The 57255-nt window shown below is 75.7% G+C and carries 45 protein-coding genes and 1 tRNA gene (1 of these 46 running past the window's edge); 20 read left to right on the forward strand and 26 right to left on the reverse strand.

What is annotated here, in order from left to right; translation table 11 throughout:
- Positions 1 to 160 precede the first annotated feature (160 nt).
- Positions 161 to 1207 (forward strand): DUF916 domain-containing protein, encoded by a 1047-nt coding sequence (locus AB0O40_RS05395; protein ID WP_365035857.1) that lies wholly within the window; start codon positions 161 to 163, stop codon positions 1205 to 1207.
- Between the two features lie 2 nt (positions 1208 to 1209).
- Here the strand turns inward: AB0O40_RS05395 and AB0O40_RS05400 are convergent, their stop codons facing one another.
- The 3 genes from AB0O40_RS05400 to AB0O40_RS05410 all read right to left on the reverse strand — a co-directional run bounded on the left by AB0O40_RS05400 (position 1210) and on the right by AB0O40_RS05410 (position 5400).
- Entirely contained in the window at positions 1210 to 1689 is a 480-nt protein-coding gene (locus tag AB0O40_RS05400; RefSeq protein ID WP_365035858.1) for a molybdopterin-dependent oxidoreductase, read from the reverse strand.
- Between the two features lie 82 nt (positions 1690 to 1771).
- A complete protein-coding gene (locus tag AB0O40_RS05405; protein ID WP_365035860.1) occupies positions 1772 to 4552 on the reverse strand; it encodes a molybdopterin-dependent oxidoreductase in 2781 nt (926 codons plus the stop codon).
- On the reverse strand, positions 4549 to 5400 hold the full coding sequence (locus AB0O40_RS05410) for an FAD binding domain-containing protein (protein WP_365035863.1): 852 nt from the start codon (positions 5398 to 5400) through the stop codon (positions 4549 to 4551). The genes AB0O40_RS05405 and AB0O40_RS05410 overlap by 4 nt, the downstream gene beginning before the upstream one ends.
- 203 nt (positions 5401 to 5603) lie before the next feature.
- Between AB0O40_RS05410 and AB0O40_RS05415 the strand changes: the two genes are divergently transcribed.
- The gene (locus AB0O40_RS05415) at positions 5604 to 7415 is read left to right on the forward strand and encodes a helix-turn-helix domain-containing protein (protein ID WP_365035865.1); all 1812 of its coding nucleotides are present in this window, start codon (positions 5604 to 5606) and stop codon (positions 7413 to 7415) included.
- A 41-nt stretch (positions 7416 to 7456) separates the two neighbouring features.
- On the opposite strand, the gene AB0O40_RS05420 is transcribed toward AB0O40_RS05415, so the two are convergent.
- Positions 7457 to 8179 (reverse strand): sigma-70 family RNA polymerase sigma factor, encoded by a 723-nt coding sequence (locus AB0O40_RS05420; protein WP_365035866.1) that lies wholly within the window; start codon positions 8177 to 8179, stop codon positions 7457 to 7459.
- Positions 8180 to 8325: 146 nt separating this feature from the next.
- Positions 8326 to 9015, reverse strand: coding sequence for a hypothetical protein (locus tag AB0O40_RS05425; protein ID WP_365035868.1), 690 nt, complete (start codon positions 9013 to 9015; stop codon positions 8326 to 8328).
- A 391-nt stretch (positions 9016 to 9406) separates the two neighbouring features.
- On the opposite strand from AB0O40_RS05425, the gene AB0O40_RS05430 reads away from it, so the two are divergent.
- From AB0O40_RS05430 to AB0O40_RS05440, 3 genes are all read left to right on the forward strand, one after another.
- Complete coding sequence (locus tag AB0O40_RS05430; RefSeq protein ID WP_365035951.1) at positions 9407 to 10558, forward strand: MFS transporter; 1152 nt, start codon at positions 9407 to 9409, stop codon at positions 10556 to 10558.
- A complete protein-coding gene (locus tag AB0O40_RS05435; RefSeq protein ID WP_365035870.1) occupies positions 10555 to 11769 on the forward strand; it encodes a sugar ABC transporter permease in 1215 nt (404 codons plus the stop codon). Before AB0O40_RS05430 ends, AB0O40_RS05435 begins: the two co-directional genes overlap by 4 nt.
- A gap of 145 nt (positions 11770 to 11914) precedes the next feature.
- Entirely contained in the window at positions 11915 to 12853 is a 939-nt protein-coding gene (locus AB0O40_RS05440; RefSeq protein WP_365035871.1) for a DUF4436 family protein, read from the forward strand.
- Here the strand turns inward: AB0O40_RS05440 and AB0O40_RS05445 are convergent.
- Positions 12850 to 14088, reverse strand: coding sequence for an acyl-CoA dehydrogenase family protein (locus AB0O40_RS05445; RefSeq protein ID WP_365035873.1), 1239 nt, complete (start codon positions 14086 to 14088; stop codon positions 12850 to 12852). The two genes, AB0O40_RS05440 and AB0O40_RS05445, sit on opposite strands and share 4 nt — an antisense overlap.
- Before the next feature lie 160 nt (positions 14089 to 14248).
- Between AB0O40_RS05445 and AB0O40_RS05450 the strand changes: the two genes are divergently transcribed.
- Together AB0O40_RS05450 and AB0O40_RS05455 are read left to right on the forward strand one after the other, a co-directional pair.
- Positions 14249 to 16081 carry a CoA transferase gene (locus tag AB0O40_RS05450; protein WP_365035875.1) on the forward strand — a complete coding sequence of 611 codons (1833 nt, stop codon included), beginning with the start codon at positions 14249 to 14251 and terminating at the stop codon, positions 16079 to 16081.
- Positions 16078 to 17748 (forward strand): class I adenylate-forming enzyme family protein, encoded by a 1671-nt coding sequence (locus AB0O40_RS05455; RefSeq protein ID WP_365035878.1) that lies wholly within the window; start codon positions 16078 to 16080, stop codon positions 17746 to 17748. The genes AB0O40_RS05450 and AB0O40_RS05455 overlap by 4 nt, the downstream gene beginning before the upstream one ends.
- A 67-nt stretch (positions 17749 to 17815) precedes the next feature.
- On the opposite strand, the gene AB0O40_RS05460 is transcribed toward AB0O40_RS05455, so the two are convergent.
- From AB0O40_RS05460 to AB0O40_RS05475, 4 genes are all read right to left on the reverse strand, one after another.
- On the reverse strand, positions 17816 to 18622 hold the full coding sequence (locus tag AB0O40_RS05460; protein ID WP_365035880.1) for an ABC transporter substrate-binding protein: 807 nt from the start codon (positions 18620 to 18622) through the stop codon (positions 17816 to 17818).
- The gene (locus AB0O40_RS05465) at positions 18583 to 19467 is read right to left on the reverse strand and encodes a metal ABC transporter permease (protein WP_365035882.1); all 885 of its coding nucleotides are present in this window, start codon (positions 19465 to 19467) and stop codon (positions 18583 to 18585) included. Before AB0O40_RS05465 ends, AB0O40_RS05460 begins: the two co-directional genes overlap by 40 nt.
- Positions 19464 to 20102, reverse strand: a complete 639-nt coding sequence (locus AB0O40_RS05470; RefSeq protein ID WP_365035884.1) for an ATP-binding cassette domain-containing protein — start codon at positions 20100 to 20102, stop codon at positions 19464 to 19466. The genes AB0O40_RS05465 and AB0O40_RS05470 overlap by 4 nt, the downstream gene beginning before the upstream one ends.
- Positions 20103 to 20337: 235 nt before the next feature.
- Positions 20338 to 20410, reverse strand: a tRNA-Arg gene (locus tag AB0O40_RS05475).
- Between the two features lie 356 nt (positions 20411 to 20766).
- On the opposite strand from AB0O40_RS05475, the gene AB0O40_RS05480 reads away from it, so the two are divergent.
- The 7 genes from AB0O40_RS05480 to AB0O40_RS05510 all read left to right on the forward strand — a co-directional run bounded on the left by AB0O40_RS05480 (position 20767) and on the right by AB0O40_RS05510 (position 29091).
- Entirely contained in the window at positions 20767 to 22392 is a 1626-nt protein-coding gene (locus tag AB0O40_RS05480) for a dynamin family protein (RefSeq protein ID WP_365035953.1), read from the forward strand.
- A gap of 5 nt (positions 22393 to 22397) precedes the next feature.
- Positions 22398 to 24224: a YfjP family GTPase gene (locus AB0O40_RS05485; protein WP_365035885.1), complete on the forward strand. Its 1827-nt coding sequence runs from the start codon at positions 22398 to 22400 to the stop codon at positions 24222 to 24224.
- Between the two features lie 248 nt (positions 24225 to 24472).
- Positions 24473 to 24877, forward strand: a complete 405-nt coding sequence (locus tag AB0O40_RS05490) for a single-stranded DNA-binding protein (RefSeq protein ID WP_365035887.1) — start codon at positions 24473 to 24475, stop codon at positions 24875 to 24877.
- Between the two features lie 68 nt (positions 24878 to 24945).
- Positions 24946 to 26154: a thioester domain-containing protein gene (locus AB0O40_RS05495; protein WP_365035889.1), complete on the forward strand. Its 1209-nt coding sequence runs from the start codon at positions 24946 to 24948 to the stop codon at positions 26152 to 26154.
- Between the two features lie 110 nt (positions 26155 to 26264).
- Complete coding sequence (ettA, locus tag AB0O40_RS05500; RefSeq protein WP_365035892.1) at positions 26265 to 27929, forward strand: energy-dependent translational throttle protein EttA; 1665 nt, start codon at positions 26265 to 26267, stop codon at positions 27927 to 27929.
- Between the two features lie 2 nt (positions 27930 to 27931).
- Entirely contained in the window at positions 27932 to 28372 is a 441-nt protein-coding gene (locus AB0O40_RS05505; protein WP_365035894.1) for a thioesterase family protein, read from the forward strand.
- Complete coding sequence (locus AB0O40_RS05510; RefSeq protein WP_365035896.1) at positions 28369 to 29091, forward strand: hypothetical protein; 723 nt, start codon at positions 28369 to 28371, stop codon at positions 29089 to 29091. Before AB0O40_RS05505 ends, AB0O40_RS05510 begins: the two co-directional genes overlap by 4 nt.
- Positions 29092 to 29186: 95 nt before the next feature.
- Here the strand turns inward: AB0O40_RS05510 and AB0O40_RS05515 are convergent, their stop codons facing one another.
- Positions 29187 to 29591, reverse strand: a complete 405-nt coding sequence (locus AB0O40_RS05515) for a globin (RefSeq protein WP_365035899.1) — start codon at positions 29589 to 29591, stop codon at positions 29187 to 29189.
- Positions 29592 to 29680: 89 nt separating this feature from the next.
- Between AB0O40_RS05515 and AB0O40_RS05520 the strand changes: the two genes are divergently transcribed.
- Together AB0O40_RS05520 and AB0O40_RS05525 are read left to right on the forward strand one after the other, a co-directional pair.
- Positions 29681 to 30688, forward strand: coding sequence for a methyltransferase domain-containing protein (locus AB0O40_RS05520; protein ID WP_365035901.1), 1008 nt, complete (start codon positions 29681 to 29683; stop codon positions 30686 to 30688).
- Positions 30689 to 30793: 105 nt separating this feature from the next.
- A complete protein-coding gene (locus AB0O40_RS05525; RefSeq protein WP_365035902.1) occupies positions 30794 to 31615 on the forward strand; it encodes a cytochrome c biogenesis protein CcdA in 822 nt (273 codons plus the stop codon).
- A 78-nt stretch (positions 31616 to 31693) separates the two neighbouring features.
- On the opposite strand, the gene AB0O40_RS05530 is transcribed toward AB0O40_RS05525, so the two are convergent.
- From AB0O40_RS05530 to AB0O40_RS05595, 14 genes are all read right to left on the reverse strand, one after another.
- A complete protein-coding gene (locus AB0O40_RS05530; protein ID WP_365035904.1) occupies positions 31694 to 32914 on the reverse strand; it encodes an FHA domain-containing protein in 1221 nt (406 codons plus the stop codon).
- A 55-nt stretch (positions 32915 to 32969) separates the two neighbouring features.
- Positions 32970 to 34286, reverse strand: a complete 1317-nt coding sequence (locus AB0O40_RS05535) for a VWA domain-containing protein (RefSeq protein ID WP_365035906.1) — start codon at positions 34284 to 34286, stop codon at positions 32970 to 32972.
- A gap of 12 nt (positions 34287 to 34298) precedes the next feature.
- Positions 34299 to 35777, reverse strand: a complete 1479-nt coding sequence (locus tag AB0O40_RS05540) for a protein phosphatase 2C domain-containing protein (protein WP_365035908.1) — start codon at positions 35775 to 35777, stop codon at positions 34299 to 34301.
- Positions 35778 to 35780: 3 nt separating this feature from the next.
- Entirely contained in the window at positions 35781 to 38606 is a 2826-nt protein-coding gene (locus tag AB0O40_RS05545) for a tetratricopeptide repeat protein (RefSeq protein ID WP_365035910.1), read from the reverse strand.
- Positions 38603 to 39850, reverse strand: coding sequence for a hypothetical protein (locus AB0O40_RS05550; protein ID WP_365035955.1), 1248 nt, complete (start codon positions 39848 to 39850; stop codon positions 38603 to 38605). The genes AB0O40_RS05545 and AB0O40_RS05550 overlap by 4 nt, the downstream gene beginning before the upstream one ends.
- Positions 39851 to 39990: 140 nt before the next feature.
- A complete protein-coding gene (locus AB0O40_RS05555) occupies positions 39991 to 41007 on the reverse strand; it encodes a glutamate ABC transporter substrate-binding protein (RefSeq protein WP_365035912.1) in 1017 nt (338 codons plus the stop codon).
- A gap of 5 nt (positions 41008 to 41012) precedes the next feature.
- The gene (locus tag AB0O40_RS05560) at positions 41013 to 42311 is read right to left on the reverse strand and encodes a hypothetical protein (protein ID WP_365035957.1); all 1299 of its coding nucleotides are present in this window, start codon (positions 42309 to 42311) and stop codon (positions 41013 to 41015) included.
- A 247-nt stretch (positions 42312 to 42558) separates the two neighbouring features.
- Positions 42559 to 43542 (reverse strand): BadF/BadG/BcrA/BcrD ATPase family protein, encoded by a 984-nt coding sequence (locus tag AB0O40_RS05565; protein ID WP_365035914.1) that lies wholly within the window; start codon positions 43540 to 43542, stop codon positions 42559 to 42561.
- Positions 43533 to 44798: a 6-phospho-beta-glucosidase gene (locus AB0O40_RS05570; RefSeq protein WP_365035916.1), complete on the reverse strand. Its 1266-nt coding sequence runs from the start codon at positions 44796 to 44798 to the stop codon at positions 43533 to 43535. The genes AB0O40_RS05565 and AB0O40_RS05570 overlap by 10 nt, the downstream gene beginning before the upstream one ends.
- Positions 44799 to 44804: 6 nt before the next feature.
- Positions 44805 to 45701: a carbohydrate ABC transporter permease gene (locus AB0O40_RS05575; RefSeq protein ID WP_365035960.1), complete on the reverse strand. Its 897-nt coding sequence runs from the start codon at positions 45699 to 45701 to the stop codon at positions 44805 to 44807.
- Positions 45702 to 45713: 12 nt separating this feature from the next.
- Positions 45714 to 46595 carry a sugar ABC transporter permease gene (locus AB0O40_RS05580; protein WP_365035962.1) on the reverse strand — a complete coding sequence of 294 codons (882 nt, stop codon included), beginning with the start codon at positions 46593 to 46595 and terminating at the stop codon, positions 45714 to 45716.
- A 98-nt stretch (positions 46596 to 46693) separates the two neighbouring features.
- Positions 46694 to 48028: an ABC transporter substrate-binding protein gene (locus AB0O40_RS05585; RefSeq protein ID WP_365035919.1), complete on the reverse strand. Its 1335-nt coding sequence runs from the start codon at positions 48026 to 48028 to the stop codon at positions 46694 to 46696.
- A gap of 146 nt (positions 48029 to 48174) precedes the next feature.
- On the reverse strand, positions 48175 to 49386 hold the full coding sequence (locus AB0O40_RS05590) for an ROK family transcriptional regulator (RefSeq protein ID WP_365035921.1): 1212 nt from the start codon (positions 49384 to 49386) through the stop codon (positions 48175 to 48177).
- 205 nt (positions 49387 to 49591) lie between these two features.
- A complete protein-coding gene (locus tag AB0O40_RS05595; protein ID WP_365035924.1) occupies positions 49592 to 50683 on the reverse strand; it encodes a mechanosensitive ion channel domain-containing protein in 1092 nt (363 codons plus the stop codon).
- A gap of 259 nt (positions 50684 to 50942) precedes the next feature.
- Here AB0O40_RS05595 and AB0O40_RS05600 point away from each other — a divergent pair, with 259 nt between their 5' ends.
- Positions 50943 to 51473, forward strand: coding sequence for an HNH endonuclease (locus tag AB0O40_RS05600; protein WP_365035927.1), 531 nt, complete (start codon positions 50943 to 50945; stop codon positions 51471 to 51473).
- Between the two features lie 16 nt (positions 51474 to 51489).
- On the opposite strand, the gene AB0O40_RS05605 is transcribed toward AB0O40_RS05600, so the two are convergent.
- Complete coding sequence (locus AB0O40_RS05605; RefSeq protein ID WP_365035929.1) at positions 51490 to 54576, reverse strand: beta-N-acetylglucosaminidase domain-containing protein; 3087 nt, start codon at positions 54574 to 54576, stop codon at positions 51490 to 51492.
- Positions 54577 to 54805: 229 nt separating this feature from the next.
- Here AB0O40_RS05605 and AB0O40_RS05610 point away from each other — a divergent pair, with 229 nt between their 5' ends.
- The 3 genes in view from AB0O40_RS05610 to AB0O40_RS05620 are tightly spaced (at most 17 nt apart) and all read left to right on the forward strand, a layout consistent with a single transcriptional unit that may run on beyond the window.
- Positions 54806 to 55024, forward strand: coding sequence for a hypothetical protein (locus AB0O40_RS05610; RefSeq protein ID WP_365035931.1), 219 nt, complete (start codon positions 54806 to 54808; stop codon positions 55022 to 55024).
- 1 nt (position 55025) lies between these two features.
- Positions 55026 to 57080 carry a 4-alpha-glucanotransferase gene (malQ, locus tag AB0O40_RS05615; protein WP_365035934.1) on the forward strand — a complete coding sequence of 685 codons (2055 nt, stop codon included), beginning with the start codon at positions 55026 to 55028 and terminating at the stop codon, positions 57078 to 57080.
- A 17-nt stretch (positions 57081 to 57097) separates the two neighbouring features.
- Positions 57098 to 57255 carry the 5' portion of a hypothetical protein gene (locus AB0O40_RS05620; RefSeq protein ID WP_365035936.1) on the forward strand. Its footprint extends 79 nt past the window's final position, so 158 of the gene's 237 nt are visible here — the first part of the coding sequence; the start codon lies at positions 57098 to 57100; its stop codon lies beyond the right edge, outside the window.

Raw genomic sequence — 57255 nt, forward strand, 5'->3', positions numbered from 1 at the left:
AGCCCTTGATGTCCACGTCGGTGCTGGCGGGCGTGCCCTCGCTGAAGCCGACCCGGTCGGCCAGCCGGTCCTCGGCGTACCCCGCCGCCAGCCGGCCCCGCACCACCCCTCGCGCGTCCCTTCCGCCGTCTGGACCCCGCACGTCTGGAGAGCCGAGCCCATGCGCACACCCCGCCCGCTGACGTACCTCCTCGGCGCCCTGCTCGGGGCGCTGCTGACCGTGGCCGGGGCGCTGCCCGGCGCGGGCCCCGCGCGGGCCGCGGACAACGGCAACTGGTCCGTCTACCCCACCCCCGCGGCGGGGCAGCAGGCCACCAGCCGGGCGTACTTCTTCCACCAGGGCGCGGCGGGCGGCACGGTCACCGACAGCGTGACCCTCACCAACTCCTCCGCGGCGCCGATCACCTTCCTGGTCTTCGCCACGGACGCGACCAACACCCCCGCGGGCGGCGCCTTCGCGCTGCTGCCGGTGGAGAAGAAGCCGAAGGACCTGGGCACCTGGATCACCCTGCCGCCGGAGGTCGCGGGCAAGCCGGTCACCGTGCCGCCCAAGGGGCGCCGGGACATCCCCTTCACCGTGCGGATACCCGAGGACGCGAACCCGGGTGACCACGTGGGCGGGATCGTGGCCCTGAACACCAGGGTCGAGGGCGTCAAGAAGGAGGGCAAGGTCCAGGTCGGCGTCCGCCGTTCCGTCGGCGCCCGCTTCTACCTGCGGGTTCCCGGACCGCTGACCGCCGCGCTGAGCGTGGAGGGCGTTTCGGTCAAGCGCGACGCCCCGCTGCTGCCGTGGAGCCGCAAGGCGCCCGCCACGATCTCGTACTCCCTGGTCAACCGGGGCAACGTGGTGCTCGACCCGCAGGTGGCGATGCGCGCCCAGGGCCTCTTCGGCCGCGAGGTGTTCAGCCGCAGGAACCGGGACCTGCACCTCGTCCTGCTGCCGGGCCAGCGGATCGACCTGACCGAGGCCTGGGCGGCCTCCCCCCAGCTGGACTGGGTCACCCTCAAGGTCACCGCGACGGCGGCGGACCACCCCGACGAGCGGCAGTCCGCCGAGACCGGCTTCCTCGCCGTCCCCTGGGCCGCCGCCGGCCTGCTCCTCCTCCTGGCCGGCGCCGGCCTCGCCACCTGGGTCCTGCACCGCCGCACCCGCCGCGCCACCACCACCCCCGAGCCCGAACCCCAGGACCTGGCGACGACGGGCTGAGGTCACACCCCCGCCCCGCCCCCGCCCGCGTACCCCGTCAGGCGGACGGCCGTGATGCCGCTGATGTAGCGGGCGCCGCAGCGGTCGGTGGGGACGACGAGCTGGCTGCCGACGGTGTCCAGCGGTATGCCGTCCAGGGAGGTGGCCAGCAGGACCGGGGCGCCGCCGAAGTCCTCGTCGACCTCCGCCCAGGACAGGACGGTGTGGTGGCCGTCCCGGCCGTCCACGCACAGGAGGTAGCGGGAGCGGTCCTTGCGGCGGGCCGCATCGAAGCCGGGGCCGGCCGCGGCCACCACCTCCCGCAGCAGGACCCCCTCGAAGACGTGGTGCTGGGGGCCGTTGGTCGCGCAGTCGAAGGTGACCGCCGCCCGGTGCACCGGCCACCCCGCCCGCAGCTCGGCCACGCCCAGGGTCAGCGGCCGGGACACCTCCCCGGACAGTACGAGCTCGTTGGTGCACGCCGTCGTGTCGAGTTGGCTCATGGAGCCAGGGTGCCCGCTGCCGGGGTTCCGGAACCGCAGATCGCATGAGAAGTGGCCAGTACCCCTCGCTGTTCTGAGGGTCCTACGAGAGATCTCCTCGCATCTGCTGGAGCTTCAGCCAGACCCGGTCGCGGGTGAGCGGCACTTCGGTGAAGCGCACCCCGGTCGCGTCCCGCAGGGCGTTCGCGAAGGCCGGCGCCACCGGGTTGAAGGGGCTCTCGCTCATCGACTTGGCGCCCAGCGGGCCGATCGCGTCCAGGGTCTCCATGAAGTGCACCTCGGTGCGCGGCACGTCGGCGTACTGCGGCAGCCGGTAGCGGCGGAAGGCCGCGGTGGTGACCTCCCCGCGCTCGTCCACCCGTACCGTCTCGAAGAGGGTGGCGCCCAGGGCCTGGGCCACCCCGCCCTCGACCTGGCCGGTGCACTGCATCGGGTTCATCACCTTGCCGGCGTCCGCCGCGTGCACGCTGCGCAGGATCCTCATCTCGCCGGTGTCCGGATCCACCGCGATCCGGAACCACTGCGCGTTGAAGGCCACCGAGCGGGGGCTGCCGCCCCAGTGGCCCTCGGCGCTGACCTCCGAGGCCCGGCCGCTCGCGTGCGCGGCCTCGTACAGCTCCTTGAGGGTGACCAGCCGGCCCGCGCAGTCGAAGGCCTCGGCGCCGAGCCGGCACAGGTGCCGGGCCACGCCGGTGTGCCGGGCGGCGAAGGTCTTCAGCCGTTCCGCGAGCGAGGTGGCCGCCAGCAGCACGGCCTTGCCGGCGACCACGGTGCCCGCGGAGCCGAAGGCGCCGGTGTCGTGCCGGACCACGTCGGTGTCGGACTGCCGGATCGCGATCCGGTCGGCGGTGGTGGCCAGCGCGCCCGCGGTGATCTGCTTGTGGACGGTGGTGGTGCCGTTGCCGAACTCCGCGGTGCCCACGGCGATGTCGTAGGTGCCGTCGGACAGCAGGCTGACCGTCGCGTCCGCGTAGTGCCCGCCGGGCGGGCCGGTGGCGATCATCGACATGGCGGTGCCCTGGCCGGTCAGCCAGCCGGGCGGGACCTGCTCGTGGCTGGTGTCCTCGGCGATCGCCCGGCGGACCACGGCCAGGCACTGGGCGAGGCCGTAGGAGGCGATGTGCAGGTCCTCCTCCTCGCCGATCGGGCTCAGCATGTGCTCGCCCGCGCCGATGATGTTCTTCTCCCGGAACACCAGCGGGTCCATGCCCAGCTGCCGGGCCAGCTCGTCCATCGCCGACTCCACGGCGAAGGTCACCTGGCCCAGCCCGTAGCCCCGGAAGGCGCCCGCGGGCACGGCGTTGGTGTAGACGGAGAAGGCGTCGACCTTCTTGTGCGGGGCGCGGTAGACCGCGAAGGACTCGCCGACGCTGTGGAACATCACCGCCGGGCCGTGGTTGCCGTACGCCCCGGTGTTGGACACCACCCGCATCTGGATCGCGGACAGCGTGCCGTCGGCCCGGGCGCCCGCCTTGATGGTGATGGTGAACGGGTGCCGGGTGGTGGCCCCGTAGAACTGCTCGGCGCGGGTGTACTCCAGCTTCACCGGCCGCCGCAGCTTCAGCGCGGCCAGCACCACGATGTCCTCGGTCAGCATCTCCTGCTTGCCGCCGAAGCCGCCGCCCACCCGGCCCGCGACCACCCGCACGTCCTCCTCGGGCAGCCCGTACAGCGCGCACAGCGCCCGCCGGGTCAGGAAGGGTGTCTGGGTGGAGGAGCGGACGGTGATCCGCTCGCCGGTGCCGTCCTCCCGGGGCTCGAAGTAGGCGACGCAGCCGTGGGTCTCGAGGCTGGCGTGCTGCACGCGCTGGGTGCGGTACGTCTCCTCGTGGATCACGGCGGCCTCGGCGAAGCCGGCGGCCACGTCCCCGATCTCGCCGTGCACCTCGCCCGCGACGTTGTCCTGTACGCGCGCGATCCGCTGGTCGGGGCCCTTGCCGGCGTGGATCACCGGGGCGCCCGGGGCCATCGCGGCCTCCGGGTCCAGGACGTACGGCAGTTCCTCGTACGTCACCACGATGCGGCGGCAGCCCTCCTCGGCGGCGCCCTCGCTGTCGGCGACCACCGCGGCCACCCGCTGGCCGACGTACCGCACCACGCTGTCCAGCACCCGGGTGTCGTCCGGGTCCTCGGTCGGGTGCTCGTGCCGGGCCGAGGAGTAGAGCACGTCCGGGGCGTCCTCGTGGGTGAGGACCGCGTGCACCCCGGGGACCTGGAGGGCGTCGGTGGTGTCGATCGCGGTGATCCGGGCGTGCGCGTGCGGGGAGCGCAGCAGCTTCATGTGGAGCAGGCCCGGGACGGCCACGTCGAAGGTGTAGCGGGCGGTGCCGGTGACCACCTGGGGGCCGGCCGGGGCGCCCAGGCTCCGGCCCACCGCCTCGCCCGCGCAGGGCCGTTCGACGTGCTTGACGCCGTTGACCGCGTCCTCGATCGCCCGGTAGCCGGTGCAGCGGCAGATGTTGCCCTTGAAGGCGCGCGGCAGGTCGTCGAGCTTGCCGTCGTCCCGGTCGGTGCCCCGCTCGGCCTCCAGGGCCGCGGTGGTCATCAGGAAGCCGGCCGTGCAGAAGCCGCACTGGAAGCCCTGCGCCTCGAGGAACTTGCGCTGGACGGGGTGGAGTTCGCCGCCGGGGTCGGCCAGCCCCTCCACGGTGGTGACCTGCCGGCCGGCCGCACGGACCGCCGGGTAGAGGCAGCTGTGCACCGGCTCGCCGTCCACGTGGACCGTGCAGGCCCCGCAGTCGCCCGCGTCGCAGCCCTTCTTCACCCCGAACCAGCCCCGCTCGCGCAGGTAGGTGCGCAGGCACTGGCCCGGGCGGGGCTCGGCGTCGAAGGGCCGTCGGTTGACCTCGATCTCGAAACTCATCGGGGGTCCTCCTCGGTCGGTGGGCGGCGGCCCGCGGGCGCCGTGAGCTCCTGGCGGATCTGCTCGGCCAGGTGGAAGGTCATGTGGCGGCGCCACTGCGGCAGGCCGTGGATGTCGTCGAACCAGGCGTCGTCCGGGACCGCCGAGGCCAGCGCCTCGCGCAGGGCCCGCCGGCCCGGCGGCGAGGGGAACCACAGCTTGTACGGGCGCACGGTGGCGGCGGTCACCGTCAGGTCGAGGGAGCCGTCCTGGGGGTCGAGGGAGCCGATCAGCAGGGCGCCCGAGCGGCCCAGGCCGTAGAGGGAGGCCTGCCGGAAGGCGGTCCGGCGGGTCAACGCCCGGCCGGGGAGGGTCACCGAGCGCAGCAGCTCGCCGGGGCGCAGGTCCTTCACGCCCGCGCCCAGGACGAAGTCCTGCACGGGCAGCCGGCGGACCGTGCCGTCCTGGCCGCGCAGCAGGCAGACCCCGTCCAGGGCGGCGGTCAGCGAGATCAGCGGACCGGCCGGAAGGCCGTTGCAGAGGTTCCCGCCGACGGTCGCCATGTTCCAGATCTTGAACGAGGCGAGGAAGGCGCGGCAGCACTGCGAGAAGAGCGGTGCGGCGGGCGCGGCACTGGCCCGGCCGTGCCGGTAGAGCTGCGCCACGGTGCAGGTCGCGGCGATCTCCAGCGAGCCGTCCGGGTGCTCCGTCAGCGGCGGCCAGCCCGTCCGGCCGAGGTCCACCAGCCGCCGGATCTGCGGCTGGGGCTCGGAGAAGAGGTACGTGCCGCCGGCGAGCCAGGCGTCACCCGGCCGCCAGGCCGGTCGCTGTCGGGCGTCGCATATGTCCGCCACGGTGTTGAGGTCCACGTCCTCAGTGAAACGCCGGGATGTGGCGTGAAACGACTGGTTTCCGCCACGGAAACACCCGAGCGGAACGGAGGTCTCTTGGTGAATCATCCAGTCAGGATTCACGCCAGGAACACTTGCATTTACGATGCGAATGCATGGATTCGCCTAGCGAATACGTGTTGTCGAGCGCACGGCCCGGCACAAGCAAGAGGAGCCGGAACATGCAGGTGGAGCATCTCCTTCAGGACGAGTCCCTGGGACTGAGGCTGCTGTGGGACGGGGACCGGACGGCGCTGGCCGCCGCGGCCCCGGCCGCCCGCGCCGGCCGCCCGGACCCGCACGGCCCGGCCGGGACGGCCTCCGGCCGGGGGCCCGGCCCGGACCGGCCGCTGGCCCGGGAGGTCAGCGGGGTCACCGCCACCGACCTGGAGGACCCCGCGCGCTTCCTGCGCCCCGGCGAGGTGGTGCTGACCGGCCTGGTGTGGTGGACGCCCGAGGGCGGCCGGGCGCAGGCGGACCGGTTCGTCGCCGCGCTGTGCGCGGCGGGTGCGGCGGCCCTGCTCGCGGGGGAGGAGACGCACGGAGCCGTCCCCGAGGAGATCACCGAGGCCTGCCGGGCGGAGGGCATGGTGCTGATCGCCGTCCCCGCGCACATCAGCTTCCGGGCCGTCACCGACGCCGTGTACCTGCGGCAGTGGAGCGAACTGAGCCGGCACCCGGACCGCTCGCCCGCCCTGCCGGCCGGGGTGCGCGACACGCTGCACCGGCTGGTGGCCGCCGGCGCGCCGCCCGGCGAACTGCTGGCCACCGCCTTCGCCCACCTCTCCGGACCGCCGGCCTCCCTGGTGACCGCGGCCGGCCGGGTGATCGCCCGGACCGGCCCGGCGGTACCGGGGCAGTCCGGCGGGGCGGCCGCGGAGACCGGGCGGGCCGCCGGTCCCGGCCGCGGCGCCGGCCCGCTCGGCACCGCCGACCCCGGGCTGGTGCTGCGGGTGGACTCGGGCGGCTCGGCCTACGACACCTGGCACCTGCACCTGGCCGAGGCCGACCGGGTGCCGCCCCGGGTGCTCAGCGAGATCGTCGAGCTGCTGGCGCAGCGCCAGGAGGCCTGGGTGCGCGAGCGCCGGTCCCGGCGCCCGGCCGCCGACGCGCTGGCCGCGGTGGTCGCCGGCTCGGCCGGCGGCGCGGTCGCCCTCGACGGGGCCCTGCGGGCCTGCGCGCTGCCCGGCGAGGGCCGCTACCTGGTCCTGGCCGCCACCGCGTCCGGATCGGACGGGGACCCCGGCGAGACCGCGGCCGACGCCCTCGCCGAGGCCCTGGCCGCGGTCGCCCCGGCCGGCTGGGCGGTGGGCCGGGCCGGCGGCGGCGAGGCCGTCGGCATCCTCGAACTCCCGGCGGAGGCCGCCGCGGAGGGGGCCGACGAGCGGTCCCCGGAGCGGTCGGGCGCGGCGCGGCCGGAGGCGGGCCGCGCCCCGTCGGCCGGGCGCCCCGCCGCCGGCGCGGGACGGCCGGCGCCCGGGCCCGGCGGCCGGCCGGACGGCGAGGTCCCGGGGCTGCCCGGGCTGGCCCGGGTCTGGCGGGAGCTGGCCGACTGCGACCCGGCGGCGGTCCTGCACGCCGGGATCGGCCGGCCGGTCGCCGCGGCGGGCCTGTACGGGGCGCTGGACCAGGCCCGGTTCGCGCTGACCTCGGCCCGCGCGAGCTCGCCGCTGGCCGGCCGGATCGCCAGTACCGACGAACTCGACGGCCTGGGCGCCCTCTTGAGCGGGGTCCCGGCCGAGGTCCGGGAGGTCTACCGGACCCGGACCCTCGGCCCGCTGCTGGAGGCGGACAACGCCTCGGCCGACACCCTGCTCCAGACCCTGGTGGCCTTCCTCGACCACCACGGCTCCTGGGCCCGCACCGCCGAGACCCTGCACCTGCACGTGAACACCGTCCACTACCGGATCCAGCGCATCGAGGCGCTGACCGGCCGGGACCTCTCCCGCCTCGACGACCGGCTGGACCTGCTGGCGGCCCTGCTCTGCCGGTAGCCGGTGGCCGCCGGCCGGGCAGAGCAGGACCGGGCGGTCCGTCAGACGGCGACCGGCACCCGGGCCGCCGCCGGCTCGGCGGCCGGCGCCGCGAGCGGCCGCCGGACCGGCGGCGCCTCCGCGTCCGTCAGCAGCGCGACCAGCGAGGTGCGGGCCCGGGCGACCCGGGAGCGCACGGTGCCGACCGGGCAGCCGATGGCCTGGGCCGCCTCGGCGTACGGCAGTCCCAGCAGCTGCGTCAGCACGAACGCCTCGCGCCGCTCGGCCGGGATCGAGGCCAGCAGCTCCGCCAGGGCGATCCCGTCGTCGAAGCCGGGTACGTGGTGCGGCTGGGTCTGCTCGGCCGCGCTCTCCCAGTCGCTGCGGTCCGCCAGCCGGGGCCGGGCGGCCGCGTGCCGGAGGCTGTCCACCACGGTGCGCCGGGCTATGGACAGCAGCCAGGTCCGGGCCGAGGACCGGCCCTCGAAGCGGGACAGCGCGCCCAGCGCCCGCAGGAACACCTCCTGGGTGAGGTCGTCGGCCGCCTGCGGGTCGGCGCTCAGGTACGCCACGTACCGCCAGACGTCCCGGTGCAGGGCCCGGACGAAGCGGTCGGTCTTGGCGGGTTCGCCGTCCCGCGCCGCGAGCGCCAGCCGGGTGGCCACCGCGTCGTCGGCGGCGGAGTACCGGGGGGCCGGCCGGGTACGGGCCGCCGGGCGCGCGGCCGGGTACGGCGCGGGGCCGGCGGGGGTGCTCGGGGCAGGGGTGTGCAGGGCAGGGGTCATCGCCACGGGTCCTCACGGAGCAGGAGGGATCCGGCCGCCCGCACGCGGGGGCGGCGGCCGGTGATGGGGAGTACGGCGCCCGCCGGAGGGCAGGGCCGATGCCCGGAGGTGCGGCCGGGAGGACCGCAGCGCCGGGGAGCCGGCTGTCAGACGACAGCGGTCCCGACGGGCGGACCCCTGGTGGTGAGGGCGTGCGAGAGGAGCAGCAGGCGCGGTGCGCGCGCGGACCGGGCCCGGCGCAGCCGCGGCCGGGGCAGGTACGGCAGCGCCCCGAGCGCGCCCGGCAGCCGCAGCGGTACGTGCAGCAGGGCCGCCAGGGCCCGCAGGACGCGGAAGGCGCCGCGCTCGCCGTGCGCCAGCCACCACCCGCAGAGCAGGGCGGCGAGCAGGTGCCCGGCCAGCATCCCGGCCGTCATGCCCCCGGCCATGCCGCCCATGCCGTCCATGCCGGGCATGGCGGCCATCGGGTGGGGCCCGGCCGGGGCGGCGCCGAGGCCGTCGACGAGCGCGTGCAGGCTGTGCAGGTCGTGGGCGCTCGGCGGCGCCGGCCGGGTCCCGGGCAGCGGGTGGGCCAGGTGGTGGTGGCCCGCCATGAGCGGCGCCCGGACCGCACCGGTGGCGGCCGGTGCGGCGGTCGCGGCGGCGTCCTGCGCCGCGGAGAAGAGGGTGTGCAGGGTGCTCTGCACGAGCACCGCGGCCGTGACCACCCCCAGCGGCCCGCGCTCCCGGCCGGCCAGGACCCAGGCCCCGGCGGCGGTGGCGCAGAACGCGACGGCCAGCGCCCACCAGGGCACGCCCGTACCGGACATGACCGCGTGCGCGGTGGCGGAGAGCATGACACAGACGGCTGCGAACATCGCAGCGCGTGCGGCTCGTGAACATCGGCCCGGTGTCATCGCGGGGCCATCCTCGCACCGCCGCCCGGCGATTCGAATGCCCCGGATGCATTCCGGACAGCCTCTCGACCGGCCTCCGAGCCGCCCCTCCCGGGTGTGTCCCAGCACACAGCGGATCCGCGGGAACTCCCGTGCCCCGCGCGCCGACTGACTGCCCGACGGGCGGCTCGGGCCGACCGCCGCCACCCCCGCTCCCGGAGGAAGGAACCCCGTGCCGGACCCGTACCCGACCCGCACCCCGGCCGCGCCGGCCGGCGCGGCGACCACCGGCGCGACCCCGGCCCCGGCCGGGCCGGGCGGTGGCGCGGGGCGGCCCGCCCCCGGGCGGTGGCTGACCGTGCTGCTCACCTCCGCCATGGCCTTCTCCATGCTCCAGCTCTTCCTCCTGGGGGCCCTGGGCCCGCGGATCGTGACCGCCCTGGACATCTCCGAGCCGGTGCTGGGCCTGACCACCACCATCGGCTTCGGCTCGGCCGCCCTGCTCTCCCCGCTCGGCGGCCGGATCGTCGACCGGGTCGGCCCGCGCCGCTCGATCACGCTCCTGCTGGCCGTCTCGGCGGTGGCGCTCGCCCTGATCGGCGCCGCGCCCGGGGCCGGACTCCTGCTCGCCGCGGTCGCGTTGGGCGGGGTGCCGCAGGCGCTGGCCAACCCGGCCACCAACAAGGCGATCCTGGCCTCGGTGGCCGCCGACCGGCGCGGCGCGGTGACCGGGGCCAAGCAGTCCGGCGTCCAACTGGGCGCCTTCGCCGCCGGGTTGCCGCTGGCGCTGCTGGCCGCCGGACTCGGCTGGCGGGCGGCGGTCTGGACGGCCGCCGGAGCCGCCCTGCTCGCCGCGCTCTGGGCCCGGCGGGCGCTGCCCGCCGATCCGCCGGCCCCGGCCGCCGGGGCCGGTCCGGCCGGGCGGCCGGCCGGCGGGCCGGTGCCCTGGCTGGCGGCCTTCTCGCTCTTCCTGGGGGCCGGAATCGCCTCGGTCAACACGTACTTGGCGCTCTTCGGCACCGACCGGCTCGGCCTCGGCCCCACGGTGGCCGGGGCGCTGGTCGCGGTCCTGGGCGTGGCGGGCGTCGGCGGCCGGATCGGCTGGTCCCGGGCCGCCCGGCCCGGGCGCGCCGAGTGGCTGCCGGGCGCCCTGGCGGCCGGTGCGGTGGGCGCGGCGCTGCTGCTCGCGGGTGCCGTGGCCGTGCACCCCCTGGTGTGGGCGGCGGCCGTGGCGGCCGGGGTCTTCGCGGTCTCCGGCAACGCCGTCTCGATGGTGCTGGTGATGCAGCGGGCCGCGCCCGGCCGGGCCGGGCAGGACTCCGCCCTGGTCGCCGCGGGCTTCTTCGCCGGTTTCGCCGTCGGGCCCCCGCTCTTCGGCCTCCTCGCCCAGCACGGCCGGTACGCCGCCGGCTGGCTGGTGGTGGCCGCGGAGTTCGCCGTCGCCGCGCTGGTCGCCACGGTCTGGGCCCGGCGCGACCGGCGGACCGCGCGGAGCGCCCGGTGACCGCCCGGCAGCCGGGGGAGCCGGTGGTGGCGGCCGGCGGCCCGGACCGCGCCCCCGACTGGGCGCGGGAGGCGCTGGAGCTCGTGCTGGCGAGGGTCGCCGGGACGGCGGCCGAGGTGGGGACGCGGTTCCCGCTGTACGCGGAGCCCGGGGACGGGCGGTGGACCAGCACCGGCCGCGGCTCCTGGACCGGCGGCTTCTGGGCCGGGCTGCTGTGGCTGCGGGCCCGGCACACCGGCCGTCCGGCGGACGCGGCGGCGGCCCGGGCGGCCACCGCCCGCCTGGCCCCCTGGGCGGCGGCCGACACCGCGGCCCGGGGCCTGATCCTCTGGTACGGCACGGCCCTGGCCCCGGCCGGCGACGGGCCCGCCCGTGCGCTGCGGGAACGGGCCGCGCGGGCCGCCCTGGCGGACTTCGACCCGGAGCTCGGGGCGGTGCCCTGGGGCGCGGCCCTCGGCGGGCCCCGGCTGCTGGCCCGGGTGGACGGGGTGCCGGGGCTGGTCCCGCTGCTGGCCTCGGCGGGCCCCGCGGGTGCGGCGGCGGGCGCCGCGCACCTGGCGCGGCACCTGGCGCTGTGCAACCCGGCCGGCGCCGAACGCCCCGTACCGGCCTGGCAGTTCACCACCTCGGGCTGGTGCCCGCTGCAGGAACCGGCCGCCGGCTGGGCCCGCGGCGAGGCCTGGCTCCTGCTCGCCCTCGCGGACGCGTCGCTGCGGTCCGTCCGTGAGGGGCCGACCGCCACCGGGACGGACTCCAGGGTGGAGGCCCGCACACCCGTCCCGGTGGCGGATCGGGAACCGGATTCCCCGGCCGCCTGCTCGCCGCCCGCCCTGCGGGCGGAGACCGAGCGCCTGCTCCGGCACGGCCCGCTCCTCGCCGGACCGCCCGTCCCGCCCGCCGACGCCGGCCGCCCGGACGGCCCCCCGGACACCTCCGCCGCCGCGATCGCCGCGCTGGCCCTGCTGAAGCTGGCGCGGGTACCGGGCCCCCGGGCGCGGGAGTACCGCGGCCGGGCCGAAGCGGTGCTGCACCGCCTGGTCTCGCACCACCTGACCACCGGGTCCGACGGCCGCCCGCCCGGCATGCTCCTGGACGGCTGCTACGACGCGGCCACCGGCACCGCCCCCCGCCACGAACTCGTCTGGGGCACCTTCTTCCTGGCCCTCGCCCTGGCCGTCCGCACCGGCCTGGCCGACGCGGCGGAGGCCTGACCCGGCGAGCAGAGCGTGCCGGGGCGCCCGCCGCTGCTGCGTTCGGGTGCACGTGGCGGCGTCACCGGCCGTCCGGCTCCGGCCGTTCCGCCACGATGGCAGGCGGGCCGGCCCCGGCCCGCTCCCCGCCACCGCCGGAGACACCATGGCCGCACCGCCGGACCCGCCACCGGAGGCAGCCGCCCCGGACCCGTCGGCGGGCCGCCCCCGCCGCTCCCGGGCCTCGCTGCTGCCGGTCCTGCTGCCCATCGCCCTGCTGATCGTGGTGGCGGTGGCCGTGGGCTCCTGGCTGCAGTTCGCCGAGCGGGAAGCGGTGGACACCGTCCACACCGTCGGGTCGGGGGCGCCCGACCGGGTGGACGTGGAGGCCGCTGTCCAGCGCGTCGACGCCACCGCCCGCGAGCTGCTGCTGCGCGTCTGGGTGACCCCGCGCGGGCGGCTGGGCGAGGCGGACGGGGGAGCGCCGGTGGCCGACCTCACCCTCCAGACCTCCGGATCCACCCTCGGCGACCTGGAGTTCGCCGCGCAGGAACGGATCGCGACCCGGGACGTGAAGGTCGCGATCTCCGGCGGCTCGGTCAGCGACTACCCCTTCGACACGTACCGGACCGACATCGCCTTCCGGGCGCAACTGGGCGGCAGGCAGGTGCCGGTGCGCCTGCTGTTCTCCAACAACGACACCCTCTTCGCCGTCTCCGCGGAACCGGCGCCCGCCGGCCAGGACGGCATCGTGGCCGTGTCCGTGGACCGGTCGGGCAGCCTGCTCGTCTTCGCGGTCTTCATGATGGTCGTGATGTGGGCGCTGGCGGCGGCCGTGCTGCTCGGCTCCTGGTACCTGACGACCCGCGGCGAGGGCCTGGTCTGGCCCGCGCTGTCGTGGATGGCCGCGACGCTCTTCGCCCTCGCGGCCTTCCGCAACACCGCCCCCGGCTCGCCCCCGATCGGCTGCGTGCTGGACTGGTGCGCCTTCCTGTGGGCCGAGACCGTGATCGCCCTCTGCCTCACCGTGGTGGTCGTCACCGGCGTCCGTAGCATCCTCCGCCGGGCCGAGGAGCCGGAGGAGCCCTTGGAGCAGACGGCCTAGTCCTCCATCGGGTGGCCGCCCAGGACCCGGCGGGCCACGGACGTGATGTGCAGTTCGTCCGGGCCGTCGAGGATCCGGGCCGCGCGGGCGGTGCGGAACAGCGCCGGCAGGGCGGTGTCCGGGCCCAGCCCCGCCGCGCCGTGGATCTGGATGGCGGAGTCCGTGACCCGCTCCAGGGCCCGGGCCGCGGCCACCTTCGCCAGCCCGACCTCCACCCGCGCGTCCCGGCCCGCCGCGATCAGCGCGACCGCCTCGTGGACCAGCGGCCGGGTGGTCCGCAGCGCGAGCAGGGCCTCGAAGACGTGCTGCTGGACCAGTTGGTGGCCGGCCAGCGGGCGGCGCGCGTCCCGCCACGCCGAGGCCCGCTCGCACATCAGGTCGTACGCCCGCTGGGCCTGGCCCAGCCACCGCAACGCCCGCAGCGTCCGGCCCAGTTGCAGCCGGTCGCTCGCCACCCGCAGCGCCCCGCCGACCTGGCCCACCAGGTGGTCGGCCGGCACCTCGACCCCGTCCAGCTCGATCTCGTACTGTCCGGACGCCCCCAGCACCGGCAGGTCCCGCACCACCCGGAAGCCGGGCGCGTCGGTGCGCACCAGCATCAGCGAGAGCCCGTCCCGGTCGCCGGGCCGGCCGTCGGTCCGGGCCAGCACGGTCACCAGGTCGGACTGGGCCGCCCCGGAGATGAACCACTTGCGGCCGGTGACCTTCCAGCCGCCGTTGCGCTGCTTCTCGGCCCGGGTGGCGGTGCCGAAGGGGTCGGTACCGGGCACCCCCGGCTCCGTCATGGCGTAACAGGTCCGCAGCTCACCCGAGACCAGCCGCTTCAGGTAGGCCTCCTGGACCTCCTCGGAGGCGTGCTGGGCGAGCATCGTGACGTCGAGCAGCGGCGCCGAGCCCACCGCGGACGGGCCGTGGTCGCTGGCCCCCTCCGCCTCGGCGATGGCCGCGTACGCCGTCAACGACAGCCCGCCGCCGCCCAGTTCGGCGGGGAGCGGCAGCGCCCACAGGCCCCTGGTCCGGGCCTCCTCGCGCAGGGTGCGCAGCACCTCGGCGGCGGCCGGGCCGCCCGCGTCCAGGACCGGTTCGTGCGGCATCACCCGCCGCCGGACGAAGCCCGCCACGCCCTCCAGCAGGCCGTCGGCGTCCTCGCCGCGGCCCCCGCCCGCGACGCCCCCGGCGCCGTCGGTCCCACCGGTGTCCCGGAGGTCTTCCGCCCCGGCCCCGTGCTCTGCCATGCCCTGACCCTCCACCGCTCTTCTCCGCTCTTCCCGGGAACCCGCGAGTACGCCCGTCCGACTGTCTGTCTCGGAACCAGTCGGGCGGGCCCGCCCCCCGGTTCCCGCTCACGGACAAACCCCCAGGCGGCGGCCATCGCCGCGCCAGGAGAGGAGAGGCATGGCGTCACCGGCGACCACGCAGACGATCCGGCCGCTCGACACACTGCGCTTCGACACCGGAGGACCGGCGCCGCTCACCCGGGTCGCGGCCGACCACCTCCGGCGGCTCGGAGCCCGACAGAATCATTTCGGCCACGACATGAGCACCCCTAACGGGCGGCTTGAGCTGACCGGCGCCGGCTTCGAGCCCGCGGCCGCCCTGATCAGCTGGGGAAGACCCGGTTCCGGGATCCGGGACGAGGCCACCGCCCAGGCGGCCACCGGCATCATGGCCGTCCACGGCCGCCGGGACGGGGTCCCCAGGGCCCTGGCGCTCGACTACGCGGCCACCGCCGCCGGCGTGCTGGCCGTCCAGGGGTTGCTGGCCCGGCTGATCGGCCAGGCCCGCGGGGCCGCCCCGGTCACCGGCGGGGCGTGCGCCGTCGGCGCCGACCGGGCCGGGCTGCTGACCGTCTCCCAGTACCTCGCCGCGGCCGGCGCCGACGAGGGCGAGGCCGCGGAGATCGCCCCCGGCGGCCCGCCGTTCACCAGCGCCGAGGGGCTGCTCTTCGAGCTGGAGACCCTGGACCCGGGTGCCTGGGCCGCCTTCTGGCGCGCCCTGGACGCCCCCGCGGACGCGGTCCGGGCCGGCTGGCTGCCCTTCCAGTTCCGGTACGCCACCGCCTGCGCGCCCTTCCCGGCCGCCCTGCACGAGGTGACCCGGGCCCTGCCGCTGGACCTGGTACGCCGGGCCGCCGAGCACGCCGGGGCGCAGGTGTGCGTGCTGCGCCCGCTGGCCGACCGGGCTGCGGAGTGGGCCGCGGAGACGGGCGCCGGCCCTGACGGGGCCACCGGCCCCGACCCGTGGTCCTTCACCCCGCTGGCCCCGCCCGGCGCCGCCGCCTTCCCGGGCGCGGCCGCCGTCCTGCCCCGGTCCCGCCCGCTGGCCGGGCTGACCGTGCTGGAGGCCGGCCGCCGGGTCCAGGCCCCGCTGGCCGCCGCGCTGCTCGGCCTGCTCGGCGCCGACGTCATCCGGATCGAGCCGCCGGGCGGCGACCCGCTGCGCGGCATGCCGCCGGCCTGTTCGGGGGTCTCCGCCCGCTGGCTGGCCCTCAACCGCGGCAAGAGCGCCGTGGAGATCGACATCAAGGCCCCGGACGGCCGCCGCCGGCTGCGCGAACTGGCCGCGGAAGCCGATGTGTTCCTGCACAACTGGGCCCCGGGCAAGGCCGCCGAACTGGGCCTGGACGCCGCCGACCTGGCCGCCGTCAACCCGGCGCTGGTCTACGCGTACACCGGCGGCTGGGCGGACCGGCTGCCGGACGCGCCCATGGGCACGGACTTCATGGTCCAGGCCCGCACCGGCACCGGCGAGGCGGTCCGCCCGGCCGACGAGCCGCCCGCGCCCTCCCTGATGACCCTGCTCGACGTACTCGGCGGGCTGCACGGCACCGAGGCCGTACTGGCCGGGCTGCTGCTGCGCGAACGCACCGGGTCCGGGGTCCGGGTGGACTCCTCGCTGCTCGGCGCGGCCGACACGCTCACCGCCCCCGCGATGGAACGCGCCCTGCGCGGCGCCGACCCGCGCCGCCCGGCCGGCTTCCGGCGCCCGCTGCGCACCCTCGACGGCTGGCTGGCCGCCACCGACGAACACGCCGCCGAGGCGGCCTCGTACGACCTGACCGGGCTGCCCTCGGCGGAAGCCCTCGCCCTGCTGCGGGGCCACGGCCTGGCCGCCACCCGGGTGACCACCGACCTGACCGGACTGCACCACGACGCGCGGTTCGGCGGCGCCATCGGCCGCGACGCGCACGGCGCCCCCGCCGTCCCCGACCCCTGGAGCTTCGTATGACCGTCGAGCTGCACGACCTGCTGCCCGCCGCCCTCCGCCGCTCCTGGGCGGTCGACGGCACCTGCCCCGACCTGGACCTCTACAGCCTCTTCCGGGCCCGCCAGATCGCCGACCTGCACCGCACCGCGGTCCTCGACGACAAGGGCAAGCTCTGCTATACCGCCCTGGACCGCAAGGTGCGATGTCTGGCCGCCGGGCTCAGAGCGCTCGGCATCGGACCCGGCGACGTGGTCGGCGTGCAACTCCCCAACAACCGCCACGCCGTCATGGCCGACCTGGCGCTGGCCGCCCTCGGCGCGGTCGTGCTGCCCTTCCCCGTCGGCCGGGGCGGCCGGGAGGCGGAGTCCCTGCTGCGGCGGGCCGAGGCGGTGGCGGTGATCGCGGCCGTCGAGCACCGCGGCCACCGGCACGCCGAGGGGCTGTCGGCGCTCGCCGAAGGCCTGCCGGCCCTGCGGCACGTGATCGCGGCCGGCCCGGGCACCGCCCCCGAGGGCACCCTCGCGCTCTCCGCCCTGCTGCGCACCGACCCGGCGACCTTCGTGCCGTACCGGCCCGACCCGGACGGCGCGGCCCGGATCCTGGTCTCCTCGGGCTCCGAGGCGGAGCCCAAGATGATCGCCTACTCGCACAACGCCCTGGCCGGCGGCCGCGGCAACATGCTCGCCGCGCTGCTGCCGGACGGCACCCCGCCGCGCACCCTCTTCCTGGTGCCGCTGGGCTCGGCCTTCGGCTCCAGCGGGACCGCCGTCACCCTCGCCCGGCACGGCGGCACCCTCGTCCTGACCGACCACTTCAGCCCGGACGCGGCCCTGGCGGCGGTCCGCGAGCACCGGCCCACGCACATCATGGGCGTCCCCACCATGATCCGGATGATGCTGGAGCGCCTGGAGGGGCCCGGGCAGGAACCGCTGCCCGCGCCGACCGCGCTGGTGCTCGGCGGCGCCCCGCTCGACGAGGACACCGCGGCCGCGGCCGCCGCCGCCTTCGGCTGCCCGGTGGTCAACCTGTACGGCTCGGCAGACGGGGTCAACTGCCACACCGGCCTGGACCACCCCGTCCCGCCGGCCGACGGCCGGGGGGTGGTGGCCGGCCGCCCGGACCCGCGGGTGACCGAGATCCGGATCGCCGACCCCGGCACCCACGCCGCACTCCCGGACGGGGAGACCGGCGAGATCCTGTCCCGGGGCCCGATGACCCCGCTGTGCTACGTCGGTTCGCCGGAGCTCGACGCCCGCTACCGGACCCGGGAGGGCTGGGTGCGCACCGGCGACCTCGGCTACCTCGACGCGGCGGGCGTCCTGCACGTGGTCGGCCGGCTCAAGGACATCGTGATCCGCGGCGGGGCGAACATCAGCCCCGCCGAGGTGGAACGCGAACTGGCCCGGCACCCCGCCGTCCGCGACGTGGTGTGCGTCGGCGTCCCCTGCCCGCTGATGGGCGAACGCCTGGCGGCCTGCGTGGTGCCGCGGGGGACCGCCCCGACCCTCGAGGAGCTGTCCGGCCACCTGACGGGCCGCGGCCTGGACCGCCCCAGGCACCCGGAACTCCTGCTGGTCCTCGACCGGTTGCCCCTGACGGCGGCGGGCAAGCCGGACCGCGCCGCCCTGCGGGCGCGGGCGGCACGGCAGGTCCCGGCCGAGGCCGGGCTGGTGCCCGCCGGCGCCTGAGGCGGGACGGCGCGGAGGGGGTGGGCGCGCGCGGTGCGTGCCCACCCCCTCCGTCGTGCGGTGCGCCTCAGGAGGCGCTGCCCAGCGCCTTCTCCAGGTCGCGGGCCGCGTTGCGGTAGACCGGCAGCAGGTCCAGGTCCTCGCCCGGGTAGTTGACGATCTCCACCTGCTCCGCCCCGGAGCCGGGCAGTACGGTGCCGGTGGTCATGTGGGCGTTGTCCAGGACCAACGCGGGCTTCTTCGCGGAGAGTTCGGCCAGCTGCCGGGGCGTGACCGGCTCGGGGCCGTAGGTGCCGACGCTGGTCGCCCCGGCCAGCTCCGCGGACCAGCCGCTGAAGACCTGGTTGACCACCGAGGGCGCCCTGCCGCCCGGCCAGGCGGCCTTCACCTCGCCGCTGAGCTTGGCGTACTCGGCCTCGAAGGCGGTCTTCCAGGCGGTGGCGGCGGGAGCGGTGCCGAAGAGCCCGCCCAGCCGGGTGACCTCCGCGACGGCCTTGTCGCGGCTGTTGTCCAGGTTGACCTCGACCAGCTTCGCCTTGGAGCCGGCCGCCTCCTTGATCTTCGCGGCGTACGGCTCGAAGGGCGCGTACAGCACGAAGTCCGCCGCGGCCACGGCCGCCAGGTCCGAGGGCTTGGGGTCGTAGTCCGGGGCGTGGTGCACCGACTGGGGCACGATCACCTTGATGTTCCGGGCGCCGGCGGCCTTCGCGAAGGCGCCCTCCCAGCTGGTGGTGACCACCACCCGCGGGCCGTCCGCGGCTCCGGTGCCCTCGGCGTCGTCGTCGGAGTCGCCGCAGCCGGCGGTGAGCAGGGCGACGGCGGCCAGTGCGGCGGTCAGTGCGAGGGAAGGGATGCGGACGCGGGTGCGCGCCATGAGCGGTTTCTCCGTTCGGGAATGAGGTGCACGGCGAGGACGACCGCCCCCGCCGCCAGGACGAGGACCGGGCCGGGCGGCCAGTCCAGCCACAGGGCCACGAGGAACCCGGTCAGGTTCACGGTCACGCCGATGCCGACGGCCCACAGGGTGATCGAACGCAGTGAGCCGCCGAGCCGGCGGGCCGCCAGCGCGGGCAGCAGGGTCAGGGCGTCCACCAGCAGCGCCCCGGTCAGCTTGATCGCCCCGGCCACGGCGATGGCGACCAGGACCAGCAGCGCGGCCGTCAGGGCCTTGACCGGGACGCCGGAGCACTGCGCGAGCTCCCGGTCGTACAGGAGCAGCGCCACCTCCCGGCGGCGCCACCAGAACAGGCCGGGCACCACCACCGCGAGGGCCCCCAGGACCACCAGGTCCGGGCCGCCCACCGACAGGATGGAGCCCCACAGGAGGGCGAAGGCCCCCGAGGCGTTCACCCCGGAGACCGCGAGCAGCAGCAGGGCGCCCGCGATGGCCAGGCTCATCAGGAGGCCCATCGCACCGGACAGCCCGTCGGGGGTCCGGGCCAGCGGCGCGACCCCGGCGCCCGCCAGGGCGCAGGCGAGCAGGGCGCACAGCATCGGGTCCAGGCCGGTCAGCAGGCCCACCGCGATGCCGAAGAGCGCCACGTGCATCATCGCGAACCGCACCGGCATGATGTCGAGCCCGACGATCACCACCCCGATCACCGGCAGCCCGACGGCCGCCAGCAGCAGGGCGAAACCGGCGCGTTGGACCGGCACCAGCTGGAGCAGCTGGCCCAGATCGGCCCCGGCCAGCGCGGGGGAAAGGGCCGCGCCGGTCACGGGCGGACCTCCCGCAACCGGCCGGCGGCCATCTCCAGGACCCGGTCGCAGCGCCGGGCCAGGGTCCGGTCGTGGGTGACCACCATCAGGGTCACCGGCAGCGAGGTCAGCACGTCCGCGGCCTCCTCCTGGCCCTCGAAGTCCAGGGCGGCGGTGGGCTCGTCGGCGAGCAGCACCCCGGCCCCGGCGGCCACGCAGCCGATCGCCCGGGCCAGGTACATGCGCTGCAACTGGCCGCCGGAGAGGGTGTGCAGCGGCCGGTGGCCCAGGGTGCCGACGCCGAGCCGGTCCGCCGCCTCGGCCGCCTCGGCCGGGCGGGTGCTGCTGGCCAGCAACTCGTCCCCGCGCAGCGGGAACCGGCCGGCCGCCGGCTTCTGCGGGATCCAGGCGCAGGCCCGGGCCCGCCAGGCCCGGTCGGCCGAGGTGCGGCTGCCGCGGCCGCCGACCTCGATGCTGCCGCAGGAGTTCGGGTGCAGGCCGAGGACGGCGCGCAGCAGGGTGGTCTTGCCGGAGCCGTTGGTGCCGGTCAGCGCGACCCGTTCGCCGGCCGCGACCTCGAGGTCCACGCCGGTCACCGCGTCGAGCCGGCCGTGCCGGCACCCGACGCCGCTCATCCGTATGTCGAGCCCGCCCATCCCCCTGCCCTCCCGCGCCCACGCGCGCTGCCTCGGAAACCCGCCGCCCGAACCAGGACGTGCGGCGCGCAAGAGGAGTCGTATGGAAGGGTGCCGGGGTTCCCACGGGATCGCACCCGAACCCACGAGCAGGACCGGACACCTTTACGTGTCCACTACATCCTTCCCGCTAAGGTGCCCCACGCCCACGAAAAAAGCCCTCCACGAGGGAGGGCCGGCACCGGCGTGCGAAGAGCGCCCCCGGCAGGACTCGAACCTGCGGCCAAGCGCTTAGAAGGCGCCTGCTCTATCCACTGAGCTACGGGGGCCGGAAGGTGGCCTTGAGTGGCCTGGAGCCCCGGGGTGGGGGTGGGACTGTGTCCGTGCCGGGTCAAGGATAGGGCTCCGGTTGCCTTGTCCCGGTTGCTTCACTCGCGTGCCACGATGTGGAGGTTCGGTGAAGCGATGCCGATAATCGCAGGCAGGTGCGATTCTTGCACCGCTTTTGCTGCGCCACGCCCCGGGTGTTGTGCACTCGTTATGCCTGCGCCCCAGTCGTCCCTTCTGTCCGCGCTTCTGCCGTCCCCTCCCTCCTCCGTGTCCGTCCGGAGTAGCGCTCGGCGCGCAGAGGGCGTATAAGCTTCAAATCGGTCACAAAATTGGGCATTCTGCACATGTGGTGACCTTGGATGTTCGGCCCCAGCTGCTCGATGCCCTCTCCGCCGTGCGCGACCGGGTCGCCTCCGTGCGTCTGCCGCTGCCCCTGCCCGGTGCCCCCCGCGCCCGCCAGACCAGAGCCGAGCTGCTGGCCCAGCTCGACGACTACCTCGTACCGCGGCTCATGGCGCCCGAGGCGCCCGTCCTCGCGGTGATCGGCGGCTCCACCGGAGCCGGAAAGTCCACGCTGGTCAACTCTCTGGTGGGGCGTCAGGTCACCGAAGCGGGCGTCCTGCGACCCACCACCCGCACTCCCGTGCTGGTCTGCCACCCCGACGACCACCACTGGTTCGCCGGCATGCGGATCCTGCCCGACCTCATGAGGGTGTGGCTCCCGCAGGGCGAGGAGGAGCTGGTCCCGCCCGCCCCCCGGCGCGTCCCCGCCGGCCCCCGCGACGGGGCCGGGCCCGCGGCCGGCGGCCACGAGCTGCGCATCGAGACCGTCAGCAGCCTGCCCCGCGGCCTGGCCCTGCTCGACGCCCCCGACATCGACTCCCTGATCGTCGAGAACCGCACCCTGGCCGCCCAGCTGATCTGCGCCGCCGACATCTGGGTGATGGTCACCACCGCCTCCCGGTACGCGGACGCCATCCCCTGGCACCTGCTGCGCACCGCCAAGGAGTACGACGCCACCCTCGTGACCGTGCTCGACCGGGTGCCCCACCAGGTCCTCGCCGAGGTCTCGCGGCAGTACGGCGCCCTGCTCACCCGCGCCGGCCTCGGGGAGGTGCCGCGCTTCACGGTCCCCGAGCTGCCCGAGTCCACCGGCGGCGGCGGACTGCTGCCCGCCACCGCCGTGGCGCCGCTCTTCGCCTGGCTCAGCCACCGCGCCCAGGACCCGGCGGCCCGCCAGCAGTCCGTGGGCCGCACCGCCGTCGGCGTCCTGGAGTCGCTGGGCCGCCGGATGCCCGAACTGGCCTCCGCCGTGGCCGCCCAGCACGCCGCCGCGGTCCGGCTGACCGGCGCGGTCGAGGACGCGTACCAGCGCGAGGGCAAGCGGGTGCGGGCCCGGCTGCAGAGCGGGGCGGTGCTCGCCGGGGACGCCCTGACCCGCTGGCGCGGCTACCCCCTCGACACCACCGCCGACGAACTCCTCGACTCCCTCGCCGACAGCCTCACCGCCCTCCTCCAGTGCGCCGTGGCCGCCGCCGACGAGCGGATCGCCGGGGTCTGGCGGCGCGAACCGGCCGCCGGCGCGGTCCCGCTGCCCGGCCCCGACCGCGAGGCGGGGGAGCGGATCGGGATGGCCGTACGCCGCTGGCGGCGGGTGCTGGAGGAGCTGGCCGAGGAGGAGGTGGGCCGCATGGACAAGCAGGCCGCCCCCGACGCCGACGCGGTGGCCGCCCTCCTCGTGTCCGCCCTGCTCGGCGGCAAGCGGGCCCGCCGGGCCGGCGACCGGCTCGCCGAGCGGATCGGCGTGCACGCCGCCGTACGGCTGCGCGACCGGGGCAACGAACTGGTCAGCAGCCACCTCGACAAGGTGCTGCGGGCCGAGCGGGACCGCCGGCTCGCACCCCTGGACGCCCTCGAACTGACCCCCGAACCCCAGGCCGAGCTGATCGCCGCGCTGTCCGTACTGCAGAAGGAGAGGTGACCGCGGTGACCGCCGTGACCGAGCACCCCGAACCCGGCGGCCGGGCCCGCTGGGACGACGGCCTGATCGCCCGCCGCGCCGCCAAGTCCGGCCGGCACCGCGGTGGTTTCGGCGACCTGCCGCAGGACGGCCCCGGCGGCGAGGACCCCGACGACCCGGACGAGACCGGGGCGCTGGTGCGCGCCGTCTCGGGAGCCGCCAACCCGCTGCCGCCCGCCGCCCCCGCGCTCAGCCCCGAACACCAGGCCCTGCGGGTCCGCCTGGACGCGCTGCGCCAGCTGGTCGGGCTCTCCCGCACCCGGCTGGACGGCAAGACCCTGGCCGAGGCCGGCCGGGTCCTCGACGAGGCCGCGGCCCGCCGGGGCCTGTCGCCCAAGCACACCGTCGTGGCCATCGCGGGCGCCACCGGAAGCGGCAAGTCCACCCTCTTCAACGCCCTCGCCGGCGTGCAGATCTCCGAGACCGGACTGCGCCGCCCCACCACCTCCGCCCCCATCGCGTGCAGCTGGACCGACGGCGCGGCGGGGCTGCTGGACCGGCTGGAGATCCCCGGCCGGCTGCGGCGCCGCCCCCGGGAGGGCGGCGACCGGGACGAGGGCATGTCCGGGCTGGTCCTCATCGACCTGCCCGACCACGACTCGGCCGTGGTCAGCCACCGGGAGCACGTCGACCGGGTGCTGGCGCTGGTCGACGCCGTCATCTGGGTGGTCGACCCGGAGAAGTACGCCGACGCCGTGCTGCACGAGCGCTACCTGCGCCCGCTGGCCGGCCATGCCGAGATCACCTTCGTCGTCCTCAACCAGGTCGACCGGCTCCCCGGCGAGGCCGCCGACCAGGTCCTCGACGACCTGCGGCGGCTGCTCGACGAGGACGGCATGGCCCTCGGCGAGCACGGCGACCCCGGAGCCACCGTCCTCGGACTCTCCGCCCTCACCGGCGAAGGCGTCCCGGAACTGCGCGAACTCCTCGGCCACTTCACCCAGGAGCGGGGCGCCGCCACCCGGCGGATCTCCGCCGACGTCGACCGCGCCGCACTGCGGCTGCGCCCCTTGTACGTGGCCGACGGGCGCCCCGAGATCGGCGAGGGCGCCCGCACCGAGTTCGAGGACCGGCTGGCCGAGGCCGTCGGGGCGCACGCGGCCGGGCTGGCCGCCGAGCGGGCCTGGCGGCGCAACGCCGGCCGGGCCTGCGGGACCCCCTGGCTGCGGCTGTGGCGCTGGTACGACGAGAAGCGCACGCCCCAACTGCTGCGTCGGGGCGCCGAGGCGGCCGAACCGCCCCCGGAGGAGGAGGTCACCGCCCGGCAGCGGGTGGAGCAGGCCGTGCGCACCGTCGCCGACGAGGCGGCGGCCGGGCTGCCCGAGCCCTGGGCGCAGGCCGTCCGGGAGACCGCGGTGCGCGGCGCGGACCGGCTGCCGGAGGCCCTGGACGAGCTGGCGGTGACGGCCGGGGTGCCGGCCGGCAAGCCGCCGCGGCCGGCGTGGTGGCCGGTGGCGGTGCTCGCCCAGGCCGCCATGACGCTGGTGCAGGTGTACGGCGGGCTGTGGCTGGTCGGCCAGATCGTGGGCGTGCTGGAGCCGCGGCTGATGCCCCCCGTCCTGCTGATGGTCGCCGGGATCGTGGGGGGTCCCCTGGTCGAGTGGATGTGCACGGTCGCCGCGCGCGGACCGGCCCGCCGGTACGGGCAGGAGGCCGAGCAGCGGCTGCGGCAGGCCGCGGCGGGCTGCGGCCGGGCCCGGGTGCTGGAGCCGGTCGCCGCCGAGCTGCTGCGCTACCGGGAGGTGCGGGAGCAGTACGCGACGGTGGCGAAGGCGTCGGCCGGCGCCCGGTGAGCGGGTCCCCGGCCGGGTGGGCGGGGGGAGGTCCGCCGCGGTCGGCCGGTGATCCAGGGGTGGTGGAGTTCTCCACAACCCCCGGGTGATCCACAGGGCCGGGCGGGGCCGCCCGGGGCCGGAGCAGCATGGAGGCCGGATCGCGGCGGTCGTACGGATCGCACCGGTCGCGCGGAGTCCCGGGCGACCGCGGCGGTCGTACGGAGCGCCGGCCGGGGGGCCGGCCGTGCTGGTGAGGGGTGAGGGCGATGCAGGACCCGATGGTGACGCTCGTGGGGCTGGTGGCCACCCGGATCGACTACCGGGAGACCGGGCACGGCGCCTTGGCGAGATTCCGCTTCGCGGTACGGGCGCGGTACCGGGACCGCCGGAAGGACGCCTGGGCGGACGGTCCGACCAGCTTCTACACCGTCTGGGCGAGACGGTCGCTGGCGACCAACCTGGCCGGCTCCGTATCGGTGGGCGAGCCGCTGGTGGTGCACGGCCGGCTCCGGGTGCGGGACGAGGAGGAGGCCGAGGGCCGCCGCCGGTTCTCCGCCGACGTCGACGCGCTGGCCGTCGGTCACGACCTGAGTCGGGGGACTGCGGCCTTCCGCCGCATGGCCAGGGCGGACGGCACACTGACGGAGTCTCAGAAGGCGGCGGTGGTCTGAGTGTTCGAGACCGCTAGGATTCCCCGGTACTCGTGGGCACGAGGGCCCTGGGCCCGAAGGGGAAGACTGTGTCTGGCGTCGTTTCCGCTTCACTTCTTTCACGTATTTCATCTCGTCTGCCGGCCGGTGCCGGCGGTGGTCGGGGCTCGGGCGCGGTCCTGGCCCCGGTCCTGCTGGCCGTCGCGCTCGCCGGTTCCGTTTCCGCGGGGCTGGCGCACGCCGCCGTCGTGGTGGTGCCGAGCGCGCCCCCCGCGGGGGGCGCGAGCGCCGTGCTGGAGGGGCTGACGGCCTTCGGCGAGGCCGACCTGCGCACCCCCGACGGCCTCCAGCGGCTCCAGGCCGGGCTGTACGAGATGCGGGTCGAGGGCGGTGGGACGCTCCAGACGTACGGCGTGGGCGTCGCCAGCCCCGGCCAGCGGGAGGCGCGGTACACCGAGACCGCCTGGAGCGGTTCGCCGCTGCGGGGGAACAAGGACGCCGGCCGGATCCGCTGGATCCTCCAGCACTCCTACCCCCAGCTCAACGACCTCGCCGGGCTGGCCCGCCGGGCCGGGGCCGGGCCGCTGACCGCCGAGACCGCCGCGGCCGGTACCCAGGTCGCGATCTGGCGGATCTCCGACGGGGCGGGGGTGACGGCCGTCGACCCGGCGGCCGAGAAGCTTGCCGACTACCTCCAGCGGGCCGCGCAGCGGCTGGCCGAGCCGCCGGCCTCGCTGAGCCTGACCCCGGACACCGTCACCGGCGCGGCCGGCGGCCGGCTGGGGCCGGTCACGGTCCACACCGGGGCGCAGAGCGTGGCGGTGGCCCCCGACGCCGCCGCGGCGGCGGCCGGGGTGCGGATCACCGGGGCCGACGGCGTCCCGGTGACCGAGGCGGCCGACGGCACCCGGCTCTACTTCGAGGTGCCCGCGGGCGCGGCCGACGGGGCGGGCGGGGTCTCGGTCCAGGGCTCCACCAAGGTCCCGGTCGGCCGGGTGCTCACGGCAGAGGCCCCCGGCCAGGCCCAGGTCGTTGCGGGGTCCAGCGAGTCGGCGGCCACCGCCTCCGCCACCGGCGTGTGGGCGCCCACCCGCACGGCCGCCCGGACCTACGCCGAGGCGCTGCCGCTGCCCGCGGCCGAGCAGAGCGCCGACACCTCCGACACCCGCCTCGCGGCCAGCGGCAGCTCCAGCGCCACCCCCGTGATCGCCTCCCTGGCCGTGGGACTGGTCGTCCTCGGCGCCGGGGTCGTCTTCCTGCTCCGCAAACGCCCCACCGACACCGACCCCGGGGAGTAGCCGCCCCGCCCCTGCTCAGGGGCCCTGACCATATGCGTTTCACCCCGGGGATGGACGACTGGCAAGATGGGGTGTATCTGCCCACCCATCGATCTGCCGGACGGTTTCTCTTGGCTGAGTTCATCTACACCATGCGCAAGACGCGCAAGGCGCACGGCGACAAGGTGATCCTCGACGACGTCTTTCTGAACTTCCTGCCGGGGGCCAAGATCGGTGTGGTCGGCCCGAACGGTGCCGGTAAGTCCACCGTCCTGAAGATCATGGCCGGCATCGAGCAGCCGTCCAACGGCGACGCCTTCCTGTCGCCCGGCTACACGGTCGGCATCCTCATGCAGGAGCCCAAGCTCGACGACTCGAAGACGGTCCTGGAGAACGTCCAGGACGGCGTCGCCGAGATCAAGGGCAAGCTCGACCGGTTCAACGCCATCGCCGAGGAGATGGCCACGAACTACACGGACGAGCTCATGGAGGAGATGGGCAAGCTCCAGGAGGACCTGGACCACGCCAACGCCTGGGACCTCGACGCGCAGCTCGAGCAGGCCATGGACGCGCTGGGCTGCCCGCCCGCCGACTGGCCCGTCACCACCCTCTCCGGTGGTGAGAAGCGCCGCGTGGCCCTCTGCAAGCTGCTGCTCGAGGCCCCCGACCTGCTGCTCCTCGACGAGCCGACCAACCACCTCGACGCCGAGTCGGTGAACTGGCTCGAGCAGCACCTCGCCCAGTACAAGGGCGCCGTCGTGGCCGTGACCCACGACCGCTACTTCCTGGACAACGTCGCCGAGTGGATCCTCGAGCTCGACCGCGGCCGCGCCCACCCCTACGAGGGCAACTACTCCACCTACCTGGAGAAGAAGGCCGAGCGCCTCAAGGTCGAGGGCAAGAAGGACGAGAAGCGCGCCAAGCGCCTCAAGGAAGAGCTGGAGTGGGTCCGCTCCAACGCCAAGGGCCGCCAGGCCAAGTCCAAGGCCCGCCTCGCCCGCTACGAGGAGATGGCGGCCGAGGCCGACAAGATGCGGAAGCTGGACTTCGAGGAGATCCAGATCCCGCCGGGCCCGCGTCTGGGCTCGATCGTGGTCGAGGTCAACAACCTCAGCAAGGCCTTCGGTGACAAGGTCCTCATCGACGACCTGTCCTTCACCCTGCCGCGCAACGGCATCGTGGGCATCATCGGCCCCAACGGCGCCGGCAAGACCACGCTCTTCAAGATGATCCAGGGCCTCGAGACCCCGGACTCCGGCGAGATCAAGGTCGGCGAGACCGTCAAGATCTCGTACGTCGACCAGGGCCGCGCCAACATCGACCCCAAGAAGACCCTCTGGGCGGTCGTGTCGGACGAGCTGGACTACATCAACGTCGGAAACGTCGAGATGCCGTCCCGCGCCTACGTCTCCGCCTTCGGCTTCAAGGGCCCGGACCAGCAGAAGCCGGCCGGCGTGCTCTCCGGCGGTGAGCGCAACCGCCTGAACCTCGCGCTCACCCTCAAGCAGGGCGGCAACCTGCTCCTCCTCGACGAGCCCACCAACGACCTCGACGTCGAGACCCTGGGTTCCCTCGAGAACGCCCTGCTGGAGTTCCCCGGTGCGGCCGTGGTCGTCTCCCACGACCGCTGGTTCCTGGACCGGGTGGCCACCCACATCCTCGCGTACGAGGGTGACTCGAAGTGGTTCTGGTTCGAGGGCAACTTCGAGTCCTACGAGAAGAACAAGATCGAGCGGCTCGGCCCGGACGCCACCCGTCCGCACCGCGCCACCTACAAGAAGCTCACCCGAGGCTGAGCATGGCACGTCACATCTACGAGTGCCCCATGCGCTGGTCGGACATGGACGCCTTCGGGCACGTCAACAACGTCGTCTTCCTCCGCTACCTGGAGGAGGCGCGCATCGACTTCATGTTCCGGCTGGCGCCGGGGAACGGCTCGCAGTCGTTCCAGGGCGGGTCCGTCGTGGCCCGTCACGAGATCGACTACCTGCGGCCGCTGGTCCACCGGCACGAGCCGGTGGTCATCGAGTCGTGGGTGACGAAGATAGGCGCGGCCTCCCTGACCATCGCCTACGAGGTCAAGGACGCCCCCGGCAGCTCGCAGGTCTACGTGCGGGCCGCCACCGTCGTCGTGCCCTTCGACCTGGAGGCACAGCGGCCGCGCCGCATCAGTGAGGAGGAGCGCCACTTCCTCCAGGAGTACGTCGACGACAGCGCCGAAGGGCGCGCCGCCGCATGACGCTCCCGCTGCACCTGGCCGACTCCGGGGAGGCGGCGGACCTCGCCGCCTTCCTGGGCCGCCTGGTGCACTACGACCGGGCCGCCGCCGTCCGCCTCCAGGCGGGCGGCGGCGCGCTGGCCGTCTTCGGCCGCCCGCCGTCCTTCGAGGTGCTGGCCATCCGCACGGCCCGGCTCGCCGAGCCCGCGACCCTGGACCTCACGGTCTCGGCCGGTGAGCTGCTGGAGTCGGTCGACGAGGCGGCCGGCACCCTCCGGGTCCCGGCGGCCGTCACCGGCCCGCCCTGGGCCGGGGTGCTGCCGCCCCGCGGCGGCTGGCAGCAGCTGCCGGGCCTGCCGCCGGTGGAGGCCATGCGGGCCGCCGTCGGCGCGGCGGTGGCGGAGTTCCGCGGCCGGGACGACGCCCTGCCCGAGGACCGGCGCACCCGCGCCGAGCGCGACCGCATCGGCCGCGACATCTGGTCCCGCACCGTGGCCGGCACCGAGCTGCCGCTGCGGGCCGTGCACGCCGCCCAGTCCCTGGGCTTCCTGCGCCCGGTCCGGGTCCCCGCCCACGGCGCCCCGGCGCCCGGCGCCCCGGGTCCCCACGCCGGTTCCGGCCCCGAAGCCGTCGCCCTGCTGGCCTCGGGCAGCTGGCTGCGGCTGCGCACCGCGTACGGCTCGGTGGCCCTGCGCCGCCCGGGCGGCGGGCTGGGCACCCTCCAGGTGCGCCCGGTCTGAGCCCGGGCCGGTACTGCCCGCGCGCACCCCGTCCACGTACGACGGCGCCGTACTCCCCGCGGGGAGCACGGCGCCGTCGTACGTGCGGCGGCCGGCTACTCGACCGTGTTGATCATCGAGGCCGCGGCATAGGTCAGGTACCGCCACAGCTGCTCCTCGAGCTCGGGCGCCAGCCCCAGCTCGTCCACCGCCACCCGCATGTGGGACAGCCACGCGTCGTGCGCGGCCCGGTCGACCTGGAACGGCGCGTGCCGCATCCGCAGCCGCGGGTGCCCCCGGTTGTCGCTGTACGTGCTCGGACCGCCCCAGTACTGCATCAGGAAGAGCGTGAACCGCTCCTCGGCGGGGCCGAGGTCCTCCTCCGGGTACATCGGCCGCAGCAGCGGGTCCCCGGCGACGCCCTCGTAGAAACGCCGGACCAGGCGGCGGAAGGTCTCCTCGCCGCCCACCTGGTCGTAGAAGGTCTGCTCCTGCACCGTTCCCCGCGGAATCTCATTCACCCGACCATCGTCTCAGACGCCCGGACGGAGGACCCGGGTCCTAGGACCACCCGCTGGCCCCCGCGCGGGGTCGGCAGGACAGTGGAGTCATGGGCTCAGACAGGGCGCGCGGCGAACCCGGGGCGCAGACGGACGCGCACCCGGTGGAGTACGGGGTCGCGCACGCCGCACAGGTACGGGAGCTGACCACGGCCGGGGACCTGCCGGACCCCGCCTGGCGGGCCGCCTTCGAGGCCGTCCCCCGGCACCTCTTCGTGCCGTACTTCTACACCGGTCTCGGTGGCGGCTACGAGCGGCTCTGGAGCGAGGACCCGGATCCGGCCCGCCGGGCCCGCTGGCTGCGCGGGGTCTACACCGACACCGCCCTCGCCACCCGGCTGCGCGACGGTGAACTGGTCTCCTCCAGCAGCCAGCCCTCCCTGATGGCCCGGATGCTGCACGCCCTGGAGGTGCGCGACGGCGACCGGGTCCTGGAGGTCGGGGCCGGCACCGGCTACAACGCCGCCCTGCTCTGCCACCGGCTCGGCGACGACCACGTCACCACCGTCGACCTCGACGAGGACATCACCGAGGCCGCCCGCGCCCACCTCGCGCTGCTCGGCCACCACCCCGCCGTCGTCACCGGCGACGGGGCGCGCGGCGCCCCGGGCCACGCCCCCTTCGACCGGATCATCGCCACCTGCGCGCTGCCGGTGGTCCCGCCGGCCTGGCTGGCACAGTGCGCCCCCGGGGCCCGGATCCTCGCCCCGCTGGCCACCGGGCTGATCGCGCTGACCGTGCGGGACGCCGGCTTCGCCGAGGGCCGCTTCCTGCACACCCCCGCGTACTTCGTCCCGCTGCGCGGCGGGGCCGGCGGCGACCGGGACCCCGAGCTGTACGGGCTGCCGTACGACCTGCACGAGAACGAACGCTTCCGGTTCATGCTCTCGCTGCTCGGGCCCGCCCTGCACCCGCGCGAGGCGCTGGACCTCTGGCGCTCCGAAGGCCGCCCGGGCCGCGAGCGGTTCGGGGTCACGGTCACCGACGGGGGCCAGTGGTCCTGGCTGGACGAGCCGGAGGGCGCGTACGTCTGGCCCCTGGAGGCCCGCCCCGCCTGACCCGGTCCCGCGCGGGCGCTCCGGCGTCCCTCGAGCCGTCCTGGGCCGGGGCCCCGGGGCCCGCCGAAGGAGCGGATCACCGCCGTGCCACACTGGTCGGGCCCTATGTGTGACGGTCTGACCCCCTGCAAGGCCGGCGGAAAGAAGGAGCCCCCTGTGGTCCTGGCAGCATCTGCCGACGCGGTGGTGACGAACGGAGCACTGATACTGGCGGTGCCGGTCGCGCTGCTGGCGGGGTTGATCTCCTTCTTCTCGCCCTGCGTCCTGCCGCTGGTGCCCGGCTACCTCGGATACGTCGCCGGCCTCTCCGCCTCGGGCATGGACGAGGCGGCCCGGGACGGCAAGCGCGGGCGGATGCTGCTCGGCGCGCTGCTGTTCGTGCTCGGCTTCTCCGCGCCCTTCATCTCCCAGGGCGCCTTCTTCGGCTACTTCGGCCAGACCCTGGCGGTCCACAAGGACACCCTGGAGCTGGTCCTGGGCGCGCTGACCGTCCTGTTCGGCCTGGGCTTCATGGGCTTCCTGCCGGCGCTGGCCCAGCGGGACCTGCGCATCCACAAGAAGCCGGCCGCGGGCCTGGTCGGCGCCCCGATCATCGGCTTCACCTTCGGGCTCGGCTGGACCCCGTGCATGGGCCCCACCATCGGTGCCGTGATCGGTCTGTCGATGGGGCAGGAGAGCCCGGGGCGCGGGGCGCTCCTCATGATCTTCTTCTGTCTCGGCCTGGGCGTGCCGTTCATCCTGGCCGCCCTGGCCTTCAAGCGGTCGATGACCGCGTTCGGATGGGTCAAGAAGCACTACAAGTGGGTGCTGCGGTGCGGCGGCGGCTTCCTGGTCGTGGTCGGCGTGCTGCTGATGACCGGTGTGTGGGCGCAGCTGGTCTCCCGGATCCAGGAATGGCTGCCGGTCACCAACAGCATCGGGTTCTGACCCGCGGCGCCCCGCGCACGAGGAGGGCCCCGCCGGCTTCGACCGGCGGGGCCCTCCTCGTGCGTGCGTCCGGCGGCCTCAGCCCCGGCGGATGGTGATGGTCGTCCAGGCGCCGACGTGGACGCGGTCGCCGTCGCCCAGCGGGACGGGCACGTACGGCTGGATCGGCTCCTCGCCGTTGTTGACCGTGGTGCCGTTGGTGGAGTTCTGGTCCACCACGGCCCAACTGCCGTCGGGCTGCTGCACCAGCACGGCGTGCTGGTGCGAGACGCCCGGGTCCTCCGGCGGCACCGACAGGTCGATGTCGGGGGCCTCGCCGGTGGACTGGCGGCGGCGCCCGATGGTGATCTGCCCGCCGGCCAGCGGCAGGTGCTGCTCGGGGGAGTACGCGGGCAGGTTCAGGCCGGTGGCCTCGGGGCCGCTGCGCTGCATCATCGCCATGAAGTACGAGCGGTCCGGCCCGATGGTGGCCGACCAGGCGCCGCCCTGGCCCGGGTAGGGCGCCTGGTGCTGCTGGCCCGGGTGCTGCTGCTGGCCCTGGTACATGCCCTGGCCCGGGTGGCCGCCCTGGCCGGGGTGCTGCTGGGGGCTCTGCTGGTGCTGCGGGTGCGGCTGCTGGTGCTGCTGCGGCGGCGGGCCGGGGTACGGCTGCTGCTGCGGCTGCTGCTGTCCGGGCGGCGGCAGCATCCAGTCGTCACCGCCGGGCGCCGCCGGGGCGGGCGCGGGCGCCGGGGCGCCGGGGTGCATCTGCTGCGGGGCGTAGCCGGCCGGCGGGTAGCCGCCCTGTGCCGGGTCGCCGTGCAGCGGCTCCGCGGGCCGGTTCATCTGGGAGGGCCGGGACCCCTGGTACTCGAAGGGGTCCTGCGGGCGCTGCTGCTGGGGGGCCGGGTAGCCGGGCGGCATCTGGTTCGCGCCGGTGCCCTGACCGGGAGCCTGGCCGGGACCCGTCATCGGGCCGGGGCCGGGCCGCTGGGCGCCCGGGCCCATGCCGTGCGGCGGCACGGGCGCGCCGGGACCGCCGGGCGGGGCGACCGGGGTGTACGAGGTCGCCGTGCGGGTCAGGAAGTTGTAGCGGCACTCCTCGCAGAACGGCGCCATGGCCTCGCGCGGGGTGCGGCACTGCGGGCACAGCTCGGCCTGCATGGTCGCGCCCCCGTCGGGCCCCGGGAAGCCGTAGCCGTACGAGGGCGGCGGGGGAGGCGTCGCTCCTGCGGGCGCGCCCGTTCCGGCCATGCGGTGGCCACAGACCTCGCACCAGTCTTCGGAGACCGAATGGTGCCCGTTCGGACAGGTCGGCATGTCGGCCCTTCCCCCTCTCCCTGTCCGGCCCCCCGTCGGGACCGAGATCCAGGACTTACTTCTTCACTCGCACGGTCTGCGTCGAACGCGTCTCGAGAGTCATCTCGTCCGCATCCGTCACCTTCGCCTTCAGCCGCACAGTACCGCTCGCGGCATCGACGACGTCGACCACCTTCGCAAGCAGTTTCGCAGTGTCCTCGTTCCCCGACGCACTCGCCAACTGCACGGCTCGTCCCAACTTCGCCGTGGCCCCGTCGAAATCTCCCGATTTACGGGCCTCTAGGCCCTGCTGGATGACGACGGCGAGCTCCGCCTGCCCTGTGTAATGCGCCACTTGCGGGTTGATGGAGGTCGATGCGGCGAGGTCGTCGGTCCACACGGCGCGGACCAGACCCTGGGACAGCACGGTCGCACCGCCCGCCTCCGGGACCACCAGCGAGGCCCGGGCGGCCAGCATCTCCTGGCCCAGACCGGCCTCCTGGACCCGTACGCACACGTGGTAGTCGCGGGACTCGTCGCCCCAGGAGCCGGTGGGGTAGTCCCCGGCCCGGGGGCCGGCCTCGGTGCGCCGGTCCGTGAGGTCCACCACGGCGGGCGCGACCTGCTTCACGTACAGGACTTCGGCGCCGGCCGGGGTCCACAGCCGGAGCGCGACGTCCGCGACCTCCTTGCCCATGGCCCGCTCCATCATGCCGGTGAAGTCGGCGGCCAGCCCGGCCGGATCGGCGACGATGTCGGCGTGGCCGAGCAGCCCCTCGGCGATGCCGGTGACCTCCTTGACCTCCCAGTCGGTGCCCACCCCGCGGGCGTCGCAGGTGAACGACCCGGCACAGGCGGCCAGCGCGGCGGCCAGGTCCTCCGGGGTCTCGTGTTCGTTGCGGCCGTCGGTCAGCAGGACGCCGTGCCGGATCGCGGCGGTGCTGCCGGCGAAGAGGTGCCGGGCCAGCCGGAGCCAGCTGCCGATGGCGGTGCCGCCGCCCGCGCCGAGCCGCCGCAGGGCGTCCTTGGCCTGGGCGCGGGTGGCGGCGTCGGCCACGGCCAGCCGGCCGCCTCCGGGGTAGACGTCCTTGGCCTCGTGGGTACCGGCGATCACGGCGAACTGCGTGCCGTCGCGCAGGGTGTCGATCGCGGCGGCGGTCGCGTCCCGGGCGCCCCGCATCTTGGTGGGCGGGTGGTCCATCGAACCCGAGCAGTCGACCATGATCACCACGGCGCTGTCCGGGGCGACGGCGGTGGCGCGGGTCAGGCCCGCCCCGCCGGTGGCCGTCACGGTCACGATGGCGCTGACCTCCCGCGCGCCTTCGGGCAGGTATTCGTTCTGGTACACGTCCACGGCGAACCGCGGCGCGCGGGGCTTGGCGAAGTTGGCCATCGGGAGCGGCTCCTAGGAGTCGGCGTGCGCGGCGGACGGGGGCACGGGCGCGGGCTCCCCGGTGACGGGGAACGGCACCACGGCCACCGTGATGTTGTCGTGCCCGCCGCCGTCGAGGGCGTGGCCGACCAGCACCTGGGCGCTGTGCAGCGGGCGCTCGGCGGCGTCGGCCGGCAGCACCCGGGCCATCTCCTGCGCGGACTCGGCGTAGTTCCACAGTCCGTCGGTGCAGACCACGACCACGCCGGGGCGGTCGGGCTTGAAGGCGGCGGTGTGCGGCTCCAGCTCGTACGCGTCGGCGCCGAGCCAGCCGGTGATGGCGTGGGCCCGGGCGTCGGCGTAGGCCTCGGCCTCGGTCATCAGCCCGGTCGCCACCATCTGGGCGGCCCAGGAGTCGTCCTCGGTGAGCCGGGCGGGCGGGGCGGAGCGGTCGTCGGGGACCCAGTAGGCGCGGGAGTCGCCGACCCAGCCGATCACCAGGACGCCGTGGCTGACCACGGCGCCGACCAGGGTGCAGGCCGGGGCGTTCTGGTGGCCGGGGGCGGCCGCGAGGCCGTTCACGGCCTCGGCCGCGGCCAGGATGGCCTCGTGCATGGCCTGCTGGGGGTTGGCGCCCCGGGGCAGCGCGGCCAGCAGCGACTCGTTCGCCGCACCGGCCGCGGCGGCGGAGGCGTCGTCGGGACGGCTGGCCGAGGAGACGCCGTCGCAGACGATGGCGACGGTGGCGGCGGAGCCGTCCGGGAGCGCGGTGGCGGCCACCGCGAAGGAGTCCTCGTTGCGGTGGTGGCGCAGCCCGCGGTCGCTGACCGCGGCCACCGTCTCCAGCGACTCCTCGAGGTGGTCGCGCTCGCGGGGCTGGGCGTGGCCACAGTTCTCGCAGTAGCCGTCGGGATCGACGTGCCCGCTCCGGCAGGCGACGCAGACGTTGCCGTTGCCCGCCGGCGCGGGCTGGGGGTGGCCCGCGACCGGGCCGGTGGCGTGGCCCGTCGGGCCGTCGGGAGCGCCGTACGGGCCCTCGCCGGCGGCCGGGCCGGCCGGGTGGGCCGGGTGGCCCGGGGCGGCGGCCTCGTGGCCGGGCCCGTCGTACCGGGTGTGGCCGGCCGGCCCCGAGGAGCCGCCCGTGCCGCCCGGTTGCGCCATGCCGGTCAGCGGCTGCGCCGCGGGCCCGGGCGCCGCCCCGGCCCCGCCGGACCCGAAGCCGGGCGTGCCGCCCGGAATCGGACCGGTGCCGCCGGACGGGAAGCCGGGGGCGCCGGACGGCCCCCCGGCCATGGCCGCGCCGGGCGGGCTGCCCGGCGCGGCGGTCCAGGCGGGGGCGCCCGGCGCGGTGAAGCCGAGCCGGGGCGCGGCGGGTGGGGTGTTGGGGGTCAGGCGCAGGGTGGGGCGGTCACCGGAGGGGACCGGCGCGCCGCAGCGGCCGCAGAAGCGGTCGCTCTCCTCCAGGGGTTCGGCGCAGCTGGGGCAGCCAGACAGCCATGGCATCCGCGACATCACTCACACCCACGTCCGGGGACGGAAACGGTTGGCCCGCTCCACCAGTTCGATCCTCTCCTCGCCCCGCCGGGCCAGCCGCGCAAGGACGCGGAACGAACGCTCGAGGCCGAACCGCAGTCCCCGCTCGTCCAGTTGGCTGCCCAGCAGCGAGGCGTGCCCGGGGGCCGACCCCGGGCTACCCGACAGTACCCAGTCCAGGGCGGACCCGAGAACCTCGGTGGTCAGGTGTTCGTGCCGGACCGCGTCCAGACCGAACTGCCGCAGCGCCTCCACCTGATCGGCCGCCGCGGCCAGATCGGCGGCCAGCGGCTCCTGCGGGGAGCGCCCGCGCAGCCGGGCGCGGACCGCCGCGACCCGCGCCGCGGTGTAGTGGATCGAGGACTCCGGCACGGACTCCAGGGTCCGCACCGCCCCGTCCCGGTCCCCACTGGCCAGCTGGACCCGGGCCAGCCCGAAGGCCGCGCTGACGAAGCCCGGATCGGTCAGCCACACCAGCCGGTAGTACTCGGCGGCGTTGTCCAACTGGCCCAGGACCTCCGCGCACAGCCCCAGCGCCAGCTTCGGCGCGGGCTCCCCGGGGAAGGCGTCGTACATCGCGTCGAAGGAGAGGGCCGCGGTCTCGTCGTCGCGGACGGCCAGCGAGGCGATGCCGCGCGCCCACACCACCCGCCAGTCGTCCGGGTGCCGCTCCTCCAGCTCGGCCAGCAGCGCACCGGCCCGGGGGGCCTCGCCCAGCTCCAGCCGGGCCCGCAGCTCGCGCAGCCGCAGCTCCACCGAGTCGGCCGGGGCCGCCGCCAGGGCGCCCAGCAGCTCCGCGGCACCGGAGGCCATCAGACCGGCGAGGAAACCGGCGTTCGGGTCCGCGGCGTCCACCAGCGGCACCGGCAGGGCCAGCGCGTGCCGGGCGGTGGCCGGTGCGGCCAGTCCGGGCGCCGGTGGCGCTGCGGGGGCCGGTACCGGGACCGGCGGCGCCGCGGCCGGCTCGCCCCGGCGCGCCGGGGGCACGACGGCGGCCGGCGACCCCACGGCGTGCGTGGCGGTGGTGCCGAGCGGCGAGAGCGCCCCGGCGCCGGGGGGCGGGCCGAAACCACCCGGGTCCGGCACCGGCGGCTGCGGGGCAGGAAGGGCCGCCGGGGCCGCGCCGCCGGCGGGCGCCGCCTGGTGCGCCCCGCGCGCGGTGCCGCGGCCCAGGCCCAGTCCCCAGCCGCGGCCGGGCGAGCGCCGGCCGAGCAGGGAGACCTCGGCCGCCCGCTCCGCGAACAGCTCGGTGTCCGGCACCCGCAGCTCCGGCCCGAAGAGGGTGGACAGGTGCGGCCGGGGCCGCCCGGTCTGCAGCGCCACCACCTCGCGCAGCACGCCCGTCAGCTGCTCGGCCATCTCCTGGGCGGAGGCGAACCGCCGCCCGGGGTCCGGGTCGGTGGCCCGGACCAGCAGCCGGTAGAAGGACTCGTAGCGGCGGAAGACCTCGATGTGCTCGGGGTCGGGCAGGGAGTCCACGAAGACGTTCGTGTAGCCCTGGAAGTCGAAGGTCAGCACCGCCAGGGTGCGCGCGACGGTGTAGAGGTCCGAGGCCACCGAGGGGCCCAGCTCGGCCACCTCCGGCGCCTGGTAGCCGACCGTGCCGTAGATCGCGGACTCGTCGTCGTCCATCCGCCGGACCGCGCCCATGTCGATGAGCTTGAGCTGGTCCTGCTGCTGGATGGCGTTGTCGACCTTGAAGTCGCAGTAGAGGAGGTTGCGGCTGTGCAGGTGGCCCAGGGCCTCCAGCGCCTCGATGCCGTAGGCGCAGGCCTGTTCCACCGGCAGCGGGTCCCGCCGGCCGTCCGGCCGGCGGCGTTCGTTGGCGATCTCCTTGAGCGACTTGCCGCCGACGTACTCCATGACGATGTAGCCGTCCAGGGAGCCGGTGCGCTGGTCGAGGTGTTCGACGAAGTTGTAGATGCGGACGATGTTGGCGTGCTCGATCTCCGCGAGGAAGCGGCGCTCGCTGATCGCCGCGGCCATGGCGTCCTGGTCGCCGGTGTCCAGCAGGCCCTTGAGCACCACCCACCGGTCCGAGACGGCCCGGTCCACCGCCAGGTAGACCCAGCCCAGCCCGCCGTGCGCCAGGCAGCCGGCCACCTCGTACTGGCCGTGCACCACGTCCCCGGCGCGCAGCTTGGGCACGAAGGAGTACGGGTGCCCGCACTTGGTGCAGAAGCCCTCGGTGCGCCCGGGCCGGTCACCGCGCGAACGGCCCACCGGGGCCCCGCAGTCCGAGCGCGAGCAGAATCGCTTCCGCTCGGGTACCTCGGGGTTCTCCAGCACCGCCGCGGACGGGTCCGGACGCGGTACTTCCGGTACGGTCACCAGCCCCGCGCCCAGCCGGCCCCGGGCGCTGCCGGAGGCGGCCGAACCGGAACTGCGCACCGACACCGAGCGGCCGGCCGCCGTGCCGGCGCCGGACAGGGCGCGCGAGAGCCGCCCGGAGACCGAGCGCCGGGAGCTCGCGGACCGGGAGGAGCGCGAGGAGGAGCGGGAGGACGAGCGGCCGGAGGCGCGCGAGGAGCTGGCCGAGGAGGCGGACCGCCCCGATCCGCCGCGGGCCGCCCCGGTCATCCCGGTCGGCAGCGACTCCAGCTCCCCGGCCCCGGCGGGGGCGCCGCCGGCCGTGCCGGTACCCGTACCGGGCCCCGGCACCCGCGCCACCGGGGCCAGCCCGCAGGTGTCGCAGTACAGCTCGCCGCCGCCCATGTCCTCGTACGCCCCGGTGCACCCCGGGCGCCGGCAGGGGCTGCCGGCGGCCGCGGCCCCGGCCGCCCCGGAGACGGTTCCGACCTCGCTCATGCGCCATCCTCCGGCTCGTACTGCCGCGGTACCAGCACCTCGGCGGCGGCGTGCTGGTAGCGCAGCACCGCCTGCTCGGCGGCCCGCAGGTCGCAGGGCGCGCTCCACAGCATCCGGCGGGCCGCGTCGTACCGCTCGATCAACAGCGGGTCCTCGGCCATGCCGTGCCGCGTCACCTTCGCCTTGTACGCGTCCAGCCGGCCGCGCAGCTCCGCCCGGACCGCCAGCGGTGCGGTCACCGCGGTCAGCGAGTCCCGGGCGCGTTCCAGTTCGTCCTCCGCCCGCCGCTCCAGCGACTCCAGGAGCGGTGAGAGCCGGTGCCACTGGGCGTGCCGGCGGTACTCGGCGGCGGTGGCCAGCTCCTCCTGGAGCGCGGTCGGCGGCCCGCTGACCGCCGGCACCTCGGAGGCGGCGATCTTGGCCAGCACCTCGCCGCGGGCGTTCCTGGCCTCGGCCAGGGTCCGGTCGGCGCGCGAGAGCAGGTCCCGCAGCCCGACCAGCCGCCGCTCGGCGTCCTGCCGGACCAGCAGCACCGCCTCGATCTCCCGGCGGACGTCCTCCAGCGCGCGGGCCGCCCGGTCGTAGCGCCCGGTGTCCGGCCGCCCGCCGCCCGGGGCGGAGCTGCCCGGGGAGGGCTGCCAGAAGGCCAGCGGGTCGGCGATCACCTCGGCCCGCAGCGCGGTCAGTTCGGCGGTGATCGACTCCAGGTCGTCGCCGGACGGGTGCTCGCCCGGCCGCACGCCCACCGAGTGGGCCAGCGACCGGGTGCGCAGCAGCTCGGCCGAGAGCAGGTCGATCCGGGCCGGCAGCGCCGACCAGACCGCGTCCGCTGCCACCACCGCGTCCAGCGAGGCGGCGTAGAGCTCGTTCATCCGGGTCACCAGCCCGGCCAGGCTGTACCGCTCGGCCAGTTCCGGGCCGCCCGAACCGGAGCCCGGCAGGGTGACGCTGCGGCCGCGCAGCCGCTCGGTCAGCTCCACCAGGTCCTCGCGGGAGGGCCAGCGGCGCCGGGCCCGCACCTCGCGGACCGCCTCCAGCGCCGCGGCGTAGGCGTCGAAGTACGACCACAGGAGGGTGATCGCCGCATCCGCCTCGGCCCACCGCTGCTTGGTGTGCCCGGCCAGCTCGGCGCCCTCCAGCAGCCGGCGCCCCGCGTGGTCCTGGAGCGCCAGCAGCGAGGTCTCGACCGCCTCGTGCTCGGCGGCCAGCCGGGCCAGCGCGCGGTCGGCCTCGTCCCGGTCCATCACCGGGGCCGCGGGCCCGTCGCCGGAGCCGGGGAAGGAACCCGTGCCGCCCATCGATGCCCTCTCTCGCCGTTCCAGTGCCCCATGCCGTGTCCGCATGGATTGAGCGGTGCCCCGCCGGTGCGGGGCCCATGCCGCGATCAGTCGCGGTACTCGGGCGCCGGGGGCGCCGTGATGCCGGGGAGGTCGGCCGCCAGCCACTTACGGTAGGCCGTCATCCAGGGGCTGTTCGCCCCGCCCCGGCGGTAGTCCTCGAGGACTTTGTTGACCCTCCGTACCAGATCCTCCGCGCCCTTGTTCATCGCCACACCGTAGAACTCCTGGGCGAACGGCTGTCCCACCAGCCGCACCGAGGGGTCCTGCGCGGCCAGGCCGGCGGCGAGGGCGTTGTCGGTGACCATGCCGTCCACCTCGCCCAGTTGGAGCCGCACCAGGCAGTCCAGCTGGTTCGGCACGGTCGTGGAGATGTCCGCGCCGAAGGACTTCGCCTTCAGCTGCGTCTCGGCCGTGGAGCCGCTGGCCGAGCAGATCCGGCGGCCCTTGAGCGAGGCGTCGTACCCGGTGATGGGGGAGTTCTTGGGCGCCAGCACCTGCGGGCCGGTCTCGAAGTACGCGGTGGAGAAGGCCACGTCCTCCAACCGCTTGCAGTTGACGGTCATGGTGCGCACCACCACGTCGACCCGGCCGGCCTTGAGGGCGGGGATCCGCTCGCTGGTGGGGATCGCGCGGTAGATGACGGCGTTCTCGTCGCCCAGGATGTCCTTGGCGATCGCCTTCACCAGGTCGATGTCGAAGCCCTCGAGCTGCCCGCTGGCCGGATTGCGGTAGCCCCACCGGTAGCTGTTCTGGTCCACGCCCGCGACCAGCTTCCCGGCGGCCTTGATCCGCGCGACCGCGGGCCCGTCGACCGCGGCCGGGGTCAGGCTCGCCTCCGGGTCCCGGCAGGTGTCGGCCGGGACGGTGGCGGGGGCGCTCTGCACGACCCGCCCGGTCCCGGTCCGCCCGGCGCCGTCCTCGTGCCGGGCCAGCGGCAGCAGCGCCACCGCGGCCGTCACCGCGCAGGCCAGGGCCATCCCGGTCACCCCGCCCCAGCCGCGCAGCCGCCGCAGCCGGCGGGGCCGCTCCCCGTCGCCCGCCGGCATCCGTCCCCCGCCCATCCGCATCACCTGTACTCCGAAAGCCTGCGCCCGATGCCCAGCAGGGCCCCGGCCGCGCCCAGCGCGGCCAGCGCGCCCGCGCCGGCCACCAGCCCGCCGAAGGCGTCCAGACCGCCCTGCGCGGCCCGGGTGAACTGCCGCTGCTCGTGGGCCAGGGCGGCCTCCAGCGCGGCGTCGACCGTGTCGAAGCAGGCGCCGGAGCTCTTGGCGTAGGCGACCGAGGTCCCGCCGATGACCTGGTCCAGGGCGCCCTGGTAGTCGCCGGTGAGGTCCACCGAGCGGGCGGCGGCGTGCCGCTTGCGCCACTCGCGGGCGCCGGCCATCGCGCGGTCCACCGGGGCGGTGCCGGGCGCGTCGTCGGCCAGCTTCAGCGCCGCGGCCAGCCGGGCGTCCAGGCGGGCCATGGCGCCGCCGAAGTCGACGTCGTACTTGTCGGACTTCTTGTCCGCGGCCAGCACGGCGCCGCGGGAGACCAGGGTCAGGTTCTCGTTGGCCCGGGCCTGCAGCGAGCTGATCCGGGCGTCGTTGAGCACCTTCAGGGACTCCTGGCCGTGTTCCCGGGACTCCAGCAGGTCGCTGCGGGCCACCGCGTGGCCCGCGGTCAGCCAGAGCAGGACCACCGCCGAGGCGGCCGTGGCGGCCAGCAGGCCGTGGTTGAAGACCCGGTGGGTGCGCAGGTAGGTGCGCCGCTGCATCCAGCCCAGCGCCGCCAGCGCGGCCAGCCCGGCGGCCAGCGCCGCCAGCGGCCAGGACCCGGCCGCGGCGTAGTCGTCGTAGAGGTGCCGGGTCTCCTCCTCGTACAGCTTCTGGGCGGCCGGCAGGAGCTGGGTGCTCATGCGGTCGTTGGCGTAGCGCAGGTAGGCGCCGCCCAGCGGCAGGCCCTGCCGGTTGTTGGCGCGGGCCTGCTCGATCAGGCCGGTGTAGCCCGGCAGGCCCTCGTTGAGCAGGGAGATCTGGCGCGCCGACTCGGGGGAGTCGCCGGCGTTGGCCGCCGCCTTGACCAGCAGCCGCGAGGCGTTCGCGATGTCCTTCTCGTACCGCTCGCGGACCTCGCGGGTCTCGCCGCTGCCCGCCAGGAAGCCGCTGGAGGAGGCGGTGTCGGCGTCCGCCAGCGAGCGGTAGATGCTCGCCGCGTCCGCGCTCAGCGGCTGGCTACGGCCCACCACGTCCTGCGCGGCGGCGGAGCGGTCGGTGATCTGCCAGGCCGTCACGACCCCGAAGAGCACCACCAGCGCGGCCAGCACGGCCCCGATGATCCGCAGCCGTCCGGGCTCCGTGACCGCCGCGGCGCGCAGCCGCGCCACGCCCTCGGCCCAGGCCGTGCCACGGCGCGGCGGCGGGGCCGCCGGGCCCGGCCCGTCCGGCCGCACGGTCGTTGCGTTCGTCACCTGACCTCCCCCTCGGGGGGAAGTATGGCCTCCGTGGCCGACAAGCACAGCATCAATGACTGGATCTTGTCCGGACCACCGCGCCCTGCTCCCCACCCCGGCAGACGCGTTCGTCCGTCCCCCGGTTCCACTCTCCCCGGAGCGGACCGTGCGCGCCCCCCGTTCAGCCGAAGTGGGCCCGCAGCTTCTCGTACGCGGGCCGGCCGGCGGCCACCGCGTCCAGCCCCAGCAGGCCGGCGCCGAGGACGGGGGCGGCGCCGATCACCGTGATCCGGGCCCGCGGGGCCCGCTCCGCGAGCCGCTGCGCGATCCGGTCGTGCAGCAGCGGGTGGCGGGCCGCCAGCACGCTGCCGCCGAGCACCACGGGCACCTCGGCACCCAGCAGGCCCAGGCGGTCCAGCGCCACCGAGGCCATCGCGACCACCTCGTCGGCCTGCCGGTCCACCAGCGAGCGGGCGGTCGGGTCGCCCCCGGCGGCCACCTCGAAGAGGACCGGGACCAGCTCGTGGAGCCGGCCGCGCGGGATGCCGCCCAGGTGCAGCGCCCCGATCAGCCGCTCCATGGAGTCCAGCCCGAAGTGCCGGGGCAGCGCGGCGGCCAGCTCGGTGGGCCCGCCCCGGCCGTCCGCGGCCCGGGCCGCGTGCCACATGGCCTCCTCGGCCAGCCCGCCGCCACCGCCCCAGTCGCCCGAGAGCACGCCGATCGCCGGGAAGCGGGCGGTCCGCCCGTCCGGGGTCATGCCCACGCAGTTGATGCCCGCCCCGCAGACCACGGCCACCCCGCAGGGCTCAGCCCCGGCCGGCAGCCCGGCCCGCAGCAGCGCGAAGGTGTCGTTGCGGACCTCGGTGGTGCGGGCCCAGCCGCGCCGGCCGATCTCCGCGGCCAGCTCCCGCTCCTCCTCGGGGAAGTCGGCGTTGGCCAGACAGGCCGAGACGTGGCCGGCCAGCGGGGACCGGCCGGTGGTGGCCAGCCCCGCCGCGGCCAGCGCCGCCGCGATCACGTCCACCGCGGCGGCGGTGCCGGCCCGGGACGGCTGGAAGCCGCCGGCCCGGCCGGTGCGGCTGACCGACCCGTCCGGGGCGATCAGCGCCACGTCCGTCTTGCTGTTGCCCGCGTCCACCGCGAGCACCGAACCGCTCACGCCCATGGCAGGTGCTCCTTGTTGTGCGCCAGCAGCCGGTCGGTGAGCCCGGCCGCCTGCTCGTACTGTCCGATCAGCGGGTGCGCGAGCAGGGCCTTGAAGACCCGGTCCCGGCCGCCGCGCAGCGCCGCGTCCAGGGCCAGGTCCTCGTACGCGCTGACGTTCGCCACCAGTCCCGCGAACAGCGGGTCCAGCGCCGGCACCGGCAGCGGGACCGGGCCGGTGGCGCCGATCCGGGCCGGCACCTCGATCACCGCGTCGTCGGCGAGGAAGGGCAGGGTGCCGTTGTTCAGGGTGTTGACCACCTGCACCGGACTGCCGCCGCCGGCCAGCAGCCCGGCGGCCAGGTCCACCGCCGCCTCCGAGTAGAAGGCGCCGCCCCGCTTGGCCAGCAGCTCCGGCTTCTCGTCCAGCGCCGGATCCGCGTACAGCGCCAGCAGCTCCCGCTCCATCGCGGCCACTTCGGCGGCCCGGGAAGGCTTGGTGGACAGCTCCCGGACGACCTCGTCGTGCTGGTAGAAGTACCGCAGGTAGTACGAGGGCACCACGCCCAGCTCGTCCAGCACCGCCCGCGGCAGCCGCAGGTCCGCCGCCACCGCCTCGCCGTGCTCGGCCAGCAGCCGCGGCAGCAGGTCCTCGCCCGCCGGGCCGCCCCGGCGCACCCCGAGCTCCCAGGTCAGGTGGTTGAGCCCGACGTGGTCCAGGTGCAGCTCGGCCGGGGCGAGGCCGAGCAGCGCGGCGAACTTCCGCTGCAGGCCGATGGCGACGTTGCACAGCCCGACGGCCTTGTGGCCGGCGGCCAGCAGCGCCCGGGTGACGATGCCCACCGGGTTGGTGAAGTCGATGATCCAGGCGTCCGGGTTGGTCCGGCGGACCCGCTCGGCGATGTCCAGCACCACCGGGACGGTGCGCAGCGCCTTGGCCAGCCCGCCGGCGCCGGTGGTCTCCTGCCCGATGCAGCCGCACTCCAGCGGCCAGCTCTCGTCCTTCTGGCGGGCCGCCTGCCCGCCCACCCGCAGCTGGAGCAGCACGGCGTCGGCGCCGGCCACGCCCGCGTCGAGGTCGGCGGTGGTGGTGATGCGCCCCGGGTGGCCCTGCCGGGCGAAGATCCGCCGGGCCAGGGCGCCCACCAGCTCCAGCCGCTCGGCGGCCGGGTCCACCAGGACCAGCTCGGTGATGGGCAGGGAATCGCGCAGCCGGGCGAACCCGTCGATCAGTTCGGGGGTGTAGGTGGACCCGCCACCCACGACGGTCAGCTTCATGCCTGTCTAACCCTTCACTCCGGTGAGCGTGACGCCCTCGACGAACGCCTTCTGGGCGAAGAAGAAGAGGACGATCACGGGGGCCATGACCAGCACGGTCGCGGCCATGGTCAGGTTCCAGTTGGTGTGGTGCGCGCCCTTGAAGGACTCCAGGCCGTAACTGAGCGTCCAGGCGGCCGGGTTCTCCGAGGCGTAGATCTGGGGGCCGAAGTAGTCGTTCCAGGCGCAGAAGAACTGGAACAGCGCCACCGCGGCGATGCCCGGCTTCGCCATGGGCAGGACGATCCGCAGCAGGGTGCGGATCTCCCCGCAGCCGTCCACCCGCGCCGAGTCCAGGTACTCGTCCGGGATGGTCAGCAGGAACTGGCGCAGCAGGAAGATCGAGAAGGCGTCGCCGAAGGCCATCGGGACGATCAGCGGCCACAGGGTGCCGGAGAGCCCCAACTGCTTGGCCCAGAAGAGGTACATCGGAATCACGACGACCTGCGGGGGCAGCATCATCATCGCGATGACCAGCATCAGCGCCGTGTTGCGCAGCCGGAAGCGGAACTTGGCCAGCGCGTAGGCCACCGGGATCGAGGAGATCAGGGTCAGCGCGGTGCCCACCCCGGCGTACAGCAGGGTGTTGCGCCACCAGGTCAGGAAGCCGGGGGTGTGCCAGACCTTCGCGTAGTTCGCCCACTCCCAGGTGTGCGGCCACAGGTCGCGGGTGAGCGCCTGCCGGTCGCTCATCACCGAGGTCAGGAAGAGGAAGACGAACGGCAGGACGAAGAACAGCGCCGCGGCGACCGCGAGGGAGTGCACGGCCACCCAGTGGAGCACGGCGCGGCGGCGGGCGCCGCGCACCGCCGCGGCGTGGCGCCCGTCGGCGGCCGGGGCGGCGGGCCGGGGCGGGGAGAGCAGCTGGGACACGGGTCAGTCACCTGCCTGGATCAGGCCGCCGCGGCGGCGCATCAGCACCGCCGTGCAGGCCATGGCGAGGGCGAACAGCACCAGGGCCACGACACAGGCCGAGCCGTAGTCGAAGCGCTGGAAGCCGAGGTTGTAGACGATCTGGGGGAGGGTCAGGGTGGACTTGTCGGGGTAGCCCGGCTCGAACTGCTGGCCGGAGCCGCCGATCACACCGGCCGCCACCTTCCCGGCCACCAGCGGCTGCGTGTAGAACTGCAGCGCCGAGATCACTCCGGTGACCACCGCGAACATCACGATGGGCGAGATGTTCGGCAGGGTGATGTGCCGGAAGCGCTGCCAGGCGCCGGCGCCGTCCAGCTGGGCCGCCTCGTACTGCTCCTTGGGCACGTCCAGCAGGGCGGCCATGAAGAGCACCATCAGGTCGCCCACCCCCCAGATCGCGAGCAGGGTGAGCGCGGGCTTGGACCAGCCGGCGTCGTTGAACCAGCCCGGGGTGGGCAGTCCGGCCGACTCCAGCAGCGAGTTGACCGGCCCGGTGCCCGGGTTGAGCAGGAAGACGAAGCCCAGCGTGGCCGCCACCGGCGGGGCTAGGTAGGGCAGGTAGAAGAGGGTCCGGAAGATCCCGGTGCCCGTCTTGATCTTCGTGACCAGCATGCCGACGCCCAGCCCGAAGACCACCCGGCAGGCCACCATCACCACCACCAGCCACAGCGTGTTGCGCATCGCGGGCCAGAAGAGCGGGTACTCGGTGAAGACGTAGCTCCAGTTCGCCGTGCCGTTGGGCACCGGCGGCCGGAAGCCGTCGTACTTGGTGAAGGAGAAGTAGACGGTGGAGACCAGCGGGTAGCCGAAGAAGAGCCCGAAGCCGACCAGCCAGGGGGACATGAAGGCGGCGGTGCGCAGCGCGGCGCGCCGGTGCCGGGAGCGCAGCGTGGGTCCCGCCGCGGCGGCGCCGGGCGCCGGGGTGGAGGCGGCCACCGTGCTCACTCCGCCTTCGCGATGTCGGTGTCGATCTGGGCGTCGAGCTGCTTGAGGCCGGCCGGCACGTCGCTCACCGCGCCCTTCTCCATGCGGTAGGCGAAGTCCTGGAGGGTGAGCTGGTAGGTGCCGCCGTCGGCCTGCGCGGGGGTGGTGGTGGACTTGGCGTTCGAGGCGATGTCGAGGAAGGTCTTGAAGTTCTCGTCGACCTTCAGCTGCGGGGAGCGCAGCGCCGCCAGCGTGGAGGGGACGTTGTGGATGGCGTTGGCGAAGGCCACCACCGCGTCGGTGTCGGTGGTCATGTACTTCACCAGCTCCCAGGCGGCGTTCTGCTTGGCGCTGGTGGACGCCACGCCGATGACCGTGCCGGACAGGTAGCCCTTGCCGTAGTCGCCGATCCGGTCGTCGGGCACCGGCAGCGGGGCGGTGCCGATGGCGAACTTCACGCCCGCCTCGCGGGCCATCGAGGGCCGCCACTCGCCGTCTATCTGCATGGCCACCAGGCCCTTGTGGAAGGGGTGCTCGGCGCTCCACTCGTCACCGAAGCCGGCCCGGAACTTCTCCAGCCGCTGGTAGCCGCCGAGCTGGCCGACCAGGTCCTTCTGGTAGGTCAGGGCCGCGGCGAAGCCCGGGTCCCGGGAGATGTTCGCCTTGCCCTGGGCGTCGAAGTAGCGGGGGCTCCACTGCGCGGCCAGCCGCATCGGCGTGGTCTCGTAGCCGTGCCAGGTGGGCATCACGCCCAGCTGCTCGTACGAGTCGCCCTTCTGCTTGGTCAGCCGCTTGGCGACGGCGGTGAACTCGCTCCAGGTCTTGGGCGGGCCGCTGATGCCGGCGGCCTTGAAGGCGTCCTTGTTGTAGACCAGCCCGTAGGCGTCGCTCAGCAGCGGCAGGGTGCACTGGTTGCCGCGGTACTGGGTGTACTCCAGCAGGGGCCGCGGGAAGACCGCCGTCTTGTCCACCTTCGACTTGGCGAGGAAGGGGTTGAGGTCCACGAAGGCCCCGGAGGCGCAGAACTTCCCGACGCTGTCGGTGGTGAAGGAGGACACCACGTCCGGGGCCTTGTCGCCGCCGGCCCGCAGCGACTGGTTGATCTTGTCGTCGGTCATGTTGCCGGTGACCTTGACGTGGATGTTGGGGTGCGCCTTCTCGAACCGGGCGATGTTCTCCCCGATCGCCTTCACCTCGGCGGGGGCGCTCCAGCCGTGCCAGAAGTTGATCGTGACGTCCTTCGTCGGATCGTCCTGGGCGGTCGCGGAGGGCTGGCCGGTACAGGCGGCGGTGAGGGCCGCTAGCGCGGCGGCGGTGGCGACGGCTGCGGTCAGACGGCGGGTCCTGGGCATGACGGGCTCCCTCGGGGGCGGGACGGGGCGGTGTCTTCCGTGGTGCGGTGGTGCCTTCTGCGGTACGGGTGGTGCGGTGGTGCGGTACGGGTCGCGCAGGGTGCGGGTACGCGGTGCGGCCGGCCGGGGGTGCGGCGGCCGGTGGTTCAGCGGCTGGTGTCGAAGACCTCTTCGCGGGTGGCGGCCAGGGCGCTCTCCAGCGCGCCGCTCAGGACCGGGTGCTCGTGGACCGTGCCGGTGACCAGCCGGGGCCGGGCGGCGGCCAGGTCGGCCAGCTCCGCCTCCACCAGTGCGCGCAGCGGCTCGCCGCCGGCGGTCAGCGCCGCCCCGGAGAGCACCACGACCTCGGGGTCCAGCACGGCGACCACCGAGGCCAGACCGGTGGCCAGGGCGGTGGCGTAGCGGCCCAGCAGCTCCCGGTACGGTCCGCGGGTCGCGCCCGCGGCTTCCCGGAGCAGCGCCAGCGCGGGTCCGAGGTGCGGGTCGGCGCCCGGTGCGGCCGGCGGCGGGTCGGGGACGCCCAGCTCCCGGGCCAGCCCGGGCAGGGCCTGGGTACCGGCCAGTTCCTGGTAGCCGCCGGAACCGAGCCGGGCCACCCGGCGCACCAGCGGGGTACCGGGCACCGGCAGGAAGCCGACCTCGCCGGCGCCGCCGGTCCAGCCCCGGTGCAGCCGGCCGCCCAGCACCAGTGCGGCGCCCAGGCCCTCCTGGTTCCACAGCAGGACGAAGTCGGCGTGGCCGCGGGCGGCGCCCAGGCGCTGCTCGGCGACGGCGACCAGGTTGACGTCGTTCTCGTACTCCACCGGCATCGGCAGGGCCGCGGCCAGTTCGTCGAGCAGGTCGGGGGAGTGCCAGCCGGGCAGGTGGCCGGCGTAGCGCAGCCGCCCGGTGTGCGGGTCGAAGGCGCCGGGGGTGCCGATGACCAGGCGGTGCACGTCGGAGCGGGCCAGCCCGGCGGCTCCGAGCGCCCCGTCCAGGGCGGCGCCGACCCGCTCGACGGCGCCGCCGCCCCGGCCCGCGGGCAGCTCGTACGCGCCGGTCCGGGCGCCGGTCAGGTCCGCGACGGCGGCCAGGATGCGCTCGGGGGTCACGTCCAGCGCCGCCACGTGCGCGGCGCCCGCGTTCAGGGCGTACAGCTGGGCGCTGGGGCCCGGTCGGCCGCCGTCGGTACCGGTGACCACGACCAGTCCCGCGTCCTCCAGCCGGGCCAGCAGCTGGGAGGCGGTGGGCTTGGACAGGCCGGTGAGCCGGCCGATCCGGGTGCGGGAGAGCGGCCCGTGCGCCAGCAGCAGCTCCAGGGCGGCGCGGTCGTTCATGGCGCGCAGCACGCGGGGGGTCCCGGGCGTCGTACCGGCCATCGTGCCCCCTTTCCGCTGACTGTTAGGAAACTTTCCTAACGGCTGCGGTGCAACCTACGCGGCAGCTCACGGGCGCGTCAACGGTCCGCGGGGAGGGGAAATCGGCCGGGCCCGGACACGACGGCGCCCCCGGGCGGCCGAGGGCCGCGCCGGGGGCGCCGGGGGAGGTCCGCCTACGCGGCGGACGGCTTGCGTGACCAGCCGGTCACTTGGTGAGCCGTACCGGGGAGCCGGCGCCGGGCACCGGGCCCGGCAGCGGTATCGGGGCGGTCGCCAGGGACTGCGGCGAGGCCGGGTTGGCCAGCGCCGAGGGCGGGGCCACCGCGGCCGACGGGTCGGCCGGGGCCTCCTCCTCCACGGCGACGACCCCGCCGACGATCCGGATGCCCGCGTCGTCGAAGGCCTGCTTGATCCGCCAGCGCAGCTCCCGCTCCACCGCGAACTGCTGGCCCGGCATCGTCTTCGCCGACACCTTGACGGTCATCGAGGCGAGCAGGACCTCGTCCAGGCCCAGCACCTCGATCGGGCCCCACAGCCGCTCGTCCCACGGGGACTCCTTGGCCATCTCCTCGGCCACCCCGGTGATCACCCGGCGGATCTTCGCCAGGTCCTCCTGCGGCTTGACCTGGACGTCCACGCCCGCGGTGGCCCAGCCCTGGCTCAGGTTCCCGATCCGCTTGACCTCGCCGTTGCGCACGTACCAGATCTCGCCGTTGTCGCCGCGCAGCTTGGTGACGCGCAGGCCGACCTCGATCACCTCGCCGGAGGCCACCCCCGCGTCGATCTTGTCGCCCACGCCGTACTGGTCCTCGAGGATCATGAAGACGCCGGAGAGGAAGTCGGTGACCAGGTTCCTGGCACCGAAACCGATGGCCACACCGGCCACACCGGCACTGGCCAGCAGCGGGCCCAGGTTGATCTCCAGGGCGCCCAGCACCATCAGCCCGGCCGTGCCGAGGATCACGAACGAGGCCACCGAGCGGAGCACCGAGCCGATCGCCTCGGAGCGCTGGCGCCGCCGCTCGGCGTTGACCAGCAGACCGCCGAGCGCGGTGCCCTCGACGGCCTCCGCGCTGCGGTTCATGCGGTTGATGAGCTTGGTGATCCCCTTGCGGACCACCGAGCGGAGCACCCCCGCGATCACCAGGATCAGCAGGATCTTCAGGCCCGTGTTGAGCCAGTCGGCCCAGTTCTCCTCCACGTAGCCGGCGGCGTTCGTCGCGGACTCGTGGGCCTCTTGGAGCGTGGTCGGCGAATCGGGGGCCGCCAGGGCCAGCAGGGGAGCGGGCCAGGACACGACAGAACCTCCAGGTCTAGCGGTCTGCCCGGATAAGGGGTGGTCGGGCAGACCCTCCACACTAACGGGGCAATCGGGCGGAACCGTTGCCTTGTTCGAGGGAGAGACCAGACTCACCTGGGGATGACTCCGGTGTGGTTGAAAACACCTCCGACCCGTTACGGGCGCGTGGTGGCGCTTCCACCAGCCGTAAGGGGAGACTGAAGAGCAGATCGTCCCGGCGCGAGCCACGCGCCGCCGGCGTACAAGGAGGCAGTCCGTGCCGCACGTCCTGGTCCTCAACGCGTCGTACGAGCCGCTCGGCGTCGTACCGCTCCGCCGCGCGCTCGTCCTCGTCCTGGAGAACAAGGCCATCTGCCTCGAGGAATCCGGCGCCTTCCTGCACAGCGCGACCAGAGCGGTCCCCGCGCCCAGCGTGGTCCGGCTCAAGCGTTTCGTACGGGTCCCCTACCGGGGGCCCGTTCCGCTCACCCGGCGTGCGCTGTTCGCGCGGGACGGCGGCCGCTGCATGTACTGCGGCGGGGTGGCCACCAGCGTCGACCACGTGATCCCCAAGAGCCGCGGGGGGCAGCACGTCTGGGACAACGTCGTCGCCGCCTGCCGGCGGTGCAACCACACCAAGGCCGACCGGCACCTGGTGGACCTCGGCTGGCGCCTGCGCCACCAGCCGGTCCCGCCCTCGGGCCTGGCCTGGCGCATCATCGGCACCGGCCACCGGGACCCCCGCTGGATGCCCTACCTCCAGCCGTACGGCGCGGAGGACGCCCTCACCCGCACGGCCGCGTCCTGACCTACGCGGTGGCCCCTCAGGGGGCCACCGCGTAGGCGGAGGCGGAGTAGAGGGAGCAGCCGTAGTCGGTGGCGCGGGTGTCGCAGACGACGCGGACGTAGCGGACGGCGGGCTCGTCCATGCGGACGGACTCCCGGCCCCCCGAGGACGCGGCCACCGTCGCCGCCGTCCGCCAGGACGACCCGTCCGTGGAGACCTGCACCCGGTACGAGGACGGGTGCGCGTCCTGCCAGTGCAGCGAGACCCGTCCCACCCGCGTCGGCGAAGCCAGCTCCGCCTGCCACCACTCCCCGTCCGCCGCCGGTGAGGACCACCGGGTCGTCGGGGACGCGTCGGTGGCCGCGGCGGCCGGGAAGCCGGGGGTCTCGTCCCCCGAGGACGTGGCCGGCCGCCCGGCCAGCAGGTCCGGGCCGCCGGTCCGGGGGAAGGCCCGCACGGTGAGCGTGCGCTGCTCGCCCCCGAAGGAGACCGGCACGTCGTAGGCGCCGGCCGGGGTGCCCGCCGGCACCACGACCTCCACCGGCACCGACACCTTCGAGCCCCACGGCACCGTCGTCGGCCCCGGCACCCGCACCTGGATCCCGTGCGGGGCCCGTGCGGTCAGCGCGCCGCGTACCGCGCCCGGCCGCAGCGCCGACAGCTCGGCCGACAGCCGCTGCGGCGCGCCGCCGATCTCCGCGTCGGCCCGGCCGCCGCCGGCCAGCTCGAAGCCGGCCGCGGGCTCGTCGGCGTACCAGGGCACGACCGTGTGCAGCGCGGGCGCCGCCCCCGCCCACACGACCCGGACCGCGTCGGCCCGCAGCCCCGCGGCCGGGGCCTGGGTCCAGCCGGTGGGGGAGAGCTCGCCGACCTTGCGCCAGCCCTCGCCCGGCACGTGCGCCTCCACGGCCGCGGCCCGGCCGCCGGTCACGGCGGTGCCGTTGCCGGTCGCGCCGGATGCCGGCTCGGCCATCACCGTGACCGCCTCGACCGGCCGCACCCCGCCCAGCGGCACCGTGTACGACTGCGCGTCCCGGGCCACCGGACCGGCCGGCCGGCGGTCCGCGCCGGTCCAGGCGTCGGCCTCGGCGGCCGCCTTGGCCAGGAACTGCCCCAGGACGCCCTTGCCGACCGTCACCGGCTCGGCGTCGATCTCCTTGCGGGCCTTCGCCAGCGCCAGCGAGTCCCGCCAGGCGGCCGCCCCGTCGCCGTGGCCCTGGGCCCGCAGCAGGTCCAGCGCCCGTTCGCCGGCCGCCCCGTACCGCGCCAACTGGTCGATCCAGGGGCCGGCCTCCTCGCCGAGCCCGCCGTCGGCCGGACCGGCCAGCCGCTCCCGGGCCTCGCGCATCACGGTGAAGGCGGCCCGCAGCCGGTCCGAGACGCGGTCCTGGGCCGCCCGGTCCGCCCCGGCCCGGGCCGCCCAGAACTCCGCCAGCAGCGGCCGCAGGTACGCCGACTCGTCCGCGCCCAGCACCGAGGAGGCGGTGTTCCCGGCCAGCGCGCCCAGCGCCTCGCGGGCCCGGGCGTCGCCGCCCGCCAGTTCGTCCAGCGCCGCCGACCAGGACTCGGCCGGCTGGTAGCCGCGCGGGTTCCAGGCGAAGTCGGCGGCCGTGAAGAGCGGGATGCGGGAGACCGCCGCCTGCTGCATGGCGTTGGAGAGCAGGCCCGCCGAGCCGCCCGCCACCGCCGGGTCCCGGCCGGTGGCGGGGCCGAGGAAGAGCCGGCCGGGCGCGTAGTCGTTGACCGGGTAGTTGTCCATGGTGACCAGCGGGTGCCCGAAGACCTCCCGGGCCGAGGTCAGCTCCCCGCCGGTGATGGTCCGGGGCACCACGCCGATGCCCGTCCAGGCCACCTCGATCCGCGGGTCCAGCGCCTGGGCCAGCGCCGTGCGGTAGCGGGTGGCGCCGTCCTGGTAGTACTCCGTCGGCATCAGCGACAGCGGCGCGGAGCCGGGGTGGCGGCGGGCCAGCTCGCGGGCGACCGCACCCGCCAGCTCCGCGTGGGCCTCGGCCGCGGCCTCGGGGCCCGAGCCGTACCGGTCCCGGTCGGCCCCGCACCACTCGGTGTAGCTGACGTCCTGGAACTGCAGCTGGAAGGCGCGCACGCCCAGCGCCCACATCGACTCCAGCTTGGCCAGCAGGGCCTTGCGGTGGCCGGCCGAGGACAGGCACATCGTCTGGCCCGGGGCGACCGCCCAGCCCAGCGTGACGTGGTTGGCCGCGGCCCGGGCGGCCAGCGCCCGGAAGTCCTCCTGCTGGGCGGCCGGGTACGGCTCGCGCCAGCGGGCCGTGCGGAAGGGGTCGTCGCCCGGTGCGTACAGGTAGCGGTTCTGCTTGGTGCGGCCCATGAAGTCGAGGTGGGCCAGTCGCTGTTCCCGGGTCCAGGGCTCCCCGTAGAAGCCCTCGGTGGTGCCGCGGACGGCGGCGGACGGCCAGTCCCGCACCACGACCCCCGGCAGCGCGGGCGCCCCGGCGGCCAGTTGACGCAGCGTCTGCGCGGCGTGGAAGAGGCCGTCGGGGCCGGTGCCGACCAGGGCGACGGTGTCGCGGCCGGACTCCTTGCCGACCGCCAGCCGGTAGCCCCCGGACGGCAGGTCCCCGGCCTCGGTGGCGCCCAGCGCGCGCAGCGCCCGCTCGGCGTCCGTGCCCTGGACCCGTACGACGGTGCCGTGCGCGGGCAGCGCGGCGTTCGGCCCGACCTCGCTCAAGGTCCGCACGCCGGCCGCTCGCAGGACGGTCCGGACCAGCTCGAGGGCGTACGGATCGGCCCCGGGCGGCGCGACCAGCACCGCGTCGGCGCCCAGCCGGACGCCGGGACCCGCGGGGGTCGCCGACTGCGGGCGGGGCCAGACGGCGGGCAGTCCGTCCCGGGGCGAGGGCACCCGGACCGTGCGACTGTCCGCCGACCCGGGCTGACCCGGGATCAGGGTGGCCTGGGAGGGCGAGTTCTGACCGGCCGTCGGATCCGCCGGGACCCGGCCCCGGGGCTGGTCACCGGGGTGGTCGGCCGGAGTGCCGGCGGGCGGCCCGGGCGTCGGGGCGGCGACCGCCCCGGGGGTGGCCAGGAGACCGCCGACCACGGCGATGGCGACGGCTGTGGCGCGCTTGCTGCCCCGGATCGGCACGCAGGCCCTCCTCGTGTCGAGTCGTCCCCCCGCTCGTACGAATGAGCCCGAGCCCACCACCCGTACGGCTCGGGTGTCAACGCCCGTGGCCGTTGTGACCGTTATGCCCCGAGATCCTTTCGGGTTCGCCGCGCTGGACTGCAGGAATGCGCGGTCATGGGGTGGGTAGGGCTGCATTGTTCTGATACGGCCCGGGCGTCCGGGACCGCTCCGACCGAGGAGGACGTCCATGTCCGCGGGCACCCGCTCCAAACAGGACCCGGCGGCCGCCGCCGCCCCGTTCCCCCATCTGCCGCGGCAGTCCCAGCTGCCGCCCCTGACGAGCGAACCGCCGCTCGCCGCCGCCGCACCACTCACCAGCGAGCCGCCGCTCGCGGACGAAGCCCCTCTGACGAGCGAGCCGACCGCCCTGGGCGCGGCCTCCGATTCGGGGCCGACAGGGGTCTGACATGAGCCTTGCCCGGCTCGCCGCCCTGCACGGGGTCGCCACCTCCTACGCGCCCTCCCAGGACGTCACCGTCCCGGTCGGGGACGCCACGGTCATCGCGGTGCTCGCCGCCCTGGGCGTGGACGCCGCCACCCCCGGGGCGGTGGACGCCGCGCTCGGAGCGGCCGAAGCGGCCGCGGCCGGGCGCCTGTTGCCCGGCACGCTGGTGCACTGGCTGGGCGGCCCGCCGCCGGCCGGGCTGACCGGCCTGCCGCCCGGCAGCCGCCTCACCGTGGACCGGGAGGACGGCGGGCAGGACGCCTGGCGGTCGGCGGACGCCGCGGCCGGGCTCGCGCAACTGCCCCCGGGCGTGCACCGGCTGACGGCCGTGACCCCGGACGGCCGGACCGCCCGGGCGCACCTGATCGCGGCCCCCGACCGGGCGCCCGGCGTGCCCGGCCGGGCGTGCGGCCTGCTGGTGCAGGTCTACTCGCTGCTCTCCCGGCGCTCCTGGGGCATGGGCGACCTGGGGGACCTCGCCGAACTGGCCGGCTGGGCCGGGCGGGTGCACGGCGCCGGCTTCGTCCAGGTCAACCCGCTGCACACGGCCGTGCCCGGGACGCCCACCGACCCGTCCCCCTACCGGCCCTCCTCGCGGCGCTTCCCCGACCCGGTCCACCTGCGCATCGAGGACGTCCCGGAGTACGCCTACGCCGGCCCCGGGCGCCGGGCCGCCCTGGACGCGCTCGCGCTCCGGGCCGCCGCGCTGCGCGAGGAGGTCCTGGCCAAGGGCGCCCTGATCGACCGGGACGCCGTCTGGGCCCTCAAGAAGGCGGCCCTGGAGCTGTTGTACGAGGTCCCGCGCGGGCCCGGCCGGGACGCCGGCTACCGGGCCTTCCTGGAGGACCAGGGGCGGGCGCTGACCGACCACGCCCGCTGGTGCGCGCTGGCCGAGGAGCGGGGCGCGGACCCGGCCGGGTGGCCGGCCCAGGCCCCGCCGGAGCGGGTGGAGTTCCACCGCTGGCTGGCCTGGCTGACGGACACCCAGCTCGCCGCCGCCCAGCGGGCCGCCCGGGAGGCCGGGATGCCGCTGGGGCTGGTGCACGACCTCGCGGTGGGCGTGCACCCGGAGGGAGCGGACGTCTGGGCACAGCCCGGGGCCTTCGCCGCCGGGATGTCGGTGGGCGCCCCGCCCGACGCCTTCAACGCCCGCGGCCAGGACTGGGGCCTGCCGCCCTGGCGGCCCGACGCGCTGGCCGCCGCCGGGTACGCCCCCTACCGGGACCTGCTGCGCGGCCTGCTGCGCCATGCCGGGGCGCTGCGCATCGACCACGTGATGGGCCTGTTCCGGCTCTGGTGGGTGCCCGCGGGCCGGCCGCCGACCGAGGGCACGTACGTGGCGTACGACGCCGAGGCGATGCTGGCCGTGCTGGTGCTGGAGGCGCACCGGGCGGGGGCCGCGGTGATCGGCGAGGACCTGGGCACGGTCGAGCCGGCCGTCCGGCGCGCGCTGGCCCGGCGGGGCGTGCTGGGCACCTCCGTGCTGTGGTTCGAGCGGGACTGGGACGGGGACGGTCTGCCGCTGGCCCCGGAGCGCTGGCGGGCCGACTGCCTGGCCACCGCCACCACCCACGACCTGCCCCCGTCCGCCGCCCGGCTCGGCGGGGAGCACGTCGAACTGCGGCACCGGCTGGGTCTGCTGACCCGGCCGGTGGCCGAGGAGCGCGCGGCGGACGCCGTGGAGACCGCCGAGTGGCTGGCGGTGCTGGAGGGGCTGGGGCTGGACGTGAAGGGCGAGGAGGCCGCCGTCCGGGCGCTCTACGCCTTCCTGCTGCGCACCCCGGCCCGGCTGGTCGGGGTGTGGCTGCCCGACGGGGTGGGGGACCGCCGCCCGCAGAACCTCCCCGGCACCTGGGACCAGTACCCCAACTGGCGGCTGCCGGTGGCCGGCCCCGACGGCCGGGCGCTCTCCCTGGAGGAGCTGACCGCATCGCCCCGGCTGAACGCCCTGATGAGAGCCCTGCGGCCGGGGCCGGAGCCCCGTACGGCACCCCCGGGCGCGCAGTCCGATCAGTAGTTGGATACTTTTGCACCGTGGACAAGAAGAACGCTCTGCGCGCCGGTGCCATCGCAGCCGGGTCGACGCTGATGATGCTGCTCATGACATCTCCCGCGCTCGCGCTCACCCGCGACGACGGTGACGACCCCGGCAAGGGGCTCAGCGTGGCCGAGACCCTCGGCCTCTTCGTTGG

The organism is Streptomyces sp. NPDC089919 (genome assembly GCF_040684615.1).
Lineage (GTDB): Bacteria > Actinomycetota > Actinomycetes > Streptomycetales > Streptomycetaceae > Streptomyces.

Excerpts from the sequence above, each read along its gene's own strand:
- AB0O40_RS05395 (WP_365035857.1), top strand. The coding sequence starts at position 161 with ATGCGCACACCCCGCCCGCTGACGTACCTCCTCGGCGCCCTGCTCGGG.
- AB0O40_RS05400 (WP_365035858.1), bottom strand. The coding sequence starts at position 1,689 with ATGAGCCAACTCGACACGACGGCGTGCACCAACGAGCTCGTACTGTCC.
- AB0O40_RS05405 (WP_365035860.1), bottom strand. The coding sequence starts at position 4,552 with ATGAGTTTCGAGATCGAGGTCAACCGACGGCCCTTCGACGCCGAGCCC.
- AB0O40_RS05415 (WP_365035865.1), top strand. The coding sequence starts at position 5,604 with ATGCAGGTGGAGCATCTCCTTCAGGACGAGTCCCTGGGACTGAGGCTG.
- AB0O40_RS05420 (WP_365035866.1), bottom strand. The coding sequence starts at position 8,179 with ATGACCCCTGCCCTGCACACCCCTGCCCCGAGCACCCCCGCCGGCCCC.
- AB0O40_RS05425 (WP_365035868.1), bottom strand. The coding sequence starts at position 9,015 with ATGCTCTCCGCCACCGCGCACGCGGTCATGTCCGGTACGGGCGTGCCC.
- AB0O40_RS05440 (WP_365035871.1), top strand. The coding sequence starts at position 11,915 with ATGGCCGCACCGCCGGACCCGCCACCGGAGGCAGCCGCCCCGGACCCG.
- AB0O40_RS05445 (WP_365035873.1), bottom strand. The coding sequence starts at position 14,088 with ATGGCAGAGCACGGGGCCGGGGCGGAAGACCTCCGGGACACCGGTGGG.
- AB0O40_RS05450 (WP_365035875.1), top strand. The coding sequence starts at position 14,249 with ATGGCGTCACCGGCGACCACGCAGACGATCCGGCCGCTCGACACACTG.
- AB0O40_RS05455 (WP_365035878.1), top strand. The coding sequence starts at position 16,078 with ATGACCGTCGAGCTGCACGACCTGCTGCCCGCCGCCCTCCGCCGCTCC.
- AB0O40_RS05460 (WP_365035880.1), bottom strand. The coding sequence starts at position 18,622 with ATGGCGCGCACCCGCGTCCGCATCCCTTCCCTCGCACTGACCGCCGCA.
- AB0O40_RS05470 (WP_365035884.1), bottom strand. The coding sequence starts at position 20,102 with ATGGGCGGGCTCGACATACGGATGAGCGGCGTCGGGTGCCGGCACGGC.
- AB0O40_RS05490 (WP_365035887.1), top strand. The coding sequence starts at position 24,473 with ATGCAGGACCCGATGGTGACGCTCGTGGGGCTGGTGGCCACCCGGATC.
- AB0O40_RS05505 (WP_365035894.1), top strand. The coding sequence starts at position 27,932 with ATGGCACGTCACATCTACGAGTGCCCCATGCGCTGGTCGGACATGGAC.
- AB0O40_RS05510 (WP_365035896.1), top strand. The coding sequence starts at position 28,369 with ATGACGCTCCCGCTGCACCTGGCCGACTCCGGGGAGGCGGCGGACCTC.
- AB0O40_RS05520 (WP_365035901.1), top strand. The coding sequence starts at position 29,681 with ATGGGCTCAGACAGGGCGCGCGGCGAACCCGGGGCGCAGACGGACGCG.
- AB0O40_RS05525 (WP_365035902.1), top strand. The coding sequence starts at position 30,794 with ATGTGTGACGGTCTGACCCCCTGCAAGGCCGGCGGAAAGAAGGAGCCC.
- AB0O40_RS05530 (WP_365035904.1), bottom strand. The coding sequence starts at position 32,914 with ATGCCGACCTGTCCGAACGGGCACCATTCGGTCTCCGAAGACTGGTGC.
- AB0O40_RS05535 (WP_365035906.1), bottom strand. The coding sequence starts at position 34,286 with ATGGCCAACTTCGCCAAGCCCCGCGCGCCGCGGTTCGCCGTGGACGTG.
- AB0O40_RS05540 (WP_365035908.1), bottom strand. The coding sequence starts at position 35,777 with ATGTCGCGGATGCCATGGCTGTCTGGCTGCCCCAGCTGCGCCGAACCC.
- AB0O40_RS05545 (WP_365035910.1), bottom strand. The coding sequence starts at position 38,606 with ATGAGCGAGGTCGGAACCGTCTCCGGGGCGGCCGGGGCCGCGGCCGCC.
- AB0O40_RS05550 (WP_365035955.1), bottom strand. The coding sequence starts at position 39,850 with ATGGACCGGGACGAGGCCGACCGCGCGCTGGCCCGGCTGGCCGCCGAG.
- AB0O40_RS05555 (WP_365035912.1), bottom strand. The coding sequence starts at position 41,007 with ATGGGCGGGGGACGGATGCCGGCGGGCGACGGGGAGCGGCCCCGCCGG.
- AB0O40_RS05565 (WP_365035914.1), bottom strand. The coding sequence starts at position 43,542 with ATGGGCGTGAGCGGTTCGGTGCTCGCGGTGGACGCGGGCAACAGCAAG.
- AB0O40_RS05570 (WP_365035916.1), bottom strand. The coding sequence starts at position 44,798 with ATGAAGCTGACCGTCGTGGGTGGCGGGTCCACCTACACCCCCGAACTG.
- AB0O40_RS05580 (WP_365035962.1), bottom strand. The coding sequence starts at position 46,595 with ATGTCCCCCTGGCTGGTCGGCTTCGGGCTCTTCTTCGGCTACCCGCTG.
- AB0O40_RS05585 (WP_365035919.1), bottom strand. The coding sequence starts at position 48,028 with ATGCCCAGGACCCGCCGTCTGACCGCAGCCGTCGCCACCGCCGCCGCG.
- AB0O40_RS05590 (WP_365035921.1), bottom strand. The coding sequence starts at position 49,386 with ATGGCCGGTACGACGCCCGGGACCCCCCGCGTGCTGCGCGCCATGAAC.
- AB0O40_RS05610 (WP_365035931.1), top strand. The coding sequence starts at position 54,806 with ATGTCCGCGGGCACCCGCTCCAAACAGGACCCGGCGGCCGCCGCCGCC.
- malQ (WP_365035934.1), top strand. The coding sequence starts at position 55,026 with ATGAGCCTTGCCCGGCTCGCCGCCCTGCACGGGGTCGCCACCTCCTAC.